We start from the raw sequence: 57,671 nt of genomic DNA, 5'->3' as shown, positions 1-57,671 counted from the left end.
TACCTTTGACCTTAGAAGAAGCGTTAGTGGCGATGCAAAGCAGTGATGCTTGTATTGAGTATTTAGGCCAATCTTTTACCACTGGTTTTGTGGCGGTAAAACAAGCTGAACTTGAAAACTTTAGACGCGTTGTGAGTTCGTGGGAACGTGAGTTCTTATTACTAACAGTGTAATGATGGCTGAGCGTATTGGCTTACATTATTAATGTGTGTGGATAGCAGCAGATAGCAAATACCAACGGATTTGCTATCTGTTTGAAAGGATACAAGTATGACAAAACCATTATCGACAGATGCGATGATCCAACAGCAAAAGCTTGAACGTCTGCAAACAGCAGACAAACAGCATTTTATTCACCCATTTACCGATTCAAAGGGGTTAGCTGAAAAGGGCTCTCGGGTGATCGAACGGGCTGATGGAGTATATCTGTGGGATGTAATGGGTCATAAACTGTTGGATGGCATGGCAGGTTTATGGTGTGTCAATGTGGGCTATGGTCGGCAGTCAATTGTGGATGCTGTCAGCAAACAAATGCAAAAGCTGCCCTTTTATAATAGTTTTTTCCAATGCTCTCATCCTCCAGCGATTGAATTAGCGCAAAAAATTGCTTCTCTTGCCCCTGCGCACATGAACAATGTGTTTTTTACCGGGTCGGGTTCTGAGTCAAACGACACCAACTTACGTATGGTGCGACGTTACTGGGATTTAAAAGGCAAACCAAGCAAGAAAACTATTATCAGTCGGGTTAATGCTTACCATGGTTCTACTGTCGCGGGTGCCAGTTTAGGTGGTATGTCGGGCATGCATGAACAAGGCGATTTACCTATTCCTGGCGTGGTGCATATTGCGCAACCTTATTGGTATGCCGAGGGTAAAGATTTATCCCCAGAAGAATTTGGTTTGAAAACTGCGCAAGCACTTGAAGCCAAAATTATTGAGCTAGGCGAAGACAATGTTGCCGCTTTTATTGCCGAACCTTTTCAAGGCGCAGGTGGGGTGATTATTCCTCCATCAACGTATTGGCCTGAAATAAACCGCATTTTAGCCAAATACGATATTTTATTTATTCTTGATGAAGTGATCAGCGGTTTTGGCCGTACCGGAAAGTGGTTTGCCGCTGAGTATTTTGATTTGCAGCCAGACCTTATCACGATCGCCAAAGGCATGACGTCCGGTTATGTGCCAATGGGCGGGGTGATTGTGTCAGACAAAGTGGCCGAGGTTATTAAGCAAGACTGCGGCGAATTTACCCACGGTTTTACTTATTCTGGTCATCCGGTTGCCGCAGCAGCTGCATTAGAAAATATTCGTATTATTGAACAAGAAAAATTAGTTGAACGTGTGGCTAACGATACCTCGCCGTATTTACAGTCGTGCTTACAACAATTGGCCGAACATCCATTAGTGGGTGAGGTGCGTGGTGTTGGGTTAGTTGCAGCTATAGAGTTAGTCAAAGATAAATCGTTACGACAACGATTTGATGCCAACGTCGGCGTTGGAACATATTGCCGCGATGCGTGTATCACCCATGGTTTGGTGATGCGTTCTGTCGGCGACACCATGATTATTTCACCGCCATTAACCATTAGCCATAGTGAGATTGACGAGTTAGTCGCGAAAGCGACGCAAGCGTTAAATGATACTTATCAACACGTAAAAACCATGGAGTGATGTCCCGTTACTGAATGATTATTGCAATATAGTGATTTTTTAACCAATTGCATTTACACGATCTAGTAATCGAAAGTGTTTTTGATAGAATCGCGCTGAAGGAAACAAGTAATGTCGCGTTAACCATACCGATGCATAGTTAAGTTGTAGCATTGGATAATTTCTTTCATTAGAAAGAAGATTTTACACGCTGGTAAGACCTAGCGAAAAAAACAAATGTCAGTACCATTCTGACCATTATCCAACAGGGAGAAAGTATGAAGCTATTAAACAAACTATCCACATTGGCCTTAATTACTGCGGGTGTGTTTTCAAGCACTGCTATTCAGGCTCAGGAAGTGGTTAAAATGTACAACTGGTCGGATTATATTGCCGAAGATACCTTAGCCAATTTTGAGAAAGAAACCGGTATTCATGTTATTTATGACGTGTTTGACAGTAATGAAGTACTTGAAGCGAAATTACTTTCTGGCCACAGCGGTTATGACATTGTTGTTCCGTCTAATCACTTTTTAGCTAAGCAAATTAAAGCGGGTGCATTTCAAAAGCTTGATCGCGCTAAGTTGACTAATTATGCCAACTTAAAGCCTGATTTAATGAAACAGCTACAAAAAGCTGATCCGGCCAATGAGCACGCAATTCCGTATTTATGGGGCACTAACGGTATTGGATATAATATCGAAAAAGTGAAAGCGGTATTAGGTGAAGATGCGCCATTTGATTCTTTAGAGCTTATCTTTAACCCTAAGTATGCTGAAAAAATTGGCTCATGTGGTTTCTCGATGCTTGATTCTGCCGACGACATGTTACCTCAAGCCCTGATTTACTTAGGCTTAGATCCAAACAGTAAAAATGCTGCTGATTATGAAAAAGCCGCCGCAGTGTTGGAAAAAGTACGTCCTTACGTCACTTACTTCCATTCATCGCGCTACATTTCAGACTTAGCTAACGGCGATATCTGTGTCGCGTTTGGTTTCTCTGGTGATGTATTCCAGGCTGCTGCACGTGCTGATGAAGCCGGTAACGGTAATAAGATTGGCTATTCTATTCCAAAAGAAGGCGCCAACTTATGGTTTGATATGTTAGCCATCCCACAAGATGCCACTAACGTAGATAACGCCCATAAACTGATTAACTACTTACTTCGCCCTGAAGTGATTGCACCTATCAGTAACTATGTTGCTTACGCTAACCCTAACGCTCCAGCACAAGCCTTAGTTGACGAAGCGATTCGTAATGACCCAGCCATTTACCCACCACAGTCGGTAATTGATAAGTTGTACATTGGCGATATTCGTCCATTAAAAATTCAACGTGTAGTAACGCGTGCATGGACCAAAGTGAAGTCAGGTCAATAACCTAACCTCACTAGCACTCAGGGCGAGCCCTCTCGCCCTGTTTTTATAGCAGTATTGATGTATTTATTGGCTAATTTTGCCACTTTAACAGATTGTTACGTGTGCCCAGAAACAGGCTGTTCTGTTGCGGTACGCATACTCCAAAAGGCGGAGCAGTATTATGGTAAACACCTCGAGCGTCACTAATAAACCAACCACAAAGACGCAAGATAAAGTGCTGCTCAAAATTGAGCGTGTTAGCAAACTTTTCGATGATGTGCGTGCAGTAGACGACGTCTCGTTAACCATTAACCGTGGCGAAATATTTGCGCTTTTGGGTGGTTCAGGTTCTGGTAAATCAACCTTGTTACGCATGCTCGCGGGTTTTGAAAAGCCAACTGAAGGGCGTATTTTTCTTGATGGTGTCGACATTACTGATATGCCACCGTACGAACGCCCTATTAATATGATGTTCCAATCGTATGCTTTATTTCCGCACATGACGGTTGAACAAAATATTGCTTTTGGATTGAAGCAAGACAAGATGCCTAAGGCTGATATTGCTGTGCGGGTTAAAGAAATGCTTAAACTGGTGCACATGGACAAATACGGTAAACGTAAACCGCATCAGTTATCGGGTGGTCAACGTCAGCGTGTCGCCTTAGCTCGTTCATTAGCAAAGCGACCTAAATTATTATTACTTGATGAGCCAATGGGCGCATTAGATAAAAAGCTGCGTACTCAAATGCAGTTAGAAGTGGTCGATATTTTAGAAGCGGTAGGTGTTACCTGCGTGATGGTAACCCATGACCAAGAAGAAGCCATGACTATGGCCGGACGTATTTCGATTATGCATGAAGGTTGGATTGCCCAAACCGGCAGCCCAATGGACATTTACGAGTCGCCAGCTAGCCGTATGGTTGCTGAGTTTATTGGTACGGTTAACTTATTCGAAGGTGAAATCATTAAAGATGAAGTTGACCACGCAATTATTAAATCGCCAACTTTATCGCAACAGTTTTACATTGGTCACGGTATTTCAACCAGTCTAGAAAACAAAAATGTATTTTTAGCCCTACGACCAGAAAAAACCATTATTACCCGCCAAAAGCCCGAAAGTGAATATAACTGGGCTCACGGCGTAGTGCATGACATCGCCTACCTAGGTGGTTTGTCGGTGTATTACATTAAGTTGAAAAACAACCAAATCGTTCAATGCTCAATGATTAACCGTGAACGCCGCGCCGATCACCCAACGTGGGAAGATGAGGTTTACATCAGTTGGGAAGACACCAGCGGGGTTGTATTAAACTCATGAAGAATCCATTGAAAATATTCAAAGGCCGACATCTCACCATGGGGATTCCATACCTATGGTTGTTACTGTTTTTCGCCTTACCGTTCGCCATAGTATTAAAGCTGAGCTTTTCTACTGCTGCGATTGCCATTCCACCGTACGAACCAACGTTTAATTATGTTGATGAGGCGCTAAATATATTCGTTAATCTGGGTAACTATTTATTGTTGCTGCAAGATTCAATGTATTACATGGCGTACTTAACCTCATTAAAAATGGCCTTTGTTGCCACACTTGGCTGTTTGGTGCTTGGTTTTCCGATGGCTTATGCCATTGCCCGCGCCCCAGTAAGAATGCAGGCGGTATTGCTGCTACTGGTGATGTTGCCGTCGTGGACCTCCTTTTTGATTCGGGTATACGCATGGATGGGTATTTTAAGTAACAACGGTTTAATCAATAACGCCCTGACTTGGTTAGGCATTATTTCTGAACCAATACAAATGCTGAATACTAATTTTGCAGTATACATTGGTATTATTTATGCCTACTTACCGTTTATGATTCTGCCGCTATACGCCACCCTTGTTAAATTAGATTTAAGCTTACTAGAAGCAGCTTCAGATTTAGGCTCTAGCAGTATCAATACTTTCTGGAAAATTACTCTGCCATTATCAATGGGCGGTGTAATCGCTGGCTCGATGTTGGTATTTATCCCTGCCGTGGGTGAGTTTGTTATTCCTGAGCTGCTGGGTGGTCCTGACTCATTAATGATTGGTAAGGTGTTGTGGCAAGAGTTCTTTAATAACCGCGACTGGCCGGTAGCTTCATCATTAGCGATTGTTATGCTAGCGTTATTGATTGTCCCAATTACTTTGTTCCACCGTTATCAGTCACGCAACATGGAGAGCGACGTATGAAGAAGTTAAGTTTCTCTAAAGTGATGTTGTGGGTGGGGTTAATCTTTTTATATGCGCCAATGCTTATTTTGGTCATCTATTCATTTAACGACTCAAAACTGGTTACCGTGTGGGGAGGATTTTCGCCTAAATGGTATGGCGAGCTATTTGAGGACCAGCAAATATTAAATGCAGTCTGGACCAGTTTACGCATTGCCTTTTATAGCTCCACCATGGCAGTGATTATTGGAACGATGGCAGCGTTTGTGATGACCCGTTTTAGACGCTCATGGGCTAAGTTAACCTTGTCTAACATGATCACCGCACCTTTGGTTATGCCTGAAGTTATCACTGGTTTGTCGTTGCTACTGTTATTTGTACAAATGTCAGAAACCTTTGGCTGGCCAACTGAGCGCGGCATGTTTACGGTATGGATTGCCCACTCTACTTTCTGTGCTGCTTATGTTGCGGTAGTGGTATCGTCAAGACTACGTGAACTGGATTTGTCGATAGAAGAAGCGGCGATGGACTTAGGTGCAACGCGATTAAAAACCTTCTTTTTAATCACCATACCAATGATAGCGCCATCACTTATTGCCGGTTGGTTGTTATCATTTAGCTTATCGTTAGATGACTTAGTGATTGCCAGCTTTACCTCTGGTCCTGGTTCTACAACCTTGCCTATGGTGGTGTTTTCGTCAGTACGCTTAGGGGTTTCACCTAAGATTAACGCGCTGGCGACGATTATTATTTTAGCGGTTTCTTTAGTGGCTTTCTTATCTTGGTATTTTGCACGCCGAGCAGAGAAAAAAGCTAAAATTGCGATGGAATAACAATACTCAATAACACAATGTAAAAGCCACGCTGATGTCAGTGTGGCTTTTTATTTTCGATAATCTATTTGCTATATTCTACTGACACAGGTGTTTAATATATTCAACAAAGTGTCAAAAATTACGCGATTAATGCTAGTTTTTAAATTTGCATAAGTGTAGGATGAGTGAGTTGAATTACGTTTTGAATCTATAAAGGAAGTGCTATGTCCGCCACACCTCATGCTAGTTCATATTATGCTGCATCGGCTAATGATAAAGTCGAACGTCCTCGCTTAGAATCTACAATTGAAACAGATGTTTGTGTTATTGGCGCGGGCTATACTGGTTTGTCTTCTGCGTTACATTTATTAGAAAGCGGCATGAAAGTTGTGGTGCTTGAAGCGGCAAGAATTGGCTGGGGAGCATCAGGTCGAAACGGCGGTCAAATTGTCAATTCTTTTAGTCGTGACATTGATTCTATCGAAGGCGTTGTCGGCAAAGAACAAGCTAAACTATTTGGTCAAATGGCGTTCGAAGGTGGTCAGATTATTCGTGACCGTATTGCCAAATACAACATTGATTGCGACTTAAAAGATGGTGGTGTTTTTGCCGCCATGAACGCCAAGCAAATGGGCCATTTACAGAGTCAAAAATCATTATGGGAAGCTCATGGTCATAACAATCAATTAGAGTTACTCGACCAGGATGGCATTCGCAAAGTGGTTAATACCGATTTATATGTCGGTGGTTTACTCGATAAAAGCGGTGGCCATATTCATCCTCTAAACCTTGCATTAGGTGAAGCCCGTGCGGTGGAATCCCTTGGTGGATTGATTTTTGAAGATTCAGCTGTCATTAAAGTGGACGATGGCGCATCACCGGTTGTGCACACAGCACAAGGCCAGGTTAAATGTAAATTTGTAGTGGTAGCTGGTAATGCTTATTTAGGTAAATTACTGCCAGAGCTACAAGCTAAATCCATGCCTTGTGGTACTCAAGTGATTACCACTGAACCATTGTCAGATGAAATGGCTGCGAGTTTACTACCGCAAGACTATTGCGTTGAAGATTGTAACTACTTATTAGATTATTACCGTCTTACTGGCGATAAACGCCTTATTTTTGGTGGTGGCGTGGTTTATGGTGCTCGCGATCCGGCCAACGTTGAAGCCTTGATTATGCCTAAACTATTAAAGACCTTTCCGCAGTTAAAAGGGATTAAAGTTGACTATGCTTGGACGGGTAACTTTTTAATGACGTTATCGCGCCTGCCACAAGTGGGCCGTATTGGGGATAATATTTATTACTCACAAGGCTGTAGTGGTCATGGGGTTACCTATACTCATTTAGCCGGTAAGTTAATTGCCGAAATGCTTAATGGCCAAGCCACACGTTTTGATGCCTTTGCCGCATTGCCGCATTATCCATTCCCTGGCGGGCATGCACTTCGAGTGCCGTTTAGTGCCTTAGGTGCGTGGTATTACACGTTACGTGACAAGTTTGGCATATAACCATCAGTTGATTACCAGCTGGCTGTTAACGATTGATTAATCAATGATTAACTGAGTTTTATTAGAATTTAGTAGGAGCGCATTGTGATTTTAAATGATCCAAGCTTATTGCATGAACAATGTTATATCGATGGCCTATGGGTGGGTGCTAACAGCGGCGAAACGGTTGCTATAGCTAACCCTGCTACCCAAGAAATCATCGGTAATGTGCCTGTTATGGGCAAAGCAGAAACCGAAGCAGCCATTACAGCAGCCAATAATGCCTTACCTGCATGGCGCGCGCTGACTGCAAAAGAGCGTAGCCAGAAGTTACGCCGTTGGTTTGAGTTAATGCATGAAAATGCTGAAGACCTGGCGTTGATGATGACGACCGAGCAAGGTAAACCGCTGGCAGAATCAAGAGGTGAAGTAACCTATGCTGCCTCGTTTATCGAATGGTTTGCCGAAGAAGCTAAGCGTATCTATGGTGATACCATTCCTGGTCATCAAGCAGATAAAAGACTGACTGTTATTAAGCAACCTGTTGGCGTGACTGCGGCGATTACCCCGTGGAATTTCCCTGCTGCGATGATCACCCGTAAAGCCGGGCCTGCACTAGCAGCCGGTTGTACTATGGTCGTTAAGCCTGCGCCGCAAACTCCATTTACCGCATTAGCATTAGCTGAGCTTGCACATCGTGCGGGCATTCCTGCTGGTGTGTTTAGTGTTATTACTGGTGATGCGATTGCGATTGGTAATGCTTTATGTGAAAGCCCTATTGTGCGTAAATTATCTTTTACTGGTTCAACTGCGGTAGGAATTAAGTTAATGGAGCAATGTGCTCCAACACTTAAAAAACTGTCATTGGAGCTAGGTGGTAATGCACCGTTTATCGTTTTTAATGATGCCGATATTGATGCCGCAGTTGATGGCGCAATGATTGCTAAATACCGTAATGCCGGTCAAACCTGTGTGTGTGCCAACCGTATTTATGTCCAAGCAGGAGTGTATGAGCAATTCACCCAAAAGTTTGCTGCAGCAGTGGCTAAATTAAGCGTCGGTAATGGTGTGGATACTGGGGTGAATATCGGCCCGTTAATCAATGCTGATGCAGTGACTAAAGTACAGCGTCATTTAGCCGATGCGGTTGCTAAAGGCGCAAGTATCGTCACTGGCGGTAAAACACATAGCTTAGGTGGCTTTTTCTTTGAACCTACTATTTTACGTGACGTTGATAAATCGATGTTAGTTGCCAAAGAAGAGACTTTTGGCCCATTAGCACCGCTATTCAAATTCGACTCAGTAGATGATGTGATTAAACAAGCTAATGACACTGAATTTGGCTTAGCCGCTTACTTTTATGGCCGTGATATTTCGCTGGTTTACAAAGTAGCAGAAGCACTTGAATACGGTATGGTGGGCGTTAACACCGGATTAATCTCGACCGAAGTCGCGCCATTTGGTGGCATTAAATCGTCTGGATTAGGCCGCGAAGGCTCAAAATTTGGTATCGAAGAATACCTTGAAATGAAATATATCTGCATGTCAGTTTAAGAGAGCGGGCTATGACTAAAACAAATGATGGATTAATGGCTCGTCGCCAAGCGGCAGTGGCTCAAGGTGTAGGGCAAATTCACCCAATTTTTACTGAACGTGCTGAAAACGCCACAGTATGGGATGTTGAAGGTCGTGAATATATCGACTTTGCCGGTGGTATTGCGGTACTCAATACTGGTCATTTACACCCTAAAGTTAAAGCGGCTGTGGCAGCGCAGCTAGATGCATTTTCTCACACATGTTTTATGGTGTTGGGTTACGAAAGTTACATTGCGGTATGTGAAAAACTTAACCATTTAGTGCCAGGCGATTTTGCTAAAAAAACCGCCTTATTTACCAGTGGTTCTGAAGCGGTCGAAAACGCAGTTAAAGTAGCCCGTGCTTATACCAAGCGTGCTGGCGTTATCGCATTTACCTCTGGCTATCATGGTCGAACCATTGCTGCGCTAGCATTAACTGGCAAAGTCGCACCGTACAGTAAAGGCATGGGCTTAATGTCTGCCAACGTGTTCCGGGCTGAATTTCCGTGTGAAATGCATGGCGTGTCTGAAGATGATGCTATGGCATCAATTGAACGTATTTTTAAGAATGATGCCGAGCCTGCCGATATTGCCGCAATTATATTAGAACCTGTGCAAGGCGAGGGTGGCTTTTACGCGGTTACGCCATCATTTATGAAGCGCTTACGTGAATTGTGCGACAACCATGGCATTGTGTTAATTGCCGATGAAGTACAAACCGGCGCTGGTCGTACTGGTACTTTCTTTGCGATGGAGCAAATGGGTGTAGCCGCAGACATTACTACCTTTGCCAAGTCAATTGCCGGTGGTTTCCCACTATCAGGTATTACCGGTAAAGCAGAAGTCATGGATGCTGTTACCGCTGGTGGCTTAGGTGGTACTTATGGTGGTAGCCCGATTGCCTGCGCTGCTGCGTTAGCGGTTATTGAAGTGTTTGAAGAAGAACAATTATTGGCCCGAGCTAATGAAGTTGGTCATCGGCTTAAGTCGGCACTCACTGATATGCAAGCTAAGTATCCGCAAATTGCTGATGTGCGTGGATTGGGTGCAATGATCGCCATTGAGTTAATGGAAGATGGTGAACCTGCTCCGCAGTACAGTGGTAAGATTTTAACTGAAGCACGTAACCGCGGACTGATTTTATTGTCTTGTGGTACTTACGGCAACGTTATCCGAGTACTGGTACCATTAACTGCGCCAGATGCACAAATTGATACTGGTCTTGCGATTATGGACTCTACATTTCAGACCGTGTTTAAATAGCGGCTCTTTTTGTCAAAATAATCAATAGAATCCCGTTTTTACGGGATTTTTTATATCTCATACTTACTTAATTTTTAAAGCTGACTACACTTTATTGTATCTGAAAATTAATACTAAAGCGGGAGCTCAATTGAATGAAGGCATTATCCATTAAGTCAAAGTTGTTATGGATCACCTCGGCGTTATTTGTTGCCACAGTCATTACACTCTCTTTAAGTTTGTGGCTAGGGTTAAAAGATAAGAATACCAGTCTGGCCGCAGAGGTTGAGGTTGCGTTACAACAAGAGATTAATGACAAACTCTCAGCAAGAGCGGGTGAGTATGGTGAGCGTATTGCTGGATTTATCAATGAAGCTTATCGGGTTCCCTTTTCGTTTGCAGGCTTACTGGAACAAACCTCAAAAAAAGATCCTTTAAGTCGTGAGCGGGTGGAGTTATCGCTTGCGGCAATATTGCAGAAAAATAACATCATATCATCGATGTATGCGCAATTTGAACCTAATGGCTATGATGGTCTCGATGACAGTTATCTTCAAGGTGAAAGCCACAGTGTACCGAATGCGGGCACATTAGAAATTTACTACACCCGCAATGATGACGGCACAGTAGAGCAGAATCAAGTTGATGAGGCGGCTGAAAAATACGTTACCACGTTAAATGAGTTTGGCGTTCGCGAGGCTGAGTGGTACTTGTGTGCCAAAGACAGTAAAAAGCCGTGCTTAATGGAACCATATTTGTACGAAATCACTCCAGGCAATACTGCACTCATGACCTCGTTAACCGTGCCCGTTATAGTGGATAACCAATTTAAAGGTCTCGTTGGCGTGGACATCAACTTGCCGATATTTCAAACTATGATTATGCAATTATCTAAAAGTTTGTATGGTGGACAAGCTAAGGTGACCTTGGTGAGCCAGAAAGGGTTTGTGGTGGCTGCTAGCCATTATAAAAAATTTGCACGACCTTTTAGTGAATCTGTCGGGCCAGAATTAGCTAAAAAGCTGTTGGCATTAAATAGTTCATCGGGGTTTGTAAATGAACCAACCACCATTGCCGTGGCATATCCTATTAACATCCCTATTGCTAATGCAACTTGGTCATTGATTATTGAAGTGCCGAAAACCCAAGCGTTTATGGCGGTAGATCATATGAATACTGCCATGAATGACATGGCGATGTCTCTGGGCAGCTTGCTATTAACCATCGGTATTGTTGTCACGGTTATTGCGGTGCTTATTATCAGTTTGGTTATTCGCAGCATTATTGCGCCGCTTAATATGATCCAAGCTCGCGTCGAAAACCTTGCCAGCGCCGAAGGCGACTTAACTCAAGCGATAGAAGTCGATGCCCATGCGGAGTTAATTGCATTAGGCAGTGGTATTAATGCCTTCATTGCGAAATTGCGCCATCTCATTTCCGAACTCAAAATTCTTGCCGACCGTTCGCAACAAGAGAGCATAAAATCGGCAGACATTGCTAAGCACACACGCGAAAGTGTTAATCGCCAATATGGTGAAATTGAAAGTGTGGTAACAGCGGTTAATCAAATGAGCGCCACCGCGCTTGAAGTGGCTAAAGCCTCTGAGCAAACCGCAATGGAAACCGAATCTATGACGGTTAATGTGAAAGACGGTCAGTCGCGGTTAACTCAAGCAATGGTATTTGTTGAGGGAGTCTCGGGTGATTCAGCACAAGCTCAGCAAGCGGTAGGTATGGTGTCGCAAAGCAGCGCCAATATTAGCCGTATTTTAGAGGTGATCAGTTCCATTGCCGAGCAGACTAACCTATTAGCGTTAAATGCGGCTATTGAGGCTGCCAGAGCGGGGGAACAAGGCCGAGGCTTTGCTGTTGTTGCCGATGAAGTCAGAACCCTTGCGTCTAGAACTCAAACGTCGACTAATGAAATTAGTACCTTGATTGAGTCGTTACAAAAAGAAGTTAAAAATGCCTCGAGCATTATTGATAAAGGTGCCCAAGGCGCACAAAAAGCGGTTGAGCAAACTCAGCTAGCATTACAATCGCTGAATGCCATCGTTGAACAAATTAACCAAGTGTCAGGTCAAGTGACCCACATCGCTACCGCAGCTGAAGAGCAGAGTGCGGTAACCGAAGAGGTCAATCGTAACATTACTGGCATTTCAGACTCGGCTGCTGAGTTATCACAGCTGGCTGACAGTGCTCAGCAGAGCAGTGACAGCCTAGCTGATTTAGTTCAGCAGCAGCATCAGCAATTGGGACGATTACGAACTTAACCCTGCTTTAACCTAGCGCGAACAGTATGAAAGGTGGCTTACAAGCCACCTTTTCTATTATTATTCCCGCTTAGATAGTTACCACTAAGATATTATGGCTGAATTTATTGCTCCACCCTGCGATGGCAACATTGAGGTTTTATACCAAGATGAACATTTGTTGTTGATCAATAAACCGACGGGATTATTAAGTCTCTCGGGGAAGAATCCATTAAACAAGGATTCAGTACATCATCGTTTAGTGCAAGATTATCCAACGGCTACGTTAGTTCACCGTCTCGATTTCGGTACGTCAGGTATTATGTTAGTGGCGCTAAACAAAGAGATTAATGGATTATTAACTAAACAATTTCAGCTACGCACTGTCACAAAAACCTACACCGCAGTGTTATATGGTGATTTGGTTGAGCAACATGGTGATATTGAATTACCGATCGCCAAAGATAGTGATAATTTCCCATTTATGAAAATTTGTCAGCAAACTGGTAAACCCGCTCACAGTCAATATCAAGTAATTGAACGCCATCAACAAGGGCTATCAACACGGGTCACCTTTACCCCTATTACCGGCAGGACTCATCAGCTACGCATACACAGCCAGCAAATAGGCCATCCTATTTTAGGTTGTGACTTATATGGTAATGACTATTCGCAAGCGATGTCGGACCGATTAATGTTGCATGCCACTTCATTATCGTTCACTCATCCAGTAACAGAACAACGGATTGATTTTGTTTGCCCAAGTCCATTTTAACCACTTCTAGTAACAAACTGATGTAAGCATGGTGAAAACTGATGCATAATCAATCTATTATTTATTCTTACATAGGTTAATCAGCATGGTGATTTCATGGTTAGATTCGCTGGCTTTAATTGTATTTTTAGTTAGTTGGATAGGGTATACCGGTTTTGCCCGTCGTAAAGCCAAAACCTCTAATTGCATTGCACGAGTAATGCATCAGCAACGTATTCATTGGATGTCGCAGGTAATAGCCAAAGAGATACGCGTAGCGGAAGCGGCATTATTGGCTAATTTAGAACGCAATATTGCCTTCTTTGCTTCAACAACTTTACTGATCCTGGCGGGTGTGTTGACGTTATTTTCGCAGGTTGAAAAGCTTGAAACCGTGATTGGTTCAATTCCCTTCACCTCGTCGCCTAATCACGCGCTGGTACAGATCAAACTGGCTCTTTTAGCTGGGATTTTCGTGCTAGCATTTTTCCAATTTACCTGGTCAATGCGTCAATATGGTTTTGTGAATATTATGATTGGCGCGGCACCATTAGATAAAACCGGTAGCGATAAAAATGCATTGGGCTATGCAAGGCAAATGGCCGTGGTACAAGATCAAGCGGCGCATTCATATAACTATGGCTTACGTTCTTATTACTACTCTATGGCGGCGCTGTGCTGGTTTATGCATCCAGGAATGTTTATTTTAGCCAGTTTATTTGTGGTATATACCTTGTACCAACGTGAGTTTAATTCTAAAGCCGTAGTTGCTATCACTGCAGCACAGGCCTATTTAGAAAAGAATCCAGCTTATATTGGTCGAGATTAACCTCAAAAAACATGTATTGTTTGTTAACATTAACGGATATGGCGTAATAACATGACTTAATGCAAGATGATTTGAGTGAGTTTATGTGTTCAATTCAAAGTCTATGCAATCATGATTTAATGGTATTGCATCAGTACGACATAATGCTAACCACCAGTCTATACCATTAAGTGTCATCAATTTTTTGTGATTTATATATATTTTAGTGTGTTAAGCAAACGTTTTCAGGGGTGATATGTTTCATAGTATAAAAGCCAAGGTTATCACTATTTTCTCTTTAGTCATGATAGCTTTCACGTCTGTGCTTTTAATCACTATATTTATCAATGAGCGTGATCGTGTACTGGATTTAGCATTAGAAAACTCTACCAAAATTTCGAAAATGCACGCAAACCTCCTCAGCCAAGAGTTTGCTCGATATGTGGTTATGTTAAAAATGCTCAGCAACAACCCAAAGACAAAGCTAGGTGATAAAGCGACTATCGCTCGACAGCTGCAAAGGCTGATGACAATGGGGCGTGGTAATTTCATTAATGCTATTTATGTAGACAAAAATTTAAATTTAACTGATGTGTTAGGTAATACAAATAAAGTCACTCATTCTTCATTTATACGTGCTGAACAATGGGTGGGCAAAGAATATAATATTAGCACGCCAGTAATCACTCGGTTTGAAAAGGCCCCCGTTATCATGGTGGGAGTACCTATTTTAGACACGCAAAATAACTGGATAGGAACACTTGCAGTGGCGGTGCCTCTCACCATCATCTCCGCTAAATTAGCAGAAATTAAGCTCGCAAAAGAGAGTTACGCTTGGTTAACTGACTCGAATGGCTTAATGGTTTCACATCCGAATAAAAGTTTTATAATGAAGAATAAACTTTCAATGACAGAAAGTGCTGATTATCCAGGATTTTATAAAATAGTCCGACAAACTAAATTACAAAATGATGGCTACGGTCGTTATAGGGATGCCAAATTAAATGAATCGAAGATAGTCACATTTTCAAAAGTTGATTATCTGCCTGGCTGGACCTTGTTTGTCACAACTAAAGAGTCTGAAATTTTTCACGCTATATATACAATAATGTACGACGTTTTAGTCACTTCGATCATTTTGATGGTGATATTTTTATTACTCATCAGTGAACTATCCAATAGAATAACAAAACCAATCGTGCAACTGACCAAAGATGTAAAAGCCTCTGTTAAAGATAAAAAAAGTTATCTAAAAATAATCGATTCAGATGATGAAATAGGTCAACTGTCTAAAGCTTTCCACGATAGTCTTCAAAAAATACATTTACACACTATCCATTTAGAACAAATGGTCAATCATCGAACCCAAGAAATCACCGACAAAAACTTACTGCTTAATCAGCAAAATGAAAAGCTTGAACAGCTTGCCTCTAAAGACCCGTTAACCTTGCTTTATAATCGTCGAGCTTTTAGCGCTCTGGTTGATAAAGAGATCTCCCGCGCTAAGCGACATCATTTTCCTGTTACTCTGGTCATATTAGACATAGATTATTTCAAAAAGATTAATGATGAGTTTGGCCACAATGTTGGTGATGATATTTTGTGCCGTTTTGCGGATGAACTGTCTGTAAATATGCGCAAAGAAAATCTCATCTGTCGTTGGGGGGGCGAAGAGTTTGTGATTTTAATACCAGAAGCGACCTCGGCTATGGTCTTTAAACATATTGAAGCGCTACGTCAAAAAATCTCACAGATGGACTTTGCGCCAATTGACAAGTTAACCTTTAGTGCCGGCATGGCAACTCTGCGTATTGAAGAGCCTTTTAAAGAGTGGTTCCAACGAGCTGATAGCGCTTTGTACAAAGCCAAAGGATCGGGTCGAAACAAGATAGTAGTTGATGACATTATTGGCTAGAAAGAAGCTGAGGCATATACGATAGCGAAGCTTAAATTAGTTACCTTGGTTTTTACTTAAGCCGATTGGCTATCCTCTAATGCATCACGCAGATTGTTCAAGAGCGTTATAAGCGCTTATCGTGGAGTTATTTGATGGTTGGTGATTTGCATAACTATCAAAATGGCAAGCGGATTCAAATTCCTTCAATTACTGACTTTTATTTAAGTATCTGCTACACATTTGCTACAACACAGAACGCCAGATATGAAAAAGCCGTAGTAGGTATTAACCTACTACGGCTTATCAGAATTGGTGGCCCCTCCCAGACTCGAACTGGGGACCTGACGATTATGAGTCGTATGCTCTAACCAACTGAGCTAAGGGGCCGACTTAAGATAGTCGTCACTATCGAAAGCGGGGAAAGTATACGAAGTTTGTTGGCACTTGTCACCCGTGTTTTTAGTTGTATTTACTTATCTTGTTTCAATTGGTTATCTGTTAAGCAATTATTGCGTTTTTGGACATAAAAAAACCTGCCGAAGCAGGTTTTTATACTATTTTTTCAGTGAGCTTATTCGTCTAAGAACGACTTTAAGATTTCTGAGCGAGAAGGGTGACGTAATTTACGTAACGCTTTAGCTTCAATTTGACGAATACGTTCACGTGTAACATCAAATTGCTTACCCACTTCTTCTAACGTGTGGTCAGTATTCATATCGATACCAAAACGCATACGCAGTACTTTTGCTTCACGGGCTGTTAGGCCAGCTAACACTTCGTGTGTGGCGTTCTTTAGACTTTCGCTAGTTGCTGAGTCAAGTGGTAGCTCGAGGGTAGTATCCTCGATAAAATCACCTAAATGCGAATCTTCATCGTCACCGATTGGGGTTTCCATTGAGATTGGCTCTTTAGCGATTTTCAGCACCTTACGAATCTTATCTTCAGGCATCATCATACGTTCAGCCAATTCTTCAGGAGACGGCTCACGGCCCATTTCTTGAAGCATTTGACGAGAAATACGGTTCAGCTTGTTAATCGTTTCGATCATGTGTACTGGAATACGGATCGTACGTGCTTGGTCGGCGATTGAACGAGTGATTGCCTGACGGATCCACCACGTTGCATAAGTCGAGAACTTGTAACCACGGCGGTATTCAAACTTATCTACTGCTTTCATCAAACCAATGTTACCTTCTTGGATTAAATCCAAGAACTGTAAACCACGGTTGGTGTACTTTTTGGCAATAGAAATAACCAAACGTAAGTTAGCTTCAACCATTTCTTTTTTCGCACGACGAGCTTTCGCTTCACCGATAGACATACGACGGTTAATGTCTTTAATGCCTGCGATGGTTAAATCTGTTTCAACTTCAATAGCACCAAGTTTGGTCACACAACGCGTTACGTCATCGGTGATCATACGCAAACCTTCAGCGTAAGGCTTAGTGCTTTCTTTTTCTTTGTTAAACCAATCTAAGTTTGTTTCGTTGCCAGTGAAAGCCTTAATAAAGTTTTTCTTTGGCATCTTAGCGTGTTCAACACAAAGCTTAATGACTAGACGTTCTTGAATTCGTACGCGGTCCATCATGTTGCGCATGCTTTTCACTAAACGGTCAAACTGTTTAGGTACTAAACGGAATTCTTTGAATAATTCGCCAATAACAAATAATGAGCCAATCGCTTCAGGGTGGTCACGGCCTTTTTCGGCAATAATTCCTAAGCTTTTTTCGTAGGCTTCTCTGAGTTGAGTGAATTTTTCTTTGGCTTCTTCAGGGTCTGGCCCTTTGTTGCCTTCTTCCTCTTCCTCATCGTCATCATCGTCGTCATCGTCATCATCATCATTTTTAGAGTCAGCTAATTCTGAACCAACATTGGTGGCAGTTGGTGCGACGTCATCGTCGTCAGGATTGATAAATCCAGAGATAATATCAGACAAGCGCAATTCTTCAGCTTCATACTTATCGAATTGCTCTAAGATCATTGCGATCGCTTGAGGGTACTCACTGACAGAACTCTGTACAGTGTTGATACCTTCTTCGATACGTTTAGCAATAACAATTTCGCCTTCGCGAGTAAGTAGCTCTACCGTGCCCATTTCGCGCATATACATGCGGACAGGGTCTGTGGTTCGGCCTAACTCACTTTCTACGGTTGCGAGAGCTGCCGCTGCTTCTTCTGCAGCATCTTCGTCTGTGTTGTCTTCCGACATCATCATGTCATCGGCATCTGGCGCTTCTTCAAAAACGCGGATACCCATGTCATTTATCATCTGGATAATATCTTCAATCTGATCGGAATCGACCATGTCTGCAGGTAAGTGGTCGTTCACTTCTGCATAGGTTAAGTAACCTTGCTCTTTACCTTTAGCGAGCAACAGTTTGAGTTGCGACTGCGGAGTGTGATCCATAGATATCATCCAATTTTGGGTAACTGATAAAACGATAGGCCAGTTAGCTGTGCTAAGTGGCGCGCAAATCGTCAATTATAGCTGTGTGGACTAACCTTAGCTAGTCCATGGCAATGTTTGTACGCATATTCTTCACGAATAAATTGCGTATTACTTCGCTATGCCTTTCATTATAGAAATCAGCTTTGTTAGCTGCATTTTTTCAACTTTCGTTAAAGCCTGTTTTAGGCTTAATTCCTGATATCGTTGTTCAATATATTGGTTGTTTAACCAAATCAGGGTTTGCTTAAACTCTGGCAATACGTTTTCATCCGCCACTTGATGTTCCCATTGGGCTAGCTTTATTAGAGTGCTCTTTTGATTATGCTCTCTATGCATTTCAAGTAGTTGTGCGCTGTTTAACGTTTGCTCTCGAGTTATATCTAACAAATGATTGAGCAATTCTATGCCGGTCATCTGTAATCGATCTAGTGCAGGCTGTTTTGCCAAACCAAAGCCTAAACTTGGGTTTTGGACCAGTAGGGCAATGGCCAATCTTAATGGCGTACCACGACCTTGTAAGCCTTTCGCATTTAACGGTTTTGGCTGTTTTACAGTAAAACCTAATTTTTTCTTTAAATCTTCGCTACTGTTCATGCCTAATTTGTGTGCTAAATTTTCTAACAGTAAATTCTGTAGGACGGTATCTTGTACCTTTTCGATTAGCGCAATGGCTTGCTTGGCTAATGCCCCTTTATCGGTACCGTGGTTAGCACTTAATGTGTCAAACAAAAACTCGGGCAGTAACATGGCTTTTTGCATTAATGCTTCGAATGCTTCTTTGCCAATTTTGCGGACCATAGTGTCAGGGTCTTCACCTTGCGGTAGAAACATAAACTTGACTTGGTCACCCGGTTTTAACAGTGGTAGCGCTGTTTCTAGTGCACGCCAAGCTGCTTCGCGGCCGGCGCGGTCACCGTCATAACAACAGACCACTTGTTTTGCACTACGCACTAAAAGCTGAAATTGTTCAGCTGTAGTCGATGTACCTAACGATGCAACCGCATAATCAATCCCAAATTGGGCGAGTGCGACGACATCCATATACCCTTCAACAATTAACACATGTTGTGGGTCACGGTGTTTTTGCTTTAGCTCATATAAACCATAAAGCTCATTACCCTTATGAAATATGGGCGTTTCTGGAGAATTCAAGTACTTTGGGGTGCCGTCACCCAAAACTCTTCCTCCAAATCCAACAACACGACCACGACGATCGCGTATTGGGAACATTAATCTGTCGCGAAAACGGTCATAGCGTTTACCGCTATCATTGGCAATTAACATGCCTGCGGTCAGTAATTTATCTTGGGCGGGCAAATTTTGCCTGTAACGACCCAGTAAACCATCCCAACCATCGGGTGCAAACCCAATGCCGAACTGCTCAACAACGTCACTCGATAATCCGCGAAATTCAAGATAATCGACAACTTTTTGTTTGTCTGTATGCTGCCTAAGTTGGCTTTGATAGAAGAGGTTAGCTTCTTCCATCAGTTCGTATAAGTCTCGACTTAATCCTTGATCTGGCCTTTTCCCTGTGCCTTGCTCTCGTGGTACGGCAAGACCAAGTTGACCTGCAAGTTCTTCAATGGCATCAACAAATTCTAGGCGATCATATTCCATGACAAAATCAATAGCATTGCCATGGGCACCGCAACCAAAACAGTGGTAAAACTGTTTGTCTCTGCTGACGGTAAAAGAGGGTGATTTTTCGCTATGAAAAGGACAACAAGCCGAATGGTTCTTACCGGCTTTTTTCAACGGCACTTTACGGTCAATTAGATCGACTATGTCTATTCGAGCTATTAGCTCATTGATAAAATCACGAGGTATCGCCATTGATTGCTGTTGTTCTCGAATTTACTTTATCAACTGATGTAAACAAACAAGCCGTGCAAGTGCACGGCTTATTCAACATTAAAAATTGATTACTTCAATTTAGCGCGGATCATTGTACCAATAGCACTCATATCTGCACGGCCTTGAACTTTAGTTTTTAATGCTCCCATTACTTTACCCATATCCGCCATGGATGCAGCACCAACATCAATAATAGTAGCATCGATAATCGCTGCTACTTCATCTTCTGTTAGCGGTGTAGGCAGAAAATTTTCGATAACTCGAATTTCATCTGCTTCTACGGCTGCCAACTCCGGACGATTCGCTGCTTCATATTGAGCAATCGAATCACGGCGTTGTTTAACCATTTTGGTTAATACAGCTATTGTCTGTTCATCAGTCAGAGTTTCGCGGGTATCCACTTCAATCTGTTTGATGGCAGAAAGTGCCATACGAATTGTTCCTAAGCGCACTTTATCTTTAGCGCGCATGGCATCTTTCATGTGGTCTTTTAGCTGATCGGTTAAGTTCATAATGAGATTAATATAAACGTACGCGACGTGCGTTTTCGCGAGAAAGCTTCTTAGCTAGACGCTTAACTGCAGCTGCTTTTGCACGCTTACGGGCAGTAGTTGGCTTCTCGTAAAATTCACGAGCACGCACGTCAGCTAAAATACCAGCTTTTTCACAAGAGCGCTTGAAACGACGAAGAGCTACGTCGAATGGTTCGTTTTCACGTACTTTAATAATTGGCATACGCCATCACCCCTTAGGTGTAGTTATGTTGGATGATTAAATCGACTAAACATTTTTAGTGACTTCACTCAAACCAAAGGCTATTTAAAATGGTGCGGAATTTTACACCGAGCGGCGACCATTTGTAAACCCCTGATTGATTTTCTCTTCGGGGAAATAGCCCACTGTTTCATTTTTTTAATATTTAACCTGAACTCGGTATATAGAGTTGAGAATATAATTATAAATATCATAATTTTAGTAATTAACCTCTATCAAACTTGTCATTTTTTACTAACAAATCGAAATGACGCGTCAAATAGCGGGCTTATTGCAAGTCTTCTTGTGTAAATAATCTCGACGTTAGCAAGGCAAAGGGCTGTTTGGGAGGAATTTGTTATCTTAAGTTCAGGTTATTTAAGAAAAAGTAGCCGTTATATGTCTATTCGTTTAAGCCGTTAGTTGTACTGCAGTGCCTGTTTTGTTAGGTAACGCGCATGGACAATATCATGGTTGCCCCTTGGTAAGTGTATTTAATAATCATGGTTGCCCCTTGGTAAGTGTATTTAACACTAATTGTGACTGTTTAAAATCGGTTTGTTATCTATGTTTTGCTGGTTCAGAGTCTTGAGTTGATCTCTTACTTATAAGCTTACTTATAAGGATAGGTATTTAATCGTTAAACATTGGAGTATTTACGCTGAGACGGGTAGAATTGGCGGCCTTATTTTTAATGAAGACGAGAGATTATGCGGGTTATTGGTATTGAGACATCCTGTGACGAGACTGGGGTTGCAGTGTATGACGATAAATTAGGCTTATTGTCGCATGTGCTATACAGCCAAGTTAAATTGCACGCCGATTATGGTGGTGTTGTGCCTGAGCTTGCCTCTCGTGATCATGTTCGCAAAATTGTGCCATTGATTAAGCAGGCTTTATCAGAGGCTAATTCAAGCCTAGATAATATCGACGGTGTTGCTTATACCAAAGGTCCTGGGCTAATAGGTGCATTACTTGTTGGCGCTTGTGTGGGACGCTCTTTAGCGTATGCATGGAATAAACCAGCGATCGGTGTGCATCATATGGAAGGACATTTATTGGCACCCATGCTGGAAGAAAATGCGCCTGAATTTCCTTTTTTAGCCTTGTTAGTGTCTGGCGGCCATTCAATGTTAGTGCAAGTTGAAGGCATTGGACGATATCAAGTGTTAGGTGAATCTGTCGATGATGCTGCAGGCGAAGCGTTTGATAAGACAGCCAAGCTCATGGGATTAGATTATCCTGGCGGCCCTCGTTTAGCCAAACTAGCCCAGAAAGGCTTGCCTGCGGGGTATAAGTTTCCACGTCCAATGACGGACAGGCCAGGTTTAGATTTTAGTTTTTCTGGATTGAAAACATTTACCGCAAATACGATTGCTGCAGAACCGAATGATGAACAGACTCGTGCCAATATTGCCCGTGCATTTGAAGAAGCGGTTGTTGATACCCTTGCGATAAAATGTAAACGAGCCTTGAAGCAAACAGGTTATACACGTTTGGTGATTGCCGGTGGTGTAAGTGCTAATACTCGCTTACGTGAGACATTGGCAGAGATGATGACCAAGTTAGGCGGTCAAGTGTATTATCCTCGAGGGGAGTTTTGTACTGACAATGGTGCCATGATTGCTTACGCTGGATTACAGCGTTTACGTGCAGGGCATATAGAGGGGCTTGAGGTTAAAGGTCAGCCTAGATGGCCTTTGGATACGCTGCCTGCAGTAGATTAATTGATGAGTTAGCGTGTTTGAGTCGGTAAGCTTGAAAGTAATGATTTACTTTCAAGCCGCCAAGAAAACCTAATACTATTTGGTGTTGGGTTTTTTTATGGATTTTTTTCGTGTGACCTTACTTTCTTCGCCATGGCGCAAACGGCCAATATTGTCTTTGTGGCGGATTAAAATAAGGGTTGAGAGCATCGCAACAGGCAGAATAAAACGTTCGTCTAACCACCAAGTGTAAAAAGGCGCTAAGGTTGCGGTTGCCATTGCGGCTACAGAGGAATAACGCGTTAATAGTAAAAACACAATCCAAGTGAGGATTAGGCATATTGCTAAATCACCGCCAATGGGGGCCATTGCACCAAAGGCCGTTGCAACACCTTTTCCGCCTTTAAAAGCAAAAAATATTGGGAATATATGCCCTAAGCAAGCGCTGACAGCAATAAAACCTAATGATGCGGCATCAAGTCCCATTTTATAGCCCAGATAAGAAGGCAGGGCGCCTTTGAGCATGTCAAAAAATAACACAAGCGCTGCAGAACTAACTCCACCAATGCGTAGCACATTAGTGGCACCGGGATTGCCGGAGCCGCTGGTTCTTGGATCAGGTAAACCTTTTAATTTACAAACCAGTACGGCACTTGAGATCGAACCCGCTAGGTAGGCGGTAATGATCATCAAAATGGTGACTGTAACGGCGTTCAAATTGGTTTCCTTACTCTTCTTAGGGTATCATCGCGCATTCATTTGTGAGACAAGTCATTTTAGTATCCACTGAAGCTGTCTTCGCGTTAACATTAACCATTTAGTTGATGTTAATTGAACAACAGCGCCTATCCTACTGCTTTAATTCATTAGGAAAAAGCTTAAATGTGCATATTAGGCATATAATCGGTAATAAAGTTTGATTAGGATGAACTTAACGTCTTTTTACATCGGTTAAGGTAGGAATTTATATGGATAAAGTACTCATTCGCCAGTTAGCGATAGAGACCATTATTGGTATCTATGAGTGGGAAAAAAAACTTCATCAAACATTGCTTATCGATTTAGATATGGCATGGGACAATCGTCTTGCGGCCGCTAGTGATAGTTACGAAAATGCATTGTGTTATGAAACGGTATCAAATCGTTTAACGGCATTGATTACTGAGAATCCGATAGAGCTGATTGAAACTGTTGCTGAAATGATTGCGCATTGTTTGCAAGACGAATTTAATGTGCCTTGGGTTAAAGTGGTTGTGATGAAGCCAGGTGCAATACCTCATGCTGTTTCTGTCGGTGTCGAGATCGAACGCGGTAGCATTTAACTGTTATTTTTTTTAATGTTTAGCATTAGGTCAGTCAATGGCACGTATTTACATAAGTTTGGGCACTAATATTTCGCCAGAGAAACACCTGAAAGCCGGTTTGGTTGATTTACAACAATATTTTGGCCCATTACAATTATCACGGGTTTTTGAGAGTGAATCGGTAGGGTTTAAAGGCACTAATTTTTTAAATATGGTGGCTGCGGCTGATACCGATTTATCAATTGCACAGGTTGTGGCGACATTTAAGCAAATTGAACAAGACAATGGCCGTATTCGAGGTGAGAAAAAATTCAGCCCGAGGAGCCTTGATATTGACTTATTGCTGTATGACGATGTTATTTGTGACATCCCCGTTGAATTGCCTCGTGGCGAAATTTTGTTTAATGCGTTTGTATTGTGGCCTCTGGCAGAATTAGTCCCTAATCTGTCTCATCCGGTGACGTTACAAAGCTATCAAACACTTTGGCAGAATTATGACAAACAGTGTCAACAATTGTGGCCTATTGTATTTGAGTTCCCACCAGAACTATTACCCATTAACACGTTATAACTAATCGATAAGTTAATCTCTAACAAGGACAAATATGGAAACGTTTCAAGTTATTCTGCTGGCATTAATCCAAGGGCTTACGGAGTTTTTGCCTATTTCTAGCTCGGCACATTTAATTTTACCATCACAAATATTAGGTTGGGCAGATCAAGGTTTATCATTTGATGTCGCAGTTAATACAGGCTCTTTATTTGCCGTGGTCATTTATTTTCGCCATGAGATTGTTGTACTGGCAAAAGCTTGGTTTACCAGTTTAGCTAGCAAGCAACAAACTCAAGAAAGTAAACTCGCTTGGTGGATTATCTTAGCGACTATTCCTGCTGTTATTGTCGGATTTACTGCCAAAGACTTTATTGAAACCCATTTCAGAAATACTTTAGTGATTGCAATAACTACGATTGTTTTTGGTTTGCTGTTGTGGGCGGCAGATAGAATGTCAAAAGCACAGTTAACTGAATTTCAAATGGGTTGGAAAAAGGCTTTGCTTATCGGTTTAGCACAGGCTATGGCATTAATACCTGGCACGTCGCGCTCTGGCGCCACGATGACAGCAGCACTGATGTTAGGGCTAACCCGTGAAGCCGCGGCTCGCTTTTCATTCCTTATGTCTGTTCCTGTTAGCTTTGGTGCCGCGTTACTGGTGACCAAAGACTTAGTCAGTAGTCCTGCACCTATCGATTACCAAGCGCTTGGTTTAGGGATTGTTGTATCATTTGTTGCTGCGTATTTATGTATTCATTTCTTTTTAAAATTTATTAGCAAAATAGGCATGACGCCGTTTGTATTATATCGCCTTGCTCTTGGTGCGTTATTGCTTGGATTACTCTATCTTTAATATAAGCATTTAAGCGACTTTTTATTTGCATAGCGGGTAGGCTTACCACACTAGGTATTTCTACCCGTTTGTTTTACCGTCTTTCAATTAACTATCAGTGTAATTATGACTTTATCTTTATTATGTCCAGTGTGTTCAGCTCCACTAAATCAACATCAAGCTTCAGCGGGATTTTATTGCGATAACAAACATCATTTTGATAAACACCCTAATGGTTACTGGCCACTGCTGAGCAACGTAAAGGGCAAGAGTAAGCCGCAAGTGGAGTCTCGCCAACAAATGCGCGGGCGACATTTTTTATTAGAAACAGGCTTGTTTGCACCGTTAATTAAACAACTTCAAACAGTATTGCTGGACTTATGTGCCTCTACCTCTAATGGTGACACACAATTACAGCATATCGATTACCAATGTGCTGATGGTTATTATTTACGTCAGCTTGTGCCTGCGTTAGTGGAAGCCAATGTATCGTGTCAGCATTGGGGCATTACCGATGCTGAAAATGCTATCTTTGCCGCGGCAAAATCTGAAACACCGGCGAATTTATTGTTGTTGGCGTTAAAAAAATTGCCCTTTGCCTCGCAATCAGTCGATATTGTGACGGTGCTTGATTCACCGTTAAAAGGGAAAGAATGCATTCGGATTTTAAAAGATGACGGTCGAATTGTATTGTTGCAGCCTGGTATTAGGCATTTATGGCAAATTAAACAACAAGTTTATCCAGACTTAGTCGAAAAGCCGCTACAGTTAAATTTACCCAATGATGTGGAAATTGATGCACAGCAACAAGTGGTGTTTACTCAGTCAGTTACCGGTGAGCAGGCATTAACATTGCTTGATATGTCGGTATTTGGTTGGCGTGCTAATGATCAGCTAAAGCATCAAGTTAAATCTACTGCAATTAGTGAACTAGAGTTTGACTGGCAGATTATAACGCTCAAAAAACGCTTATAAAAATGTAAAAGCTGATGGAAAGCGATAACAAGCGATAAGATGAAAGTGCGGTGAGGGCGTTAGAGCCTAAGAGCTAGGACGCTTCGCGGCTAGATGATATACAAGCTAAGATTGGTTGCGATCGATGACAAGCGATGACAAGCGATAAGGACGACAATGCGGTGAGAGCGTTAGAGCCTAAGGGCTAGGACGCTTCGCTGCTAGATGTTATAAGAGCTGGTGCTAAGATTTCTGTGATGACAAGCTATAACGAACGGTGAGCGCGTTTACAAGCCTAGGGGCTAGAGCGCTTCGCTGCTAGATGCTATAAGAGCTAATGCTAGGATTGAACTTTGTGTTAATGGTCAATCCAGATGATATCTGTGAGATTGTTTAGAAAGATTAAATGAATGTATAGATTAATAGTGAAAAAGCTGGTGTGGAGAAGCTGTAGGTGTTTAGATTTTTCGCTTGATACCGCTTGATACCGCTTGATACCGCTTGATACCGCTTGATACCGCTTGATACCGCTTGATACCGCTTGATACCGCTTACTATTACTTTTCTACGCGAAGCACAAATAATTAAGGCTTGATGTTGAAGTACTACTTAGAGTAGTGGTATCAACAATCAAGCCCTAATAATCAACCTATGTAAATAAGCTAATTTTTAATAACTATTCTTACTTTTTGTAAGAAGAAGCCATGTTGTCTAAACGGTCGTTAGCACGTTTAGCTTCGGCTTGTGCGTCCATAGAAGCAGCTTTAGCGCCTTTAACATCAGCAGATAGCTTGCTTTGCTCAGACTTTAAAGAACCAACTTGTGCTGATAGTTGATCAACTTTGTTACCTAGGTTTGCTACGCTTTCTTCTAAAGCAGTAGTGTTAGCACAACCACCTAATAAAGCAGTCATCGCAACACCAGCAATCATCAGTACTTTCTTGTTCATGGGTAAATCCCTTAATATATAGGTTGTTAAATAGTGCAACGGCATGTGCCTTTGCAACGGCGTAATTATGTCACAGATTTTTTTATTTGCTATAGGCAAATATAAGATTGTTCATTTAAAATAGCGAAATAAATGAAAATTGCAAGTCTACCGGGCCAAAAGCATCATTAATTGCCGAATTTATATAAATCTTAGTGATTTATTGCTTATTCCCTGTTAAAAAATGCTTTTTTCCGCTTTTTTTCATAAAACCCTAAATAGGCAATAGCTAATGTAGCTGCTTGCTTTCAATATATTGTATTTTATAGTTATTAATCGTTTCGGCTCGATTTAGCTGAAGTTGACTTTTAATCTGTGATCCTTGGTAACCCGCGGCAATAATCGATTGCACATCGACGTTGCTCGCTAACTCATAGCAATGTAGTAAATATTCGGCTTGTGGATAGGAAGATTGTTCAAATCCAGTTCGTCCTCTTAAGTCGCCATGACAACATAATAGTAGCTCTGTTAAGCGTTGAGGTTTTCGCCAAAAATCACCTTTATCAAATAATTTGACGATGGTTTCTGCTCTTAGTTCAAACGCGTTATGAATGTTTTGGTGTTGATCGCTGACTAATAATGCTAAATCACGGTATTCGTTTGGCACTCTAATTCGTTCACAAAGCTTTTTAATGACCGGCAAACCTTTCTGCCCGTGGCCATAATGCTTCGGCCAATCTTGTTTTGGGGTCAACGCTTTACCTAGATCGTGAACTAGAGCGGCAAAACGTACTGCTTTATTGTCACTTAACAGACTCGTTTGCTCGAGAACCATGAGGGTATGAATGCCAGTGTCTATTTCAGGATGCCACTTTTCAGGTTGTGGCACGCCAAACAACGCATCAATTTCAGGAAATAACACTGTTAATGCTTGGCATTGCTTTAATACATTGAAAAAAACCTGCGGACTTTGGCTGCTTAATGCTTTATCACATTCTTGCCATACGCGTTCTGGGGTGAGGTGATCTAATTCACCACTATTAGCTATGTCGGTCATTAACTGTAAGGTTTCAGGTGCAATAGTAAACCCTAAGTGGTGAAATCGAGCGGCAAAACGAGCCACTCGTAATACACGCAAGGGATCTTCAATAAAGGCATCTGACACATGGCGAAGTATTTTAGCGTTAATGTCTGCAATACCGTGGAACGGGTCCGTCAGTGTGCCGTGCTCATCTTGCGCGATGGCATTAATGGTTAAATCACGGCGCAATAAGTCTTCGGCGAGAGTGACATCTTTATTGGCGTCACAACTGAAACCTTGATAACCCTTACCGGTTTTTCGTTCTGTTCTGGCTAACGCATATTCTTGCTGAGTTTTAGGGTGCAAAAAAACAGGAAAGTCTTTACCGACTTGCTGATAACCCAATGCGAGCATTTCTTCTACGCTGCTGCCAACAACCACATAATCTTTATCAACGACAGTTTGTTTAAGAAGGGTATCGCGTACGGCCCCGCCTACTAAATAAATCTTCATGGCGTACCACAACGTGTAATAATAAGTTGCTTAAATCTTATCAGAGTTAGATTTTTACGGCTAACTTTTGACAAGCTGTCATACAAGCATTAACGTGAGCCGTCAGTTTCAAATAAGGATTTTTGGTCGAATGTATAAAGCCTTCTATGGATTAAACGATAATCCATTTTCTATCGCGCCTAACCCTCATTATATGTTCTTAAGTGACCGTCATCGTGAGGCGTTGGCTCATTTAACCTACGGCCTAGGTGAAACCGGTGGCTTTGTATTATTAACGGGTGAAGTCGGCACTGGAAAAACCACTGTTTCTCGCTGTCTATTACAACAAATACCCGATAATACCGACACCGCGTTTATTCTAAACCCATCGTTAACAGAGCTTGAACTCTTAGCCACCCTATGTGATGAGCTGGAAATTAAATACGGTGAAAATCCGACGTTAAAGCAGTTGACTGATTTAATCAGCATGTACTTACTGAATAATCACAAAAATGGTCGTAATACGGTGCTGATTATTGATGAAGCACAGCATTTGCGTTCGGAAGTATTAGAGCAGCTGCGTTTATTGACCAATCTAGAAACCAACACCAAAAAACTGCTGCAAGTGATTTTGATTGGCCAGCCAGAATTACAACAACTGCTAAAGCGTCAAGACTTACGTCAGTTAGCACAGCGGATCACCGCTCGCTATCATTTATTACCGCTAAATAAAGATGAAATTGCTCTATATGTGTTGCACCGTTTGCAGGTTGCCGGTAGGCATGAGCCGCTATTTACACGTAAGGCGATAACCGCGTTACATAAACATTCTGGCGGTATTCCGCGTTTAACCAACTTATTATGTGAACGTGCATTAATGGCTGGTTATGGTCAAGCTAAGGTTCCGATCGATCACAAAATGGTTAATCAAGCTGCGGTCGAAGTATTGGGTGATATTGATGTACCAGGCGACAAACGCTGGCCATTTATTGCCGCTACTGCGTTGGTGCTCGCTTTTGGTTTATCATTTTATCTGTTTAATCGTTCAGCCATTGAAAACAATATGAATGCGAATGCGGCGATAGCAGATGTTCAAGCGCAATCTAGCCTAGCCAATCAAACGCCTGCAGTTATGCCTAGCCAGATAAACCAAGCAGCACAAACTCAACAAGTACAAGCAGCAACTCCAGTTGCCAATGCACAACAACAAATTATGCGCCAAGCAATGCTACAAAGCAGTAGCATTGATAATGCCTTTGCCGGATTATTTGGCTTGTGGAATAAACAGCCTATTATCGGCTTGTCTGCCTGCCAAGCTGCGCAGCAACAAGATTTAGCCTGTTATCAGCAACAAGGTAATTGGCACAGTATTATGCGTCTTAATTACCCCGCAGTTGTTTACTTGCAAGATACGCAAACGAACGTGTTTTATGGCGTAATTGTTGAGCGTCAAGCCGAACAGATTTTATTGCAACTGGGCGAGCAACAATTTTGGGTGAATAAAGATTGGTTTGACCGTCACTTTAGTGGCACTTTTGAAATTTTGTGGCAACCAGACAGTGTCTTGCCGCGTGAGATTGGTCAGTCCTCTAGCTTGGCACAAGTGCAATGGCTCGAAAATAGCTTAGCGTTAGTCAACAAGCGACGTGCACGACTACTGACGCAGTTTGATAGTGATTTAGAGCAACAATTAATGAATTTTCAACGTCAGCATGGGTTAAAACCAGACGGTATAGCAGGCAATCAGACCTTGGTGCAGCTTAACTTATATCTGAGCCAGCAAGGCCCTCGTTTAAGTGCCTCTGAGGTGCGCAGTTAATGTCAATTCTATTGGATGCGGTTAACCGTAAAAAGCAGCAACAAGGTGATGTTGTCGATATTATGTCGACGCAGCCGCCTCAATATACATCGCAATCTAACAGCTCAAATAAGTTGAATCAGTATAGTCTATTGGCTGTAGCCATTGCTTTGGGCATCGGCGCTGCATGGGGCATGAGTGTGCTATTACAGTCACCGTCTGCATCGTTATCAACTATCCAGCATAATGACGCTAATGTACTACAAACTGTCACGGCGCCAGTTGCTGTTGTTACACCACATAAAACACCTGAAGCATTAGCCGTTAATAAAAATGAATCAGCGGTACAAAATAACGATGATATTCGTTTAGCGGGTAAGGTGGCATTACCTATTGCCAAACCTTTCAATACGAATGCAATGAACACGCAAGCGGCAAGTTATAATAACAATGGTTACGCTGAACCTTCTGGTGTGAATGAACCATATCTGCAAGCAAATGATGGCCAGCGCAATTTTCAACAAGCTAACTCCCAGCAATTCAACTCTCAGCAATTTAACTCTCAACAAACCAACGCCCAACAAGCCAATTTTCAGCAACCAAGCTATCAGCAGCAAGCAGGTTATGAACAGGATAATTATCAAAGCGGGCAAGATAGCAGCGTTGATGAATATCAGACACAAGAGAGCAATCGTCAACAGGCGCAGCAGCGAGAAGCCATTGCATTGGGCGCTAAGGCTAATCGCCGAGGTTTAGCAGAGCTTGAGGCATTGCGCTTGCAAGTAAATGCTGCCGCAGAAGATGTCGATTTTGCCTCTGTTAAAGCACCATCAATTAAAGAGCAGAGTAATTTGATTGCTGCGTTTGAAACTGCGCTTAAAGACGTTGAATATGAACAGTCGGCGAATCAGCAAGTGACCTCAGCAAAATTAGATCCTATCCCTCGACCTTCCAATCAGCAAATTCCTAAGTATGGTGACTTACCCGCGAGTGTGCAGTTGCAAGTACCGGAGTTTAATATTAATGCTCATGTGTATTCGACAGAACCAAGTAATCGTTGGCTAAATGTCGATGGGGTTGAATTACAGCAGGGCGATATGATCAAGAATAAGCTGACGATTGTAGAAATTCGTCCTCGAGATATCGTATTAGAAATTGATGGTGAGCAATTTAGAGTGCCAGCAATTTAAGGCGATGTTGGGATGTTAGGCATAAAACAAAGGCGCTATTAGCGCCTTTGTTTTATCTGAAAAACCCTCGTACTAAATATTAGCCGTGAATGTTATTGGCTAAAAACAGCGTTAATCCATAACCTATGCAGTAGCATAATAGTAATGCTGGAACATATTTTAAGTAGCTTACGAATGTCAGTTCTTCAACTTTACTCATCGCGATAATGCCAGATGCCGAACCGATGATTAATAACGATCCGCCTACACCAACCGAATAAGTTAAGCCTAACCATTGTGCTGTTGTCAGTACGGGATCTGCTTTTAATAATGCTGCAGTTAGTGGCACGTTGTCTAATAATGCAGAACCGACACCGGTAAAGAAGTTAGAAATGCTTGGGTTATACATGCCATAGACTTCTGTTAATAGGTTAAGCGTACCAATCTCTTTAAGCATACCAACCAGTAACAAGATACCTAAGAAGAACAGCAGGGTATCGAACTCAACTTGGCGAATGTATTCTAATACCTGAACTTCTTCGGTTTTACTCTTATGGGTAGTGCCGACTAAGAACATTACTGATAAACCGAATAAAAAGGTCAATACCGGTGGAATACCAAACAGCACGTTAAGTACCATGGTTAATACGATGGTGGTGAAGAAAATCAAGCCAATGACGATATCAACGGTATTGTAGTTTTGCTCAATTGGCGATGTGCTCACATGCCCTTCGGCTTTGAGTGAGAACAATATTGCTAGGATCATAACGCTGATGCTGGCAGGAATGAACAGAATTAATAATTCAGAAATATGCACTTTACCGGCAAGAAAAATCATCAGAGTCGTTACATCGCCGGTGATTAATGCAACCCCACCAGAGTTCACCGCAAAGATAATGAGCACTGCCATACGGCGACGCATTTGTTTGTCTAAATTAAAGGTGGTCAGTAAACCTAACGACACCAATGTGGCTGTCACGTTGTCACAAAAAGTCGACAGTACTAACGAAAACATCCCAACTTGTATCATCAACATGCGAACAGATACTTGCTGCGGAAATATTTTTTGCACCAGTACTTGGATCATACCTTTAGCGTTAAGGTAAGCAACAAAGGTCATAGTAGACATTAAAAACAGCCATAAGGTGGCAATTTCTAATAAGTTTTCATTGAGTTCTTCACCGACCAGTTTACTTTTCTCTGGGCTACCAGAGGCAATAAATAAGGTGATCCAAGCAATACAGCCAAGGAACAGGGTGGTTTTGGCTTTATTAATATGGGTAACTTCTTCGAGCACGATACTTAACAGCGCAAGCACTGCAAGTGAGATAAGAAAGGTATGTAGCATGACTGCAATTCCAACTTTGTGTTGTAGGTAATCAACATCATTACCATGAATTTTTGCTAACCTAATTCAGCCTTTTTTTTAAGGTTCAATTAAGCTTTCCGTTTGGCGGGGCGATCACATCACACCACGGGCATTTTCGCAATATAGATCACAGTTTTTTCGTTAATTATCGACCAAAGTCGTGGATAAAATAATTAACACAGAGAAAGGTAATAGGAATTTGTTAACATAAATAAAAATAGGATAAACAACGTAGTTATTTATCCTATTTTTGTTACCAACAGTTTGCTTAACCTAAAAAGAGGTTAACTGATGAAGTTGAGCTATTTCATTGCCGCAAAAACGCGATCAACAGCAGCTAAAGTATATTCAATTTCAGCATCACCATGAGCCATAGACATGAAGCCTGCTTCATAAGCACTTGGCGCTAAATAAATACCTTCATCTAACATGGCATGGTAGAAATGACGGAAATGCTCCATGTTGCATTTTGTGACTTGGGCAAATGACGTCATTGGCGTGTTATCTTCAGTAAAGAAGAAACCAAACATGCCGCCCACATAAGTAATATTTAATGGAATACCATGTTTGTCTGCTGCGGCTTTAAAGCCTTCAGCAACACGTTTAGTTTTGTCTGCAAGCGCTTCATACAAACCGGGTTCACATAAAGCGTCCATTTGCGCTAAACCTGCAGTCATTGCAATTGGGTTACCTGATAATGTACCCGCTTGATAGACTGGACCTGTTGGTGCGATAAATTGCATAACGTCTTTACGGCCACCAAATGCGCCTACAGGCATGCCACCACCAATGACCTTACCAAGTGTGGTTAAGTCTGGCGTTACGCCATAGTGACCTTGTGCGCCACTCATAGAGACACGAAAGCCCGTCATCACTTCATCGATAATCAATAATGCACCGAATTCGTCACAAATTGTACGTAAGCCTTGTAAAAAACCTTCTACTGGCGGGATACAGTTCATGTTGCCCGCAACGGGTTCAAGGATGATACAAGCGATATTGTCTGGGTTCTGTTCAAATATAGCGCGTACAGAATCAAGGTCGTTATACGTCGCGGTTAAAGTGTGCTTGGCAAAGTCTTCTGGAATACCAGGTGAACTTGGCTGGCCTAACGTTAATGCGCCTGATCCCGCTTTAACCAACAAGCAGTCAGCATGACCGTGGTAGCAACCTTCAAACTTTAAAATATCATCACGGTTAGTAAATCCACGGGCTAAACGGATTGCACTCATGGTAGCTTCGGTGCCCGAACTTACCATACGAACTTGTTCCATCGATGGCACCATTGAAATGACTTTTTCAGCCATTTTTACTTCAAGTTCAGTCGGTGCGCCAAATGATAAGCCGTTTTCGACAGCAGCTAACACTGCTTGACGAATTTTAGGATGATTATGGCCTAAAATCATCGGTCCCCATGAACCCACATAGTCGACATACTTTTTGCCATCGGCATCAAAAATATAAGCGCCATCAGCTTTTTCAATGAACAAAGGTGAACCACCGACACCATTAAAGGCACGTACAGGTGAGTTAACGCCACCAGGAATGGTTTTTTTAGCCTGTTCAAATAAAACTTCGGAACGGGTCATGTCTAATCCTTAATATTGTGTGCCAATTATCTATCGGCTTTACGTGAATACCAGTTTACTGGGCACTCATACTTTTCGAGTTGGTTTTCAACTCCAAGTGTTAATGCAAAAAGTGCCATACGTATAAGTAAGCCGTTGTCGGCTTGTCTAAAAATAGCCAAACTTGGATGGCTGTTTAAATCATTGTCGAGTTCATTTGCTTGCGCGCGTGAATCACGAGGTAATGGATGCATAATCACCGTATTTGATTTGCAATGTTGCGTATAAATATTGTGATTTAAGCGAAACTTACCCCGGTATTTATTGGCTTCTTCCTGTGACGGAAAGCGCTCTTCTTGAATACGGGTAAGATATAAAATATCCGCGTTATGTAAATTACCTTCAAGTTGTTCGGTTATTGTGATCTTATGGCCAGCATTTTCAATGTCGGCGATCACATAGTCAGGCATTGCTAGCTCACTTGGCGATATCAATGTGAACTTAATGTCCTTATGCATACAAAGTAAGCGCGAAAGTGAATGCACAGTGCGACCATATTTTAAGTCACCTACCATGGCAATATGCATACCATCGATACCCATACCTGAATGGCTTAATTCTTTTTTGATGGTAAATAAGTCCAGCAAGGCTTGAGTTGGATGTTCATTTGGTCCATCACCGCCATTGATCACTGGCACTCGGCTGCCTTCAGCAAACTCTTTGACGGAGTAGGCATCTGGGTGACGCATGGCAATCACATCTGAGTAAGTTGATAGTACTCTAGCCGTGTCATACAAGGACTCGCCTTTTGATAATGACGATGATGCCATTCCGGTGGTTTCTCGTACATGTCCGCCAAGCAAATTGAAAGCGCAGCCAAAGCTGACACGAGTACGGGTGCTAGGTTCAAAAAAAAGATTGCCTAAAATAGCACCTTCCAACACTTTGGTGCGTTTTTCACGCAAAGCATAAGGGGTCATTTTGTTAGCAACATTAAAAATAGTGTTAATCGAATCCAGATCTAACTGGCTTACTGAAAGGATATGTGAACCTTCGAACTGTGTCATCAGCCTGATTTCCAAAGTTTAGGGGCAAAATATTCACCAGAACAGCATGCTATTTTACCGTATTATTATATAGGGCATTATATAGAGTGTTATATAGGTTATGTGTAGGGTGGCTGAGGCAAAATTGTAGCAGAAAAGAACCGCCAGATAAATATAATAACCGTGCTGAACTTTGAGATTCACTTGCTGCTATGAAGAACATTCGCAGGGCTTTAGTTTACTTTTTAATGGAATTAAGTTGCGCGCCTTTATGACTCATTCAGCACTGAATGAGCGGCATACTGACCGAGCTACCTCAAATTTCATTGTGCTATAGCAGCCCTTGTATGGGTTAATGAATATTTGTTAAAGCATTTCGTCTCACTATTTAAGCTGTCTAACTTGCTAATAAAATTATCGCTTTCAAGGTGTTAATACGTATTGTTAGCCAATAGACCTATTTTGAAAATAGGTTGATTGAATAGGTACATTCCTTCTTCACTCGGTGAGAGCTTATACCGAGGATAGGCTGGGACTATACCTGCCCGGAGCGGATTTCTTGAAGTAAATTAGCCCAACTTATTACCCCAACGACTTTCTGATTAGTGCCTCGATAGATATACACTTCACCGGAGCGTTTCGCGACCAGCGCTTCATAAGCTTCATTTAGGGTGGCCGTGTCTGGTAACCCCGGCATAGGGAGGCGTGATAGCGTGGTTGAATCTTCAAATGACTGCATTTCAAGGCGCAGCATTTCAATTTCTCCCTCAGCATTACGCACTAGTACTGGGCGACCTGCTGCCCGTTTGAGTACTTCAAGTAGCAGTTCGTCATCATCATTAACAATGACAAAGCGTTTATCCATCAGTACCCTCACACCTTTCTTTTGTAGCCCTTGGTTAAGCGGAGCAATTTTGTAACCAAGCCCCATAATATCAAGTTGTTTTAGCAAGATAGAATTGGTATTAAATCCCTGATACGCCACCAAAAATGCTGGGATGGTGACAAACATGGCCGGTAAAATAATCGAAGCATCGTTGGTTAATTCAAGTAATGCAACTAATGCTGCTAGGGGCGCACTCAGGCAAACCCCCATCATCGCCGTCATCCCAATCACGGTATATAAGCCAACATAAGGCGCAATTGACGGGAATATTAGGCTACTGACTAGAGCTAGAATTGCTCCGATTAAGGCGCCAATACCATAGAGCGGACCGATAAGTCCGCCTGGTACGCCAAAGCCAATAGCAGCAATGGTCGCCAACATTTTTGCTAATAACAGCGCGATTAAAAACAACAAACTAGGATGCTCACTAATGGCTTCATTGATGGCAAAATCGCCTGAGCCTAATGCCTGTGGCATGACTAAACCAACTAGAGTGGTGACTGCTGCAGCAATGAGCAGACGATAAATTAATGGCAAGTGCTGGCCAGTGGCAGTGACTTTCATCAGTGAAAAGTTAAACAGGGCAGCGACACATCCCAGCGCAAGTCCGCCAATGAGTAAAATAGGATAATGATCGAGTGGAATGTGGATCACATTGATCAAATCGTATTCGTGAATATTACCAAATACAAGTTGGCTTGATACCGCGCCGCAAATAGCAGATAGCATAATAGGGAAAAAGTAATGAATTTTGTACTCTCGTACAATGACTTCAAATACAAACAAAACCGCAGCCAGCGGTGCGTTAAAGGTGGCAGCAATACCCGCGGCAATACCACTAGCACACATAATGCGCACGCTATTGTCTGGTAACGAGAACTTCTCAGCCATAACACTTGCGCTCACCGCACCTAAGTGAATCGCTGGGCCTTCTTTTCCGACAGAAAAATTGGTCATCAGTGCGATTAATGCTTGAAAAAACTGTCCAGCAGCTGATTGAAGCGGTACCTTACCGTAGTGCAATTTAAATCGATGCAATACATAAGCAATGCCCATGCGCCGGTAACGCTTTGACCCCAACAATGACAGCAACCAAATAAGCAGCGCGCCGATTAAAGGTAAGTAAGAGCGCCAATCGCTTAAGGTTGAGCTAAGGCTCATGGAATCTGCATGCAGATATTGTTCTGCCCACACCAAGCTTAACCGGAATAAGATAATCACTAATGAGGCGATGATGGCAAATAACAGTGCGAGTGCACAAAGTTGCACACTAATTTTAGCCTGAGATAACTTATCTCTAAATTCGTTACGTAGATATTTGCGCGTAGTTCTTTTGGCGTGAATAATAGCGGCTTTATTTATCTTAAATTGCACGGTTTGACTCTAAAGTCTGTTGATATTTTAGGGTTATGTTTGGCAATTTTTTATTGATTGACCGATAACGCGTATGTGTCATGTTATGACTCTCCATCAATTTGCACTAACGCCTTTTAACAGGTCAAAGTACTGCCTGCGCATGTTTTTTAGCTCTTTACGTTGGCTGGTAAAGCTTTATTTGGCAAGCAAATTATTATCATTAGAACCTTATTTACAATGCATAGGATTTGAACAAGATGTTAAGCTCTACAGAAATATAAGCCCTAAGCAAATAAGCTTCATCAAGCATACTGTATTTTATTAAAAGGTTGTAACGTAATGTTAAATTATCACCGCTGGTTAGACAGACTGCAAGTTTTAGAACGCAAAAACCGGACATCAAGCATATACTTAATAGGGTTAATGGTAGTGTGTTTTTTGCTGGGAGCGATAAGTTTTAACCTATGGCTTTCATTTGCACCAGAGGCTACACCAAATAGCGCCAGTGGTAAGCGTAAATTATTGCAAGAACTAGAGACGCAAGCGCAAGCGCTTGCCAGTCGTAATTTAGCCTTAAGTATTGCTGATAATGCCAACAAAGAAATGCAAGAAATGTTTAGTCAGCAATTATCTGCACAGAAAGCGTTAGAAAAAGAATTAGCATTTTATCGCAGTGTTATGGTTACCGATGCTGATGTTGAAGGGGTGGCAATTCATGGCGTGGAATTATCTCAAGGTGTAGCTCCCGAGCAATATCAGTTACGACTAATCTTAACTCAGTTGCAAAAACGCAAAGTAAAAGTGAAAACCAACGCCACTGTATTGTTGCTTGGCACACTAAATAACCAGCCGGCCGAACTGTCTTTGAGCGAGTTAATTAATAAAAAGCTGGATTTTGAGTTTAATTATTTTCAAATAATGGACAGCGATTTTGTGCTGCCAAGTGGTTTTAATTTACAACGAATTATGGTTAAAGTGAAGGTCGCTGCGAGTCGTGGGGTGAAAGGCGGGGAGATTGAACAAGTCTTTAATGTGCCAGAGCTGTTGATGGGTGAAAAAGAACTGCGGGTAATACTTGAACAAAATAGTCAGGTAAAGGATAATTCTCAGTAGACACCGAAGTAAGAGGTAGTAATGACTGAACAAGTTGATGCAACAATGCCGATCCAATTTACCGATGCGGCGGCGATAAAAGTAAAAGGTCTGTTAGAAGAAGAACAGAATCCTGAATTAAAGCTACGTGTATATGTAACAGGTGGCGGTTGCTCTGGTTTCCAGTATGGCTTTACATTCGATGAAAAAGTCAACGAAGGTGATTTCACCATTGAAAAGCAAGGTGTGCAGTTGGTTGTTGATCCAATGAGTCTTCAGTACCTTGTTGGTGGTGAAGTGGATTATACATCGGGTCTTGAAGGTTCACGCTTTTTTGTTAAAAACCCTAATGCGACCACCACATGTGGCTGCGGGGCTAGTTTCTCGGTGTAATGAGTCTTACAGCAGCGATAAACCACGCGATAAATGAGATAACAATCTCACTGTAGAATGGATTTATATAATAAAAAGCCGTCTTTTGACGGCTTTTTTGATTTATGGACAACATCTCTAAATAATACAACCGCTTATTAGCTACTCATAATGTTGAGGTTCATCCGCGGTTTAAACCACGCTTTCACTTTGGCATTAAAGCTAATCCACACTTGTATAATACCTAGCGTAATCAGCACTGAGTATATAAGCCAATCAGGCACTACGGCTTGAAATAAACCAAAATCAAATGTCGTTGGTCCGGCAACCAAATTATCTGGGTCATACATTATGATCGGTAATAGGCTATACAACAGCAGTTGCAACAGACAATAAACCCGCAGAAGATATAAGCCCGCTTTCTGGCGACCGATAATTGCCAATACCATCATCAAGGTCAAAATGCATAACATTGCACTTAACTCTGATAGTGAGCTGGCGGCCATTAATCCACTGACAGACGATAATGTATAGATAACCATTAAGGCAATAAGTCGTTTTGGTAAACGTGGTTTGACCGTTACTTTATCTATTTGGTTTGATTCCGAGCTGATTATTGTCATAACACATTAATGCTTTTGTTGTTTCTTTGGCGAAATACGTTCGTCCATTTCAAACGGTGGTACAACGACACCTAAGTCTTCTTGTACCGGGAATACAGCGATAAATAAATCATCATCTTCCATGCCGCTCACCCAACGTTCTTGAAACTCGTCTAGTGGAATGGCTAATGGTTCACAGTCTTTCCATTCATCAACGGCCCAAAGTGCAGCCGTTTCTTCAGATGGCCACATTGGAATACAATCTTCATCTTCAGTGGTTAGCATGACGCAACCATCTTGATCTTGAAGTGTCCAAATGATTTTTTCTATTTTAATTTGCTCAACCATATAATCGTAACGGCCTTCTGGCGTTAGATTCATCAGTTCAGACACACTTTTGGTTTTGTTGCTCATATTGACTCTCATCTTAAGTTACGGCTTTGCCCAATTTCAAACGATTGGGCAAATTTGTGGGCATCATAACATTGAGGCCACAATTGCAAAAGTAAACCGTACATATTGGTGTATTTATCTCGCTTTAAAGCGGCCACCTAATATAGCCGTGCGTGACGCACCCGTGACGGCCGGTAAGTTGGCGGGTAAATCATGGTGATAACGCATTGCTAGCCATGCAAAGGCAATCCCTTCAACCCACTTAGCATCAACACCTAAGGCGCTGGTAGTATCGACTTTATAGCCGGGAACCAAAGTGGCTAGTCGCTGCATTAAGGCTTTATTTAACGCGCCACCGCCGCAAACAAACAATTCGCCAGTCGGTGACAATTTATTAATGTCATTGGCAATACTGTGACAGGTAAGGTCAAGTAAAGTGGATTGAATGTCTTGTTGATCTAAATGGCTATAGTCAGCGAGTTGTTGTTCAAGCCAAGCTTGATTAAATAACTCTCTGCCAGTGCTTTTTGGATAGGCTAGTGAAAAATAAGAGTGTGATAATAGCTGCTTGAGTAAGTCTGGGTGGGTGGTGCCAGAATCTGCCCAGGCACCATCTTCATCAAAAGGTTGGTTTAAGTTTTGTTGAATAAAGGCATCGATTAAATTGTTACCTGGGCCAGTATCAAAGCCTAATACTTGCTCACTATTGCCGGGTAAATAAGTAACATTGGCAATGCCGCCAATGTTTAAAATAACTCTTGAATGACCAGACTGAGCAAACACTTGTTGATGAAACGCCGGAACTAACGGTGCGCCTTGGCCGCCAAGGGCGATATCTTTACGTCTAAAATCAGCAATAACATCGATATTGGTTTCAATGGCAATGGTGTTTGGATCGCCAATTTGCAAGGTAAAACCCATTTCTAAATTGGGCATGTGACGCACGGTTTGTCCATGTGAACCAATCGCGATCACCTCAGCGGCAGTCACTGTTGATTTTGCCAATAAGTGATTTACTGCCTGAGCAAACAATTTGCCGACACTGCGATCGAGCCTACCTAAGCGGTTAATTTCATCTGTTTCGGGTTGACATAAACGCTGTAAGCCTTTTAATAAATGTGCTGGAATGGCTTCTGTATGGCTGGCGATTAGCACAGGATGTTCGGCCGAAAAATCAACCAATACTGCATCTACACCATCCATGCTTGTGCCTGACATTAGACCGATAAAATACTCTGGCTTAGACATGAAGTGACTCTCTGTTAACAGCAATAAAACCGCTTATTAATTACTTGCCAATTGCTGTTGTTGATTTGATTTTAGTTGCGTCATCAATTGCTTGCTGAGTGCAGCGAATTTGTTCTTCTCTCTGCTATCAATTGGCATTGATTTAGGTAAATCGATGGTTCGTGGATTGCGATGAACCCCATTTACAATAAATTCGTAATGTAAGTGAGCGCCAGTGACTCGGCCTGTTTTACCTAGAGTACCGATTATTTGGCCTTGTTTAACCGTTTCACCACGGTTTACTTTGCGCTTAGTTAAATGCAAATACTTAGTGGTGTAGGTTTCGTTGTGCTTAATGAAGACATAGTTGCCATTAAACTGGTTATAACCGGCCTCAACCACTTTACCTTTACCTGCCGCTTTAATCGGCGTGCCAATGGCAGCAACATAATCGACACCGCGGTGGGCTTTAACTTGGCCTGTTACCGGATGTAAGCGACGGGGGTTAAAATTAGAACTGACGTATTTAAAGTCTACTGGCGAACGCAAAAAAGCTTTGCGCATGCTACTGCCATTTTCAGAATAGTATTCACCGTCGGTATAACGTACTGCGGTGTAGCGTTCACCTTGGTTAATAAACTCTGCTGCGAGAATATTGCCATTACGCAAAAATTGACCGTCGGCGTATTCTTGTTCAAATAACAACGAAAAGTGATCGCCTTTACGAATATCTAGAGCAAAGTCGACATCCCAACCAAAAATATTGGCCAATTCCATAATGTGGTTACCAGACAAGCCTGCATCGGCAGCGGCATTCCAAAAGTTACTTTTGATATTGGCGCTAATAAACGTGGTGCGATTAACGACTTCTTTAGTGTTAACCGTTTCTTTGTATTGCTCATTGTGTTGACTGATAATTAATGTCGACACTTTATCCATGCGATAGGTTAATTCTTGTAATTCACCTTGAGCATTTTTACTGATGGCGATTTCTTCGCCCGGCATGATTTTTAGTAGATTCTTTTTCGCTAAGGGTAATTGGGTAATGTCATAAACATCTTTCGCGCTGAGTCCTGCACGGCTAAATAAACCGCCTAAGGTATCGCCTTTAGCCACTTCATAGTATTCAACGCTATAATCATCATTAGCCGCTTGTTGTTTTAATTTAGCTTTTTGAGTGGCAACTTGCTGATCGATATCATTGATCATGCCATCAATATCAGAGGTACTTGTTTGCAACATGGCAAGATGATGGGCAAACGCTTCATCGTCAGGGGTTTCGCCGCTGTTTACCTCTTCGCTATTATCACGTGATGCAAGGGCATCATTTGATATGAAATCAATCGATTCATCTTCAGCGACACTGTCATTATTACCCGGTGGTGTTGGGCTGCGAAAGGCTAACGGAATATCATAACGTTTATTGGTTTCTATGTCTGATTTGTCAGCAGATTGACTTACCAGTTGGGTTTGTTTAGATGCTTGAGCGTCTTCCGATGGAAACATCAGAATAATTGTCGTTAGAATCACCAATAAAGATAATGTGATTTGATGTGCTTTTGGCAGCAATGTGAATAAAGTAAGAAGCTTTGCCATTGACTCTGTTACCAATTTCTCTCTTTCGTTATTATCGGCTAAGTGTACACTCTTTCATTTGCTGTGGCTAACAAGTAACATAGACCTCTTTATTTTTTGTGCAAGCCCTGGGAGTTGCAGTAGAGATGGCGAATTTAGATCAAGTATTGGCAGAGATTAAGCGCGGTACCGATGAGATATTACTTGAAGCGGATTTGCTTGAGAAACTGAAAGAAGGGCGTCCCTTACGCATCAAGTTAGGTGCAGATCCTACCGCTCCAGATATTCACTTAGGTCACACGGTCATCTTGAATAAAATGCGTACTTTTCAAGAGCTTGGTCACGAAGTGATTTTCTTGATTGGTGATTTTACCGGTATGGTCGGTGATCCTAGTGGTAAAAACAGCACCCGTCCGCCACTGACTCGTGAACAAGTGCTTGCTAACGCCGAAACCTATAAAGAGCAGGTCTATAAAATTTTGGACCCTGCAAAAACCCGCATCGAATTTAATTCTAGCTGGTTAGAGCCATTAGGCGCTGCTGGCATGATCCGCTTAGCATCACAGCAAACTGTTGCCCGAATGATGGAACGCGATGACTTTAAAAAGCGTTATGCATCAGGTCAATCGATTGCGATTCATGAATTTATGTACCCTTTATTACAAGGTTACGATTCGGTTGCATTGAAAGCCGATGTTGAATTAGGCGGTACAGACCAAAAGTTTAACCTGCTTATGGGTCGTGAACTGCAAAAATCTGAAGGCCAAAAGCCGCAGACTGTCATCATGATGCCATTACTTGAAGGGTTAGATGGCGTTAAGAAAATGTCTAAATCGGCGCATAATTATATTGGTGTGAGCGAGCCTGCCAACGAAATGTTTGGCAAACTGATGTCGATTTCTGATGACTTAATGTGGCGTTATCTTGAACTGTTGTCATTCCGTCCGTTAACTGAGTTAGCCCAATTCAAGTTAGACGTTGAAAATGGCACAAATCCACGCGACATCAAGATTTTGTTAGCCAAAGAAATCATTGCTCGTTTTCATGATGAAGAGCAAGCACAAGCGGCGCATCAAGCTTTTATCGACCGTTTCCAAAAAGGTGCCATCCCTGATGACATCGAAGAAGTGGTATTAGAAGCGGGCGACGGGTTAGCTATTGCTAACTTACTTAAAGATGCAGGCCTTGTGGGTTCAACCTCTGACGGTATGCGGATGATTAAGCAAGGCGCAGTTAAAATGGACGGCGAGAAAGTTGAAGACAGTCGCCAAATTTTTAATGCAGGTCTTGAAGCGGTATTCCAAGTGGGTAAACGCAAATTTGCTAAAGTGATTTTAAAGTAATCACGGATGTTAGCGAATAAAAAACGGCTTATAATGTAAGCCGTTTTTTTATGTCTGAACCATGGTTAATTTATGGCTAATTTATATTTGCAACACTACTGAGACTCAAGTTGATCAGACATGGTTTGATAGTCCATTAAGTCCATTTGCTCAATTAAACGCTCAGTATTGTTATCAAATTTTAGTGTGGTGACACCTGGTACCGCAAGGTCGATAATTTTACCGGGTTTACCATATTGATCGCCGGGGCCTCGTAATCGATAACTGCCTATTATCACCACGAGAGAGCCGGTATTAAACATGTGTTCTACGTTTAAACGGTATTCTAATACACCTTCATGAGCCCGCTGTAAAAACGCAATAATATGCCGACCGCCAGTGTAAGTAGTATTGGCTGTTTTATCGTAAAATACCGTGTCGCGAGAGTAGAAACGACGCAGGACGGTATAGTCATGATCCGTAAGCGCTTCCATGTATTGCATCGCGAGTTGTTGTTCTCGTGGCATATCACCAATATTGGCTTTGCTCGGAAAGCTCAATAGCAAACAGCATAATATGAAGATTATTCGCACATTAAATTCTCTTTGTTTTCAAATCAAAAGCCGGTAAAGATAAGTGCCAGCGGATAGCACTCAGACGGATGATTAGCGTGCTGAACATAGCGATCAACATCGATGTCATGCTATCCATGCCGACAAATATGCTTAAGGTATAACAGATCCCTCCAACGATGGAAGCGGTTGCGTAAATTTCCGTTCGCAACACCATTGGAATTTGCCTACATAACAAATCTCGGATAATACCACCACCGACACCGGTTATTAATCCCATTACCACCGCGACCATACCAGATAACCCGAGTAATAAGGCTTTTTCCGCACCAATTACGGTAAATAGTGCTAAACCGAGTGCATCGGCAATAGATAATGAGCGTGGCGGTAATTTATGCGGTTTACGCACTAACACTAAGCAGGTTATTACTGTCGCAAGAATGACAAGAATATAGTTAGGATCGCGGATCCAAAAAACCGGTGTAGCACCTATTAGCGCATCGCGAATACTGCCACCGCCAATTGCTGTAACAGAAGCCAACACGATAACGCCAAAGGGGTCCATACGATGTTTACCCGCGGCTAACGCTCCCGAAAGGGCAAATACCGCAGTACCACATAAATCAAAAAAGTAGATCCACTGACTCATTTACTTAACTCTTCAAGGTGAATGGTCAGAGCATCTACTGAAATACGGATCTCGATTACAGATAAAATTAACGAATATAATAACAACAATAAACTTAACCCAAAAACTATCGAACCAATTTGGTTAAAACCAACATAAATCAAAATCATACAAAACACACATAGGGCAAAGCTGCTGACACCGGCTTCTTGCATTTTTCGGATGATAATGATGCGTTGGCGTAAATTTTTAATTTGCTCGCCTTGCACTGGTTTTTTGTCGTTACTGAGTTGGCGGATTAATGCCGCTAATGAAAAAAATCGATTTGTGTAGGCCAATAGCAATAAGGAAATTGCCGGGAATAATAATGCCGGAGTCGTTAACGATACATGTAAGTTGTTCAACAAAGCGATATTCCTAAACAGGTTTTTAAGCAGACAATAATCAATTTTTTGTTATTTAAAAGGTTAATATGTTGTAAAAATGCAATGAGCTTGTGATGTAATATTCTTATATTAACAAGCGAATATGACGCACAGACAAAATAGACAAATATTGATTCATAATTGCTAAATAATAGCCTGTTTAAAACAAGATTTATACGTTTAAAGTAATCTTAATCCTGTCCATATTAATGGCAATAATAACGTTAAGCTTATCCAAAATAGGTTAGCGGTTTGTGTCACTGTGATTGCTTGGCTTATGTAGCGATGATCTGGCAAGGGACCCGCTTTTACTTTCGGTAAATCGACCCGAATTGTCTTACCATTTTCGATAAATTGCTGGGGGCCACCAAGCTCTATCTTCAATAACTTAGCCGCTAATGCATAACTGCTGTAATGATTATTCAATTGATTTTTATTGGCTTGAGCTGATATTGGCTGCGAAAAAATAGACCTAATACCCAGTTGCCCAAACTGAATCGCTAACGAGCAATGCCATAATAAGGTTGGTATGAAAAAAATTACCCGATTGAATTGGCCTACAAAACTCGAAAAAATGTGAAAATGTGGATGATATGGTGGCCAGCAATGTTCTAGTTGTCTTAACATCCGCACCACTAATGCCATGGTAGCGCCGCCTAAGCTAAAAAACAATATAGTCGCTAAGGTGCCGTAAATGGGAGTGGTAAAAAGTTTTTCAATGGCGGTTTTACTTAAACCGACTTCAGATAACACTTGAGTATTCTGACGTACCCATGGGGTGAGTAGTTGTTTTGCGTCTTGCTTATTACCAGTTTTTATTGCTGTAACGACCTTTTCAGCCACGGGTTTAAATGCTGAGTCGCATAAACAAAAATACAAGATGATTAGCTCAAAAAACCATGGGTAGGCGGCAAGGCTGAGTAAAAAACTGACGATAATCCCGCTAGGTACTATCAAAATAAGTGTGGCTAAAATCCCAGCGATAAGTTGTTGGCTCACCGCTCGGTCTGGGTGGTTAACCTTACTGGAAATTAATACCGCTAAACGGTTAAACCATAATAATGGTTGCAGCTCTCTAGGAATAGGAGCAAACCGAGCCAATATTAATGCGCAAAATAAAATACAACAGCTCTGAAGCAATCCGCCGTCTTGGCTCAGTAATTGAGGATTAAATAATTGATTGACCATAGAGACTCAATAATGTGCTGTTGTATTGTTAATGAAGCCTGCTTAGCTCGGCCCATAGCGAGTCCGAGCTAAGTGTAGACCGATTACAGCTGTTGTAATAGCGCGATAACCATCATTGCTGAATGCATACCTGCTTTGATAATGTACGAGTCAAAATCAACGGGTGAGTCATTGTTTGCATTGTCTGATAGCGAGCGAATAACCACAAATGGCACGTTAAACTGGTGACATACTTGTGCAATCGCTGCGCCTTCCATCTCACAAGCTGCCATCGTTGGAAAGTTTTCACGCATGATTTTTGTGCGTACAGGATCGCAAATAAAGCTGTCGCCAGTACAAATTAACCCTTCAATAGCCTTAACTTCACCTAATTCAGCGACAGCACTTTTGGCCGCATTGACTAAGGTGCTATCTGGCATAAATGCCGCAGGTTGCTGAGCCATTTGGCCAATTTCATAACCAAATGCTGTGACGTCTACATCGTGATGACGCACTTCTGATGAAATGACAATATCGCCAATTGCCAATGAATCGACAAAACCGCCAGCAGAACCGGTGTTAATCACATGGGTTGCGGCAAACTTTTCGATTAATAATGTGGTTGCAATACTGGCTGCTACTTTACCGATACCTGAGCGGGTCACAACCACGTCTTTACCGGCAATGGTGCCGCTAATAAATTCGATGCCAGCAATTGTTGTATGTACTGGTTCTACAATAGCTTGAACTAAATGAACAACTTCTGGCTCCATTGCGCCAATAATACCGATTTTCATGTGTAAACCTTAACTGAATAAGCAAATTCGAATGGGCGCTAATATACCATGAGCTCGATAAATTAGTGAAAACTGACAGTGATTTTATTGACCCATTAATTGGTTATTTGTGGCTAAACCTCGTGTTGATATTATTCTATTATGGCTAATTTAATCCATAGTAATTGGAAGTGATTGCTCTTTTTAACCTTAATTAATGACAGCACAATAACCTCAATCCAAGGCGCTAGCCTCAGGATTGCAGATTAAAGTGTCATTGACGTTATTTAGAGGGGAAATCATGCAACACGATATTATTTATTTTGTAGGCTCATGAAGTTGTGAGGTTAATTTTACTGCTGGCTTTGCGTGAGCAAATGATCGATTGCGCGAACCACATTGATACTGGCCTGTTCCATGGTTTCAAGATGAGCCAAAATAGTCGACTCATTACCCGACTGCATGGCTATAACAGCTGCTTTACCTGCACTGTGTACGGTTGTATGTGGTTGTTCGATAGTTTTAAAACTGGATAAACTGGCAAAATTTTGACCTTCGCCTTTGTAATACCATTTACCAAGTCTGCATTCAGTGTGGCTATTAACACTGGCATTTAGATCTTTATTTGCCAACACGCTGTATACATTACTTTTCCATACGCTGTGATCTAGTTTTACCGTGGTTAAGAAAGCGGTCATAGAGGCTTCTCCAATGACTCGTTTCATCACGCCTGAGCTTTGTAATACATCAGTCACCACTTGATCAATTTGTTCTGAAGATACAGCAATATCCCTAGAGCAAGTTTGGTTGGTAATGACTACATTCTTAATTTGTTCAGTTTGTTCAATAACTGTGGCGACTAATTTTTCAATATTAGCGCTGGCATCATGAGCATTACTGGCCAGTTGGCGCACTTCGCTTGCCACCACTGCAAAGCCACGGCCTGCATCACCAGCTCGTGCTGCTTCAATGGCTGCATTAAGAGCGAGTAGATTGGTTTGTTCAGAAATTTGCTGGATAGATGAAACTAAACTACTTATTCCATTAGCCGAAAGACTTAATTCTGCGGCAGTAGCCATGCTTTTTTCTGCATGGTCATTTAGATGCCCAGCTCGTTTTTTTAAGTTGCCAATCGCGACATGTGTTTGATTAAATAACTTATCTAATTCAGATAGCATTTGTTTTTCTTCGTCTAACTTAATTGAGTTTGCCAAGGTGGTGTCGCGAATATCATTGAGCATTGTTGCGCCCAGCAATTGTAAATTAGCGCGTGCGGTATCGTATTCAGATTGGCTATTAGAATGGTTTAATTGCTGGCTTAATTGCGTAATAGTCTGTTGTAATTGATTTAATTCATCTGAATGTTGCTGTTTATGAGTGACTAATTGGTGTTCTAAGTCGGCTATTTTAGTTTTCAAACTTTGGGTAAAACCGATCATAGTCTCTTTATCCTTTAGCAATATATTAATAATATTTTGATAAACTATCATCGATTAATCAAGTGCTTCAGCAGTCACATATCACAAAAATGCATAATAAATACTTCTAATCTTTGACCTTTAACCGTACCAAGTCCTATTTATAAATTAAATAAGATCGTAGTATTATTCTGTTTATTGCTTAATCATTAGTGCTGATCAAGATCAAAGTAAATCGTTATTTTTTATGGGTAAACGGCATCCATAGCAACCCTGTTAACCAAGCGTTTTGTTTCGCGTTTTGGTATTCAATTAATCCTATGTCGATATCCTCGTCTGCTTTACTGGCCTTAGCAGAATACGTACCAAATAGACGATCCCACCACACAATACTAAAACCAAAGTTGCTGTTGGTTTCGCACATTATTTGGCTGTGATGAATTCGGTGCAATATTTGAGTTATTAATACGGTTCTGACGACGCGTTCTAGCCTTGGTGATAGTCGGATATTGGCATGGTTAAATATGGCTAAACCATTTAATAAAATCTCAAATAAGATCACTGCACTGGCTGGTACCCCTAGTAGGATGATCGCTAATGCTTTAACCCCAATGCTGGCGATAATTTCTAGTGGGTGAAATCGCAACGCAGTCGTACTGTCGACATGAACGTCAGCATGATGAACTTTATGTAATCGCCACAATAATGGGACACGATGAAACAGCCTGTGTTGCCAATAAATAAGCAGGTCTAATAACAATAAGCTTATGGTGATGCTAGCCCAATCAGGTAATGCAATATAATTGAACAGTCCCCATTGTTGTTGCTGACAGTACAGTGCAATACCTGCTAATCCTATTGGTAATACCATTCGGGCTGCTACTGCTGAAATAACCAATATACCGATATTGCCTACCCAACGCGTAGCTGGTTTCGGTGCGTTGGCTCTATTGGGCAAATGCCTAGCAGGCAACCAAAACTCCAGTAAAAGCATGATTATCAATATCGTTAAAAATGCCCCGAGTCGAATGGATGAAATATCGTCCATCATGTTGATTTACCTCGTTGAGATTGATTAACTGAAGTGTTTTTTTTCAACGTATGATTTTTCAGAGTGTGATAGCCACCATGTATACGGGTGAAAATGGTAATTGCGCCTAAAAATGCAAAGCTATAGGCAAGTTCTGGGAAATAAGCCGGCCACAAACAAAATGCGACAAAGAAGGCGATGGTTTCGGTGCCTTCAGTTAAGCCGTTTAAAAAGTAAAAGCTCTTATTGGCAAATTGTGGTCGAGGCAGATTCAGCTTTTCGGCCGGTATGGCAAAGGCTAAAAAGCTTGAGCCTGTGCCAATGAATACGGTTAACAACACTGCCGCGGCTAAGGCATTTTCATTAGGGTTGGCCAAGGCGAATCCTAGCGGAATGGCCGCATAAAATAGAAAGTCGACACAAATATCTAAATAGCCACCTGCGGCACTGGTGTGTTTTTGGTGGCGAGCAAGGGCGCCATCGAGTCCGTCGATAATCCGATTCAGTGCGATAAAAAACAAGGCGCCATACCAAAGTTGTAATGCCAGTAACGGCATTGCCAGCATGCCTAAACCGAAACCGACTAATGTGAGCTGATCGGGATGGACATTCTTTTTGTCTAGTAGCAGCACAACTGGGGCTAACAGTGGCTTTATTACTGGGGTGATAAATCTATCTAGCATGATGTCATTCCAATTAATCTCTTGATTATCTTTTCAATTTTTTAAAGTCGCGAGTTTGTTATGTCACGACTTATCTATTTTTTAGCTATCTGTGTATTACCTACATCAGTACAGTTGATTACAGTACTTTCTATTTGAGTAGGGTTTTAGCCATTTAGTACCACAACTCAAAGTGAGATGACTTTACCTTGAGCGGCATCGGCATCTGTTTGATCGTGAGTCACCATAATGGCAGGTAGCTGATGCTGGCGTATTTGATCAAATACTAATTGTCGGGTTTCTTGACGTAACTGACTGTCTAGCTTACTAAAGGGCTCGTCTAATAATATGGCTTTGGGTTGGCTAAGCAATACCCGCAGCAATGCCACCCTAGCTTGCTGACCGCCAGATAAACTTTGCGGGTCACGTTGTTCTAATCCACCCAGACCCACTTGGGTTAACGCTTCACTAATTGCGGCTTGTCGCTGTGCTTTGGGGCTTGGCGGCATGGCAAAGCCGATGTTTCCTGCCACTGATAAATGCGGAAATAATAATGGGTCTTGGTAGAGCAAACCAATATGGCGTAAATGACTGGCTGTTGTGGTGATATTTTGGCCGTTTAAATGCAGCTGACCTTCAGCACTAAAGCCCGCTGGCAACATGCCTGTTAACCAGTTTAATAGCGTTGATTTGCCGCTGCCAGATGGGCCCATAATAGTCAATATTTCACCGCCACGAATGGTCGCGCTTAATGATAATAAGCTTTGTTGCTGGCGACACAAGATCAGCCCATCAATGGTGAGTTCTGATGTTGAGGTGGTATTTGAGCCGTTGGCTGTACTCACGAATGTTTGCATTATTATCCTTGTTGGTGGCGTTTGACTAACATTTTTGGCAATAGCCAAGCCAGTAAAAAACCTAAAGCTGGGAGGATCATTTGCATTAACGCATATACTGCACTGATCCTGCGGCTTCCACCATTGGCGAGCGAAACAGCTTCAGTGGTAATGGTATTGATGCGTCCACCACCAGTGAGTAAGGTTGGTAAGTATTGGCTAAAGCTAATGGCTAAACCTAATGCGCAAGCAATGAATATCGGCCCAATTAGCATGGGCAGTTTAATCCGGAAAAATATTTTTGCTTTGGTGGCCCCAAGACTGGCCGCAACAATACTAAAGCGTGGGTCTAAACGACGATAGCTACTGGCCAGCGATAAAAACACATAGGGTAATACAAATAACAAATGGGCCAGTACCACATTGATAAAGGTATGTTGACTGTTTACTTGCTCAAGTAACCACACCAAACCAAATAAAAACGCGATACTTGGAATAAGCAAGGGCAGATAAATTAATACACTGCCCAGCAGCGATAGCGGTTTTCCGCTGTGCTGCTCCGCTTCTAAAGTGAGTAAGGTTAAGGTTATCGCTAGGGCGGTTGCGCAGAGGGCAATCAGTACCGTGTCGATAAGTGGCGTGTGCATTTGTTGCAATGCCGTTTGCCAGTGCAGCATTACAAATTGTTGCGGCAAGGCATCAGGGAAATGCCAAAAGCCAGCAAAAGACCACAGCAGCATTCCCACTAATGCCAAACCTATGATGGTCAACATTAAGGCGGTGATGACATGGGTTATCTTTTGGATGATAGCGCCGCCGTATTCGCGCTGGCCATTGGTTAACATCGATTGAGCGAATCGACTCACCAAGCGTTCCAGTAACCACCAGTAGGCTAATACGAATAACGTCAGTTGAATTTGTAATATCGCCCCCGCAGACGCTTTGATCCGTAAACTTAAATCCACGTCATGAAACCACTGCATAATCGCTACAGCCAATGTCGGCGGATTGTTGGGGCCTAAAATTAAGGGGATTTCTACACTGGCACTGGCGTAGGCCAATACTGCCAATATTGGCAAGCGTAAGTGAGGATACAGGCTTGGCAACACCACTTTTAAAAATGCTGTCATTGGGCAATAACCTAAACTCAATGCCACTTTATGTTGCGCCCGTAGTGTTTGCCCAAGGTCGGGTTGTGCTAATACGCCTAGCGCCATCAGTAATAAAAAAGGCAGTTCTTTTAAGGTCACGCCTAGAATAATACTCAGTCCCATCGCATCGTGTGGATATAGCCAATCGGGTGGTGCATCCCAACCACTTAACCAAGGCGATACCAAGCGAGACAACATGCCCGACGGGGTAATCAGAAATCCAATAGCAATGGCCGCGGCAGCATGAGGGATAACCAGAATTGGCCCTAAAAGGCGTTGAATATAACCCAGCCAAGGGCTGGTAAAGTAACTTGCTAGGATCAATATTGTGATTAAAAAGGCCAACAAGGTGCTAACAAAGCTGGTGGTGATACTCAATAACGCCATGTGGCCAATGCCTGGTGTTTGCCATAATTGGCTAAAACCATTCAGGCTAAAATGGGTTTGATCCAGTGCTGGGATCCAACCAAATGCAGGCAGAATAACGCCAATTAACCCACCCAATACCGGGATCAGTAACAAAGCCATCATCATAAATGGACTGAAGCGCACAATTGGATTGAACAACTTGGCTACCGTGTTCATTGCATCACTCCATAGCGTTGTAACCATAGCTTTGTAATAACCTTACTCCAACTTGGATCTGGCTCACTTAACGCTGGGCTGATTGCTTGGTTAGCAATAGTGGCACTGGGATGTGACTGAGCGGGTGGCTCAAACCAAGTTTGCTGTTCGGCTGTTAGCTTTGATAGTGCTAACACGCTGGTGTCGCCCCATATATTCGCTTGCTGTTTGTGTGCTTGAGCTTGTGGACTCAGTAAAAAATTGACTACCAATTTAGCGCTGTCCAGGTGAGCGGCATTATAGGGAATGGCGATAAAGTGAATATTACTCAAACTGCCATCTTGCATACGATAACTACGACTGCTGTCGGGTAATTCAAAACGTGCAACGGCCGCGGGAATTTCGGCGGCTGAAAAGGTAAACGCTAGGGCAAGTTCACCATCGCCGATTAAGCGACGTAGCTCCATGCCACTGGACATAAAGTGTTGACCTTTGCGCCATAGATGCGGATGTAGGTCATCTAAATATTGCCACAATACTGGTAATAACAAAGCCTGGCTTTGCGTTGTCGGGGGTTGATAAAGCAGATTTTTAATCGCCTCAGGTTGTGAGTTGTTCAGTACAATTAAGGCGTACTTTAAAAAGCTGGTGGCTAAAAAGTCAGGTGGCTTAGGGTAGGTGAATCTGCCTGGGTGTTGTTTGGCCCATAGGCTTAGTTGTTGCAAAGTTTGCGGTGGTGATGTGGTCACTATGCTGTCGTAGTAAAACGTCAGCGCAGCTTTACCCCATGGTGCTTCCATCCCTTGTGTTGGCACGCCAAAGTCACGGGTCATCGCGGGATTGTTATCTGGATCGGTTAAACCAAAGTTGGGTAATTGCGTAACCCAATTTGGCGCTAGCAGTTGATGCTTGGCCATGGCGGCAAAATTTTCACCGTTAATCCACACTAAATCGACTTGGCCTTGATGATCATTGCTTGCTGATTTTTCGGCTAATACTCGGCTGACCGCTTCGCTGGTGTCAGTGAGTTTTACATGGTGTAAATTGATCTGATATTGCCGCTTAACTTGTTTCGCGGCCCATTGAATATAACGATTTATTTGCGGATCGCCACCCCAAGCATGAAAGTACACATCTTGATTAGCGCCTCGAGATTCAACCTCTGGCCATGATGACTGTGATGTTTGTGATGTTTTAACTGATGCTTGAACTGATGTTTGAGCAGACTCGCGGATTGATGTTGATGTTTGAATTCGTGCTGACGGCTTGTCTGCAACATTTACAACACCGTTGCCAGATGCATTAGCCATAACAGCCCAAAGACTAGCAGTAAGCAAAAAAGCACTAAGCCCAAAGCTTACAGCAACCTTAGATTTTATAAGGTTGCTGTAAAAGGCTGTGCTAACGATATGCTGCCAGCGTAAATTAGCCAGCAACATTAAGTGACCAGTCATAATCTAAAAATTCAATATCAAGTTGTTGTTTTTCTGCCGCTTGACGCTGTGCTGGCGTAAGTGTCAGAACACCTTTATCACTATTAGAATAAAGCAGTAAAAACGCTTCAATCGAATGAGTGTTACGAAACCCTTTGGTAAAGTCATCGCCATACCATTTAAAGATAGAAGACAAATACAAGCTGTCTCCCTTGGCATAATTTCGGCTGTTATCGGCAAGAAAACGTTCAGTTTGCTCGGTTAATTGCAGTTCGAGTTTAGCACCTGTATAGGCTTCTTCACGCAGTGCAGGGCAACCAATGCTGGCACAGTTTACCGCGAAGTGGATCCTTGGGTCGTTGTAACGATCGCTACCACGAATGAGTGTGTGCTCAATATCATTAAGGCTGCGGGTTTTACCTAATAATGGAATAAAACTTTTATCCCAAGGTGAGCTAAATAACCCGCCTAACTCTTTGATTGAGTCTATATCAGGGTATTTAGTTAAGATAAGTTCAACGGTCCACGCGTTGTAAGCATTGATTAAAAATGCCAATTGCGATTCTTTGTCCCAAGCATCAAATTTAGTTTGGGTTATCTGACTCAGTTGGTTGAGATACCTGGTCAATATGGCTCGATCTTGTTGTATTGCTGCGTAATCTATCGCGCTACTGTGGCCTGAATTAATCGGTTTAACATGACGGTTGAGTAAGGTGTTCCACTCATCATGTAGCACCATTTTTGTCTGGCTCTGCACAAGATGATTCGCATCAGAAAGCGCTTCAGACTCATCCACTGCAGCAATAGCCGCATTACTGCCAAGCAAGCTCAGCAATAGACCGACTGTCAGTACAAACGATTGAGTACATCGCGTTAATTTTTTCATTATCTGAGACCTACTTTGAGTTTGTAAGAACCGTTATCTCGAGTTATTTTCTAAGCGTCATAATCAAGAGCATTTACTTAAGTTTCATCTTTTTAGGAGCAATAATCTAAGGCCCATGTTCACGAGCCTTAGCGATTACTCTGTCGGGTTAGCCACGACGCCAAGTGTGGTATTTTTCTAACCAGCGCAATACGGTTTCCGGAGCGTGGTTACGCTTCCATTCACCCGCAGCGTACTTGTTGCCTTCAGCCCATGTTGGGTAACTGTGTATGGTGCCTAAAATCTTGTTAAGCCCTAAGCCGTGCTTCATCGCCAGCACAAATTCAGCAATTAAATCACCAGCGTGTTCAGACACCACGGTCACACCTAATATTTTATCTTTACCTTTAGGGGTAATCACTTTAATAAACCCTTCGGTAGCACTGTCGGTAATGGCACGATCAAGCTCGGCAAAATCAAAGCGAGTCACTTCGTAATCAATACCTTGCTGTTTGGCTTCATATTCATTAATACCCACACGAGCCACTTCTGGATCGATAAACGTAGTCCATGGGATAACGCGGTAATCCACTTTAAACTTTTTCAAATGGCCAAACAGTCCATTGACTGCTGCGTACCAGCCTTGATGTGCTGCTACGTGAGTAAATTGATAAGGCCCAACAATGTCACCTGCCGCATAGATATTTGGGTATAAGGTTTCTAAGTATTCATTGGTGACGATAGTGCGGTTTGTTTCAATGCCTAACTCTTCTAAGCCGTAACCGCTTAAGCGAGCACTACGACCGACTGCACATAATAGTTGGTCGTATTCTAACGCTAACTCTTGCTCTTGATGTTTAACGATAAGATATTTTTTACCGTCACGCAGTTCGCAGCGCAGTGCTTGGTGTGAGGTTAAAATATTCACACCACTTTTTTGCAAGGCTTGGGTCGCAAACTCAGACACTTCAAGATCTTCTTTGATCATGATGCGCTCAGCCATTTCAACTTGAGTCACTTGTGAGCCTAAACGGGCAAAACTTTGTGCCAGTTCTGAGCCAATTGGGCCGCCGCCTAGTACCACTAATTTTTGTGGTGCTGTATCGAGTTTTGCAAACTCGTCCCACAAGGTATCACTGGTAACATAGCCGACTTCTTCTATGCCTGGTAACGGTGGCACAAACGGACGTGCACCTGTGGCGATAACAATGCTGCGCGCGGTTAAGCGGCTGGTGTGACCGTCTGGGTGGCTAATTTCAACTGTCCATGGGTCAACTAATTTGGCATAGCCTTTAACTACGTCGACACCTAAGTTGGTGTAACGCTCAACACTGTCGTGGGGAGCAATATCGGCAACCACTTGATGCACGCGGGCCATGACTTTTTTAAATGAAAATTCAGGAGTACTGTCTTCTAAGCCGTAATGATGGGCGTTTCTTATTTGTTGAGCAATTTTAGCGCTCTTAATAATCGCTTTACTCGGC

At 42.2% G+C, this 57,671-nt stretch carries 51 protein-coding genes and 1 tRNA gene (2 of these 52 running past the window's edge); 23 read left to right on the top strand and 29 right to left on the bottom strand.

Annotated features, from left to right (window positions below; translation table 11 throughout):
• The 13 genes from AAEY94_RS10520 to AAEY94_RS10460 form a co-directional block, all read left to right on the top strand.
• Window positions 1-173, top strand: partial view of a glutamine synthetase family protein gene (locus AAEY94_RS10520; protein WP_101088806.1) — the 3' end only. It extends 1,183 nt beyond the left edge of the window; the window shows 173 of its 1,356 coding nt (coding positions 1,184-1,356); its start codon lies off the left edge, out of view; its stop codon occupies window positions 171-173.
• A gap of 97 nt (window positions 174-270) precedes the next feature.
• Entirely contained in the window at window positions 271-1,671 is a 1,401-nt protein-coding gene (locus AAEY94_RS10515; protein WP_350978717.1) for an aspartate aminotransferase family protein, read from the top strand.
• Window positions 1,672-1,928: 257 nt separating this feature from the next.
• Window positions 1,929-3,029 carry a polyamine ABC transporter substrate-binding protein gene (locus AAEY94_RS10510; RefSeq protein WP_101088807.1) on the top strand — a complete coding sequence of 367 codons (1,101 nt, stop codon included), beginning with the start codon at window positions 1,929-1,931 and terminating at the stop codon, window positions 3,027-3,029.
• 160 nt (window positions 3,030-3,189) lie between these two features.
• Window positions 3,190-4,326, top strand: a complete 1,137-nt coding sequence (gene potA / locus AAEY94_RS10505) for a polyamine ABC transporter ATP-binding protein (RefSeq protein ID WP_162023721.1) — start codon at window positions 3,190-3,192, stop codon at window positions 4,324-4,326.
• Window positions 4,323-5,222 (top strand): ABC transporter permease subunit, encoded by a 900-nt coding sequence (locus AAEY94_RS10500; RefSeq protein ID WP_101088809.1) that lies wholly within the window; start codon window positions 4,323-4,325, stop codon window positions 5,220-5,222. Before potA ends, AAEY94_RS10500 begins: the two co-directional genes overlap by 4 nt.
• Window positions 5,219-6,034 (top strand): ABC transporter permease subunit, encoded by an 816-nt coding sequence (locus tag AAEY94_RS10495; protein ID WP_101088810.1) that lies wholly within the window; start codon window positions 5,219-5,221, stop codon window positions 6,032-6,034. The genes AAEY94_RS10500 and AAEY94_RS10495 overlap by 4 nt, the downstream gene beginning before the upstream one ends.
• Window positions 6,035-6,240: 206 nt before the next feature.
• Window positions 6,241-7,527: an NAD(P)/FAD-dependent oxidoreductase gene (locus AAEY94_RS10490; RefSeq protein ID WP_011638451.1), complete on the top strand. Its 1,287-nt coding sequence runs from the start codon at window positions 6,241-6,243 to the stop codon at window positions 7,525-7,527.
• 84 nt (window positions 7,528-7,611) lie between these two features.
• Window positions 7,612-9,060: an NADP-dependent succinate-semialdehyde dehydrogenase gene (gene gabD / locus AAEY94_RS10485; protein WP_335692385.1), complete on the top strand. Its 1,449-nt coding sequence runs from the start codon at window positions 7,612-7,614 to the stop codon at window positions 9,058-9,060.
• Between the two features lie 11 nt (window positions 9,061-9,071).
• Window positions 9,072-10,346, top strand: a complete 1,275-nt coding sequence (gabT, locus tag AAEY94_RS10480) for a 4-aminobutyrate--2-oxoglutarate transaminase (RefSeq protein WP_101088813.1) — start codon at window positions 9,072-9,074, stop codon at window positions 10,344-10,346.
• Between the two features lie 134 nt (window positions 10,347-10,480).
• Entirely contained in the window at window positions 10,481-12,598 is a 2,118-nt protein-coding gene (locus AAEY94_RS10475) for a methyl-accepting chemotaxis protein (protein WP_350978715.1), read from the top strand.
• A 94-nt stretch (window positions 12,599-12,692) separates the two neighbouring features.
• Complete coding sequence (locus AAEY94_RS10470) at window positions 12,693-13,352, top strand: RluA family pseudouridine synthase (RefSeq protein ID WP_101088815.1); 660 nt, start codon at window positions 12,693-12,695, stop codon at window positions 13,350-13,352.
• A gap of 85 nt (window positions 13,353-13,437) precedes the next feature.
• Window positions 13,438-14,160, top strand: coding sequence for a DUF599 domain-containing protein (locus AAEY94_RS10465; RefSeq protein ID WP_335692382.1), 723 nt, complete (start codon window positions 13,438-13,440; stop codon window positions 14,158-14,160).
• A gap of 235 nt (window positions 14,161-14,395) precedes the next feature.
• On the top strand, window positions 14,396-16,054 hold the full coding sequence (locus AAEY94_RS10460) for a sensor domain-containing diguanylate cyclase (protein ID WP_350978713.1): 1,659 nt from the start codon (window positions 14,396-14,398) through the stop codon (window positions 16,052-16,054).
• A 292-nt stretch (window positions 16,055-16,346) separates the two neighbouring features.
• On the opposite strand, the gene AAEY94_RS10455 is transcribed toward AAEY94_RS10460, so the two are convergent.
• The 5 genes from AAEY94_RS10455 to rpsU form a co-directional block, all read right to left on the bottom strand.
• Window positions 16,347-16,423 (bottom strand) — tRNA-Ile (locus AAEY94_RS10455).
• A gap of 184 nt (window positions 16,424-16,607) precedes the next feature.
• Window positions 16,608-18,443: an RNA polymerase sigma factor RpoD gene (gene rpoD, locus AAEY94_RS10450; protein ID WP_101088819.1), complete on the bottom strand. Its 1,836-nt coding sequence runs from the start codon at window positions 18,441-18,443 to the stop codon at window positions 16,608-16,610.
• Between the two features lie 150 nt (window positions 18,444-18,593).
• Window positions 18,594-20,321 carry a DNA primase gene (dnaG, locus tag AAEY94_RS10445; RefSeq protein ID WP_162023713.1) on the bottom strand — a complete coding sequence of 576 codons (1,728 nt, stop codon included), beginning with the start codon at window positions 20,319-20,321 and terminating at the stop codon, window positions 18,594-18,596.
• 89 nt (window positions 20,322-20,410) lie between these two features.
• Window positions 20,411-20,854 carry a GatB/YqeY domain-containing protein gene (locus tag AAEY94_RS10440; protein ID WP_101088821.1) on the bottom strand — a complete coding sequence of 148 codons (444 nt, stop codon included), beginning with the start codon at window positions 20,852-20,854 and terminating at the stop codon, window positions 20,411-20,413.
• Between the two features lie 7 nt (window positions 20,855-20,861).
• Window positions 20,862-21,077, bottom strand: a complete 216-nt coding sequence (rpsU, locus tag AAEY94_RS10435; protein ID WP_006080725.1) for a 30S ribosomal protein S21 — start codon at window positions 21,075-21,077, stop codon at window positions 20,862-20,864.
• 728 nt (window positions 21,078-21,805) lie between these two features.
• On the opposite strand from rpsU, the gene tsaD reads away from it, so the two are divergent.
• Window positions 21,806-22,822: a tRNA (adenosine(37)-N6)-threonylcarbamoyltransferase complex transferase subunit TsaD gene (tsaD, locus tag AAEY94_RS10430; RefSeq protein ID WP_162023712.1), complete on the top strand. Its 1,017-nt coding sequence runs from the start codon at window positions 21,806-21,808 to the stop codon at window positions 22,820-22,822.
• A 75-nt stretch (window positions 22,823-22,897) separates the two neighbouring features.
• On the opposite strand, the gene plsY is transcribed toward tsaD, so the two are convergent.
• A complete protein-coding gene (gene plsY / locus AAEY94_RS10425; RefSeq protein ID WP_502959396.1) occupies window positions 22,898-23,491 on the bottom strand; it encodes a glycerol-3-phosphate 1-O-acyltransferase PlsY in 594 nt (197 codons plus the stop codon).
• A 278-nt stretch (window positions 23,492-23,769) separates the two neighbouring features.
• Between plsY and folB the strand changes: the two genes are divergently transcribed.
• The 4 genes from folB to AAEY94_RS10405 all read left to right on the top strand — a co-directional run bounded on the left by folB (window position 23,770) and on the right by AAEY94_RS10405 (window position 26,465).
• Window positions 23,770-24,123, top strand: coding sequence for a dihydroneopterin aldolase (folB, locus tag AAEY94_RS10420; protein WP_011638438.1), 354 nt, complete (start codon window positions 23,770-23,772; stop codon window positions 24,121-24,123).
• A gap of 37 nt (window positions 24,124-24,160) precedes the next feature.
• Entirely contained in the window at window positions 24,161-24,676 is a 516-nt protein-coding gene (gene folK / locus AAEY94_RS10415; protein WP_162023710.1) for a 2-amino-4-hydroxy-6-hydroxymethyldihydropteridine diphosphokinase, read from the top strand.
• A 34-nt stretch (window positions 24,677-24,710) separates the two neighbouring features.
• Complete coding sequence (locus tag AAEY94_RS10410) at window positions 24,711-25,511, top strand: undecaprenyl-diphosphate phosphatase (protein ID WP_101088826.1); 801 nt, start codon at window positions 24,711-24,713, stop codon at window positions 25,509-25,511.
• Between the two features lie 105 nt (window positions 25,512-25,616).
• Entirely contained in the window at window positions 25,617-26,465 is an 849-nt protein-coding gene (locus tag AAEY94_RS10405; RefSeq protein ID WP_101088827.1) for a putative RNA methyltransferase, read from the top strand.
• Window positions 26,466-27,126: 661 nt separating this feature from the next.
• Here the strand turns inward: AAEY94_RS10405 and AAEY94_RS10400 are convergent.
• Both AAEY94_RS10400 and AAEY94_RS10395 read right to left on the bottom strand, forming a co-directional pair.
• Window positions 27,127-27,393 carry an Lpp/OprI family alanine-zipper lipoprotein gene (locus AAEY94_RS10400; RefSeq protein WP_011638433.1) on the bottom strand — a complete coding sequence of 89 codons (267 nt, stop codon included), beginning with the start codon at window positions 27,391-27,393 and terminating at the stop codon, window positions 27,127-27,129.
• A 268-nt stretch (window positions 27,394-27,661) separates the two neighbouring features.
• A complete protein-coding gene (locus tag AAEY94_RS10395) occupies window positions 27,662-28,906 on the bottom strand; it encodes a multifunctional CCA addition/repair protein (protein WP_335692722.1) in 1,245 nt (414 codons plus the stop codon).
• Between the two features lie 130 nt (window positions 28,907-29,036).
• Between AAEY94_RS10395 and AAEY94_RS10390 the strand changes: the two genes are divergently transcribed.
• Window positions 29,037-30,704, top strand: coding sequence for an ExeA family protein (locus tag AAEY94_RS10390; protein ID WP_182744255.1), 1,668 nt, complete (start codon window positions 29,037-29,039; stop codon window positions 30,702-30,704).
• Window positions 30,704-31,873: a general secretion pathway protein GspB gene (locus AAEY94_RS10385; RefSeq protein ID WP_350978703.1), complete on the top strand. Its 1,170-nt coding sequence runs from the start codon at window positions 30,704-30,706 to the stop codon at window positions 31,871-31,873. The genes AAEY94_RS10390 and AAEY94_RS10385 overlap by 1 nt, the downstream gene beginning before the upstream one ends.
• Window positions 31,874-31,952: 79 nt before the next feature.
• Here AAEY94_RS10385 and nhaD read toward each other — a convergent pair whose 3' ends face one another.
• The 4 genes from nhaD to AAEY94_RS10365 form a co-directional block, all read right to left on the bottom strand.
• Entirely contained in the window at window positions 31,953-33,200 is a 1,248-nt protein-coding gene (gene nhaD / locus AAEY94_RS10380) for a sodium:proton antiporter NhaD (RefSeq protein WP_059743998.1), read from the bottom strand.
• A 323-nt stretch (window positions 33,201-33,523) separates the two neighbouring features.
• The gene (gene hemL / locus AAEY94_RS10375) at window positions 33,524-34,810 is read right to left on the bottom strand and encodes a glutamate-1-semialdehyde 2,1-aminomutase (protein WP_162023705.1); all 1,287 of its coding nucleotides are present in this window, start codon (window positions 34,808-34,810) and stop codon (window positions 33,524-33,526) included.
• Between the two features lie 26 nt (window positions 34,811-34,836).
• Complete coding sequence (locus AAEY94_RS10370; RefSeq protein WP_101088833.1) at window positions 34,837-35,856, bottom strand: aspartate carbamoyltransferase; 1,020 nt, start codon at window positions 35,854-35,856, stop codon at window positions 34,837-34,839.
• A 514-nt stretch (window positions 35,857-36,370) separates the two neighbouring features.
• Window positions 36,371-38,095 (bottom strand): chloride channel protein, encoded by a 1,725-nt coding sequence (locus AAEY94_RS10365; RefSeq protein ID WP_350978700.1) that lies wholly within the window; start codon window positions 38,093-38,095, stop codon window positions 36,371-36,373.
• A gap of 321 nt (window positions 38,096-38,416) precedes the next feature.
• On the opposite strand from AAEY94_RS10365, the gene AAEY94_RS10360 reads away from it, so the two are divergent.
• A complete protein-coding gene (locus AAEY94_RS10360; RefSeq protein WP_101088835.1) occupies window positions 38,417-39,190 on the top strand; it encodes a DUF6776 family protein in 774 nt (257 codons plus the stop codon).
• A 21-nt stretch (window positions 39,191-39,211) separates the two neighbouring features.
• Complete coding sequence (gene erpA / locus AAEY94_RS10355; protein WP_011638424.1) at window positions 39,212-39,562, top strand: iron-sulfur cluster insertion protein ErpA; 351 nt, start codon at window positions 39,212-39,214, stop codon at window positions 39,560-39,562.
• Window positions 39,563-39,699: 137 nt separating this feature from the next.
• Here the strand turns inward: erpA and AAEY94_RS10350 are convergent, their stop codons facing one another.
• The 4 genes from AAEY94_RS10350 to AAEY94_RS10335 form a co-directional block, all read right to left on the bottom strand.
• Window positions 39,700-40,164 (bottom strand): hypothetical protein, encoded by a 465-nt coding sequence (locus AAEY94_RS10350; RefSeq protein WP_350978698.1) that lies wholly within the window; start codon window positions 40,162-40,164, stop codon window positions 39,700-39,702.
• Between the two features lie 6 nt (window positions 40,165-40,170).
• Window positions 40,171-40,557, bottom strand: a complete 387-nt coding sequence (locus tag AAEY94_RS10345; RefSeq protein WP_197708487.1) for a DUF2750 domain-containing protein — start codon at window positions 40,555-40,557, stop codon at window positions 40,171-40,173.
• A gap of 114 nt (window positions 40,558-40,671) precedes the next feature.
• Entirely contained in the window at window positions 40,672-41,784 is a 1,113-nt protein-coding gene (locus AAEY94_RS10340) for an anhydro-N-acetylmuramic acid kinase (RefSeq protein WP_101088838.1), read from the bottom strand.
• 36 nt (window positions 41,785-41,820) lie between these two features.
• A complete protein-coding gene (locus AAEY94_RS10335; RefSeq protein WP_350978696.1) occupies window positions 41,821-43,359 on the bottom strand; it encodes a peptidoglycan DD-metalloendopeptidase family protein in 1,539 nt (512 codons plus the stop codon).
• A 125-nt stretch (window positions 43,360-43,484) separates the two neighbouring features.
• Here AAEY94_RS10335 and tyrS point away from each other — a divergent pair, with 125 nt between their 5' ends.
• On the top strand, window positions 43,485-44,681 hold the full coding sequence (gene tyrS / locus AAEY94_RS10330) for a tyrosine--tRNA ligase (RefSeq protein WP_192114388.1): 1,197 nt from the start codon (window positions 43,485-43,487) through the stop codon (window positions 44,679-44,681).
• Window positions 44,682-44,776: 95 nt separating this feature from the next.
• On the opposite strand, the gene AAEY94_RS10325 is transcribed toward tyrS, so the two are convergent.
• The 13 genes from AAEY94_RS10325 to AAEY94_RS10265 form a co-directional block, all read right to left on the bottom strand.
• Window positions 44,777-45,187 carry a nuclear transport factor 2 family protein gene (locus AAEY94_RS10325; RefSeq protein WP_081430168.1) on the bottom strand — a complete coding sequence of 137 codons (411 nt, stop codon included), beginning with the start codon at window positions 45,185-45,187 and terminating at the stop codon, window positions 44,777-44,779.
• 67 nt (window positions 45,188-45,254) lie between these two features.
• Entirely contained in the window at window positions 45,255-45,881 is a 627-nt protein-coding gene (locus AAEY94_RS10320; RefSeq protein WP_101088841.1) for a trimeric intracellular cation channel family protein, read from the bottom strand.
• Window positions 45,878-46,267 (bottom strand): DUF2721 domain-containing protein, encoded by a 390-nt coding sequence (locus tag AAEY94_RS10315; RefSeq protein ID WP_101088842.1) that lies wholly within the window; start codon window positions 46,265-46,267, stop codon window positions 45,878-45,880. The genes AAEY94_RS10320 and AAEY94_RS10315 overlap by 4 nt, the downstream gene beginning before the upstream one ends.
• 198 nt (window positions 46,268-46,465) lie before the next feature.
• Window positions 46,466-47,473, bottom strand: a complete 1,008-nt coding sequence (locus AAEY94_RS10310; RefSeq protein WP_350978694.1) for a cobalamin biosynthesis protein CobD/CbiB — start codon at window positions 47,471-47,473, stop codon at window positions 46,466-46,468.
• A gap of 83 nt (window positions 47,474-47,556) precedes the next feature.
• Window positions 47,557-48,249 carry a 5'-methylthioadenosine/adenosylhomocysteine nucleosidase gene (locus AAEY94_RS10305; RefSeq protein WP_350978692.1) on the bottom strand — a complete coding sequence of 231 codons (693 nt, stop codon included), beginning with the start codon at window positions 48,247-48,249 and terminating at the stop codon, window positions 47,557-47,559.
• A 332-nt stretch (window positions 48,250-48,581) separates the two neighbouring features.
• Entirely contained in the window at window positions 48,582-49,667 is a 1,086-nt protein-coding gene (locus tag AAEY94_RS10300) for a methyl-accepting chemotaxis protein (RefSeq protein ID WP_192114389.1), read from the bottom strand.
• Between the two features lie 217 nt (window positions 49,668-49,884).
• Window positions 49,885-50,697 carry a sterol desaturase family protein gene (locus AAEY94_RS10295; protein WP_182744264.1) on the bottom strand — a complete coding sequence of 271 codons (813 nt, stop codon included), beginning with the start codon at window positions 50,695-50,697 and terminating at the stop codon, window positions 49,885-49,887.
• Window positions 50,694-51,359 (bottom strand): CDP-alcohol phosphatidyltransferase family protein, encoded by a 666-nt coding sequence (locus AAEY94_RS10290; protein ID WP_350978689.1) that lies wholly within the window; start codon window positions 51,357-51,359, stop codon window positions 50,694-50,696. Before AAEY94_RS10290 ends, AAEY94_RS10295 begins: the two co-directional genes overlap by 4 nt.
• A gap of 167 nt (window positions 51,360-51,526) precedes the next feature.
• The gene (locus AAEY94_RS10285) at window positions 51,527-52,195 is read right to left on the bottom strand and encodes an ATP-binding cassette domain-containing protein (RefSeq protein WP_350978688.1); all 669 of its coding nucleotides are present in this window, start codon (window positions 52,193-52,195) and stop codon (window positions 51,527-51,529) included.
• A gap of 2 nt (window positions 52,196-52,197) precedes the next feature.
• Window positions 52,198-53,910, bottom strand: coding sequence for an ABC transporter permease (locus AAEY94_RS10280; protein ID WP_350978687.1), 1,713 nt, complete (start codon window positions 53,908-53,910; stop codon window positions 52,198-52,200).
• The gene (locus AAEY94_RS10275) at window positions 53,907-55,199 is read right to left on the bottom strand and encodes an ABC transporter substrate-binding protein (protein WP_350978685.1); all 1,293 of its coding nucleotides are present in this window, start codon (window positions 55,197-55,199) and stop codon (window positions 53,907-53,909) included. The genes AAEY94_RS10280 and AAEY94_RS10275 overlap by 4 nt, the downstream gene beginning before the upstream one ends.
• Before the next feature lie 115 nt (window positions 55,200-55,314).
• On the bottom strand, window positions 55,315-56,208 hold the full coding sequence (locus tag AAEY94_RS10270; RefSeq protein ID WP_502959395.1) for a DUF547 domain-containing protein: 894 nt from the start codon (window positions 56,206-56,208) through the stop codon (window positions 55,315-55,317).
• A gap of 148 nt (window positions 56,209-56,356) precedes the next feature.
• On the bottom strand, window positions 56,357-57,671 hold the 3' portion of the coding sequence (locus tag AAEY94_RS10265) for a dihydrolipoyl dehydrogenase family protein (protein ID WP_192114393.1). Its footprint extends 839 nt past the window's final position; only the last 1,315 of its 2,154 coding nucleotides appear in the window; its start codon lies off the right edge, out of view; its stop codon occupies window positions 56,357-56,359.

It is taken from the genome of Shewanella sp. AC34-MNA-CIBAN-0136 (assembly GCF_040309945.1).
GTDB lineage: Bacteria > Pseudomonadota > Gammaproteobacteria > Enterobacterales > Shewanellaceae > Shewanella.
This window is presented reverse-complemented; position numbering and strand designations above follow the sequence as displayed.

Bases quoted from the DNA above. Each gene is read 5' to 3' on its own strand.
- AAEY94_RS10515 (WP_350978717.1), top strand. From the start codon at position 271: ATGACAAAACCATTATCGACAGATGCGATGATCCAACAGCAAAAGCTT.
- AAEY94_RS10510 (WP_101088807.1), top strand. From the start codon at position 1,929: ATGAAGCTATTAAACAAACTATCCACATTGGCCTTAATTACTGCGGGT.
- potA (WP_162023721.1), top strand. From the start codon at position 3,190: ATGGTAAACACCTCGAGCGTCACTAATAAACCAACCACAAAGACGCAA.
- AAEY94_RS10500 (WP_101088809.1), top strand. From the start codon at position 4,323: ATGAAGAATCCATTGAAAATATTCAAAGGCCGACATCTCACCATGGGG.
- AAEY94_RS10495 (WP_101088810.1), top strand. From the start codon at position 5,219: ATGAAGAAGTTAAGTTTCTCTAAAGTGATGTTGTGGGTGGGGTTAATC.
- AAEY94_RS10490 (WP_011638451.1), top strand. From the start codon at position 6,241: ATGTCCGCCACACCTCATGCTAGTTCATATTATGCTGCATCGGCTAAT.
- gabT (WP_101088813.1), top strand. From the start codon at position 9,072: ATGACTAAAACAAATGATGGATTAATGGCTCGTCGCCAAGCGGCAGTG.
- AAEY94_RS10475 (WP_350978715.1), top strand. From the start codon at position 10,481: ATGAAGGCATTATCCATTAAGTCAAAGTTGTTATGGATCACCTCGGCG.
- AAEY94_RS10470 (WP_101088815.1), top strand. From the start codon at position 12,693: ATGGCTGAATTTATTGCTCCACCCTGCGATGGCAACATTGAGGTTTTA.
- AAEY94_RS10465 (WP_335692382.1), top strand. From the start codon at position 13,438: ATGGTGATTTCATGGTTAGATTCGCTGGCTTTAATTGTATTTTTAGTT.
- AAEY94_RS10460 (WP_350978713.1), top strand. From the start codon at position 14,396: ATGTTTCATAGTATAAAAGCCAAGGTTATCACTATTTTCTCTTTAGTC.
- rpoD (WP_101088819.1), bottom strand. From the start codon at position 18,443: ATGGATCACACTCCGCAGTCGCAACTCAAACTGTTGCTCGCTAAAGGT.
- dnaG (WP_162023713.1), bottom strand. From the start codon at position 20,321: ATGGCGATACCTCGTGATTTTATCAATGAGCTAATAGCTCGAATAGAC.
- AAEY94_RS10440 (WP_101088821.1), bottom strand. From the start codon at position 20,854: ATGAACTTAACCGATCAGCTAAAAGACCACATGAAAGATGCCATGCGC.
- rpsU (WP_006080725.1), bottom strand. From the start codon at position 21,077: ATGCCAATTATTAAAGTACGTGAAAACGAACCATTCGACGTAGCTCTT.
- tsaD (WP_162023712.1), top strand. From the start codon at position 21,806: ATGCGGGTTATTGGTATTGAGACATCCTGTGACGAGACTGGGGTTGCA.
- plsY (WP_502959396.1), bottom strand. From the start codon at position 23,491: ATGATCATTACCGCCTACCTAGCGGGTTCGATCTCAAGTGCCGTACTG.
- folB (WP_011638438.1), top strand. From the start codon at position 23,770: ATGGATAAAGTACTCATTCGCCAGTTAGCGATAGAGACCATTATTGGT.
- folK (WP_162023710.1), top strand. From the start codon at position 24,161: ATGGCACGTATTTACATAAGTTTGGGCACTAATATTTCGCCAGAGAAA.
- AAEY94_RS10410 (WP_101088826.1), top strand. From the start codon at position 24,711: ATGGAAACGTTTCAAGTTATTCTGCTGGCATTAATCCAAGGGCTTACG.
- AAEY94_RS10405 (WP_101088827.1), top strand. From the start codon at position 25,617: ATGACTTTATCTTTATTATGTCCAGTGTGTTCAGCTCCACTAAATCAA.
- AAEY94_RS10400 (WP_011638433.1), bottom strand. From the start codon at position 27,393: ATGAACAAGAAAGTACTGATGATTGCTGGTGTTGCGATGACTGCTTTA.
- AAEY94_RS10395 (WP_335692722.1), bottom strand. From the start codon at position 28,906: ATGAAGATTTATTTAGTAGGCGGGGCCGTACGCGATACCCTTCTTAAA.
- AAEY94_RS10390 (WP_182744255.1), top strand. From the start codon at position 29,037: ATGTATAAAGCCTTCTATGGATTAAACGATAATCCATTTTCTATCGCG.
- AAEY94_RS10385 (WP_350978703.1), top strand. From the start codon at position 30,704: ATGTCAATTCTATTGGATGCGGTTAACCGTAAAAAGCAGCAACAAGGT.
- nhaD (WP_059743998.1), bottom strand. From the start codon at position 33,200: ATGCTACATACCTTTCTTATCTCACTTGCAGTGCTTGCGCTGTTAAGT.
- hemL (WP_162023705.1), bottom strand. From the start codon at position 34,810: ATGACCCGTTCCGAAGTTTTATTTGAACAGGCTAAAAAAACCATTCCT.
- AAEY94_RS10370 (WP_101088833.1), bottom strand. From the start codon at position 35,856: ATGACACAGTTCGAAGGTTCACATATCCTTTCAGTAAGCCAGTTAGAT.
- AAEY94_RS10360 (WP_101088835.1), top strand. From the start codon at position 38,417: ATGTTAAATTATCACCGCTGGTTAGACAGACTGCAAGTTTTAGAACGC.
- erpA (WP_011638424.1), top strand. From the start codon at position 39,212: ATGACTGAACAAGTTGATGCAACAATGCCGATCCAATTTACCGATGCG.
- AAEY94_RS10350 (WP_350978698.1), bottom strand. From the start codon at position 40,164: ATGACAATAATCAGCTCGGAATCAAACCAAATAGATAAAGTAACGGTC.
- AAEY94_RS10345 (WP_197708487.1), bottom strand. From the start codon at position 40,557: ATGAGCAACAAAACCAAAAGTGTGTCTGAACTGATGAATCTAACGCCA.
- AAEY94_RS10340 (WP_101088838.1), bottom strand. From the start codon at position 41,784: ATGTCTAAGCCAGAGTATTTTATCGGTCTAATGTCAGGCACAAGCATG.
- AAEY94_RS10335 (WP_350978696.1), bottom strand. From the start codon at position 43,359: ATGGCAAAGCTTCTTACTTTATTCACATTGCTGCCAAAAGCACATCAA.
- tyrS (WP_192114388.1), top strand. From the start codon at position 43,485: ATGGCGAATTTAGATCAAGTATTGGCAGAGATTAAGCGCGGTACCGAT.
- AAEY94_RS10325 (WP_081430168.1), bottom strand. From the start codon at position 45,187: ATGCCACGAGAACAACAACTCGCGATGCAATACATGGAAGCGCTTACG.
- AAEY94_RS10320 (WP_101088841.1), bottom strand. From the start codon at position 45,881: ATGAGTCAGTGGATCTACTTTTTTGATTTATGTGGTACTGCGGTATTT.
- AAEY94_RS10310 (WP_350978694.1), bottom strand. From the start codon at position 47,473: ATGGTCAATCAATTATTTAATCCTCAATTACTGAGCCAAGACGGCGGA.
- AAEY94_RS10305 (WP_350978692.1), bottom strand. From the start codon at position 48,249: ATGAAAATCGGTATTATTGGCGCAATGGAGCCAGAAGTTGTTCATTTA.
- AAEY94_RS10300 (WP_192114389.1), bottom strand. From the start codon at position 49,667: ATGATCGGTTTTACCCAAAGTTTGAAAACTAAAATAGCCGACTTAGAA.
- AAEY94_RS10295 (WP_182744264.1), bottom strand. From the start codon at position 50,697: ATGATGGACGATATTTCATCCATTCGACTCGGGGCATTTTTAACGATA.
- AAEY94_RS10290 (WP_350978689.1), bottom strand. From the start codon at position 51,359: ATGCTAGATAGATTTATCACCCCAGTAATAAAGCCACTGTTAGCCCCA.
- AAEY94_RS10285 (WP_350978688.1), bottom strand. From the start codon at position 52,195: ATGCAAACATTCGTGAGTACAGCCAACGGCTCAAATACCACCTCAACA.
- AAEY94_RS10280 (WP_350978687.1), bottom strand. From the start codon at position 53,910: ATGAACACGGTAGCCAAGTTGTTCAATCCAATTGTGCGCTTCAGTCCA.
- AAEY94_RS10275 (WP_350978685.1), bottom strand. From the start codon at position 55,199: ATGGCTAATGCATCTGGCAACGGTGTTGTAAATGTTGCAGACAAGCCG.
- AAEY94_RS10270 (WP_502959395.1), bottom strand. From the start codon at position 56,208: ATGAAAAAATTAACGCGATGTACTCAATCGTTTGTACTGACAGTCGGT.